The sequence below is a fragment of the uncultured Polaribacter sp. genome, from assembly GCF_947503855.1.
Taxonomy (GTDB): domain Bacteria; phylum Bacteroidota; class Bacteroidia; order Flavobacteriales; family Flavobacteriaceae; genus Polaribacter.
Genome location: NZ_CANNFF010000001.1, coordinates 288,358 through 346,028, shown reverse-complemented (window position 1 = coordinate 346,028; position 57,671 = coordinate 288,358). Strand labels below are relative to the sequence as shown.

At 30.5% G+C, this 57,671-nt stretch carries 46 protein-coding genes, 1 tRNA gene and 1 riboswitch (2 of these 48 only partly in view); of the genes, 32 read left to right on the top strand and 15 right to left on the bottom strand.

Annotation, left to right across the window (positions count from 1 at the left end; translation table 11 throughout):
• A protein-coding gene (locus Q0662_RS01320) for a MoaD/ThiS family protein (protein ID WP_298946302.1) crosses the window boundary here: on the top strand, positions 1–58 show its final stretch. 188 nt of this gene lie to the left of the window's left edge; the window shows 58 of its 246 coding nt (coding positions 189–246); its start codon lies off the left edge, out of view; its stop codon occupies positions 56–58.
• A gap of 88 nt (positions 59–146) precedes the next feature.
• On the opposite strand, the gene Q0662_RS01315 is transcribed toward Q0662_RS01320, so the two are convergent.
• The gene (locus Q0662_RS01315) at positions 147–419 is read right to left on the bottom strand and encodes a DUF3817 domain-containing protein (RefSeq protein ID WP_298946300.1); all 273 of its coding nucleotides are present in this window, start codon (positions 417–419) and stop codon (positions 147–149) included.
• Positions 420–608: 189 nt separating this feature from the next.
• Between Q0662_RS01315 and Q0662_RS01310 the strand changes: the two genes are divergently transcribed.
• From Q0662_RS01310 to Q0662_RS01250, 13 genes are all read left to right on the top strand, one after another.
• A complete protein-coding gene (locus Q0662_RS01310) occupies positions 609–1,745 on the top strand; it encodes an Mrp/NBP35 family ATP-binding protein (RefSeq protein WP_298946298.1) in 1,137 nt (378 codons plus the stop codon).
• 143 nt (positions 1,746–1,888) lie between these two features.
• Positions 1,889–2,125 (top strand): NifU family protein, encoded by a 237-nt coding sequence (locus tag Q0662_RS01305; RefSeq protein ID WP_298946296.1) that lies wholly within the window; start codon positions 1,889–1,891, stop codon positions 2,123–2,125.
• Positions 2,126–2,198: 73 nt separating this feature from the next.
• Entirely contained in the window at positions 2,199–3,254 is a 1,056-nt protein-coding gene (locus Q0662_RS01300; protein WP_298946294.1) for an NAD(P)/FAD-dependent oxidoreductase, read from the top strand.
• A gap of 368 nt (positions 3,255–3,622) precedes the next feature.
• Positions 3,623–4,777, top strand: coding sequence for a homogentisate 1,2-dioxygenase (locus tag Q0662_RS01295; protein ID WP_298946292.1), 1,155 nt, complete (start codon positions 3,623–3,625; stop codon positions 4,775–4,777).
• A gap of 251 nt (positions 4,778–5,028) precedes the next feature.
• Entirely contained in the window at positions 5,029–6,165 is a 1,137-nt protein-coding gene (gene hppD, locus Q0662_RS01290; RefSeq protein WP_298946290.1) for a 4-hydroxyphenylpyruvate dioxygenase, read from the top strand.
• A gap of 134 nt (positions 6,166–6,299) precedes the next feature.
• Positions 6,300–7,217 (top strand): tryptophan 2,3-dioxygenase family protein, encoded by a 918-nt coding sequence (locus tag Q0662_RS01285; RefSeq protein ID WP_298946288.1) that lies wholly within the window; start codon positions 6,300–6,302, stop codon positions 7,215–7,217.
• A gap of 97 nt (positions 7,218–7,314) precedes the next feature.
• Positions 7,315–8,082: a DUF3108 domain-containing protein gene (locus tag Q0662_RS01280; RefSeq protein WP_298946286.1), complete on the top strand. Its 768-nt coding sequence runs from the start codon at positions 7,315–7,317 to the stop codon at positions 8,080–8,082.
• A gap of 124 nt (positions 8,083–8,206) precedes the next feature.
• A complete protein-coding gene (locus tag Q0662_RS01275; protein WP_298946284.1) occupies positions 8,207–9,478 on the top strand; it encodes a peptidoglycan DD-metalloendopeptidase family protein in 1,272 nt (423 codons plus the stop codon).
• A 4-nt stretch (positions 9,479–9,482) separates the two neighbouring features.
• Positions 9,483–11,051, top strand: coding sequence for a glucose-6-phosphate isomerase (pgi, locus tag Q0662_RS01270; RefSeq protein WP_298946282.1), 1,569 nt, complete (start codon positions 9,483–9,485; stop codon positions 11,049–11,051).
• A gap of 207 nt (positions 11,052–11,258) precedes the next feature.
• Positions 11,259–13,862, top strand: coding sequence for a TonB-dependent receptor (locus Q0662_RS01265; protein ID WP_298946280.1), 2,604 nt, complete (start codon positions 11,259–11,261; stop codon positions 13,860–13,862).
• A gap of 101 nt (positions 13,863–13,963) precedes the next feature.
• On the top strand, positions 13,964–14,386 hold the full coding sequence (locus tag Q0662_RS01260; protein ID WP_298946279.1) for a hypothetical protein: 423 nt from the start codon (positions 13,964–13,966) through the stop codon (positions 14,384–14,386).
• Between the two features lie 9 nt (positions 14,387–14,395).
• A complete protein-coding gene (locus tag Q0662_RS01255) occupies positions 14,396–15,124 on the top strand; it encodes a 1-acyl-sn-glycerol-3-phosphate acyltransferase (RefSeq protein WP_298946276.1) in 729 nt (242 codons plus the stop codon).
• A gap of 4 nt (positions 15,125–15,128) precedes the next feature.
• Positions 15,129–16,109 carry an acyl-ACP desaturase gene (locus Q0662_RS01250; RefSeq protein WP_298946274.1) on the top strand — a complete coding sequence of 327 codons (981 nt, stop codon included), beginning with the start codon at positions 15,129–15,131 and terminating at the stop codon, positions 16,107–16,109.
• Between the two features lie 259 nt (positions 16,110–16,368).
• Here Q0662_RS01250 and Q0662_RS01245 read toward each other — a convergent pair whose 3' ends face one another.
• Positions 16,369–17,148 carry an amidohydrolase gene (locus tag Q0662_RS01245; protein WP_298946272.1) on the bottom strand — a complete coding sequence of 260 codons (780 nt, stop codon included), beginning with the start codon at positions 17,146–17,148 and terminating at the stop codon, positions 16,369–16,371.
• 80 nt (positions 17,149–17,228) lie between these two features.
• On the opposite strand from Q0662_RS01245, the gene Q0662_RS01240 reads away from it, so the two are divergent.
• On the top strand, positions 17,229–19,982 hold the full coding sequence (locus Q0662_RS01240; RefSeq protein WP_298946270.1) for a PD-(D/E)XK nuclease family protein: 2,754 nt from the start codon (positions 17,229–17,231) through the stop codon (positions 19,980–19,982).
• Between the two features lie 266 nt (positions 19,983–20,248).
• On the opposite strand, the gene Q0662_RS01235 is transcribed toward Q0662_RS01240, so the two are convergent.
• Complete coding sequence (locus Q0662_RS01235; RefSeq protein ID WP_298946268.1) at positions 20,249–21,040, bottom strand: universal stress protein; 792 nt, start codon at positions 21,038–21,040, stop codon at positions 20,249–20,251.
• Between the two features lie 92 nt (positions 21,041–21,132).
• On the opposite strand from Q0662_RS01235, the gene Q0662_RS01230 reads away from it, so the two are divergent.
• From Q0662_RS01230 to Q0662_RS01220, 3 genes are all read left to right on the top strand, one after another.
• Positions 21,133–22,467, top strand: a complete 1,335-nt coding sequence (locus Q0662_RS01230) for an MATE family efflux transporter (RefSeq protein WP_298946266.1) — start codon at positions 21,133–21,135, stop codon at positions 22,465–22,467.
• A 95-nt stretch (positions 22,468–22,562) separates the two neighbouring features.
• Positions 22,563–23,330: an enoyl-CoA hydratase/isomerase family protein gene (locus tag Q0662_RS01225; protein WP_298946264.1), complete on the top strand. Its 768-nt coding sequence runs from the start codon at positions 22,563–22,565 to the stop codon at positions 23,328–23,330.
• Between the two features lie 4 nt (positions 23,331–23,334).
• Positions 23,335–23,892: an MOSC domain-containing protein gene (locus Q0662_RS01220; protein WP_298946262.1), complete on the top strand. Its 558-nt coding sequence runs from the start codon at positions 23,335–23,337 to the stop codon at positions 23,890–23,892.
• Between the two features lie 77 nt (positions 23,893–23,969).
• Here the strand turns inward: Q0662_RS01220 and Q0662_RS01215 are convergent, their stop codons facing one another.
• Positions 23,970–25,112, bottom strand: a complete 1,143-nt coding sequence (locus Q0662_RS01215; protein ID WP_298946260.1) for a DNA polymerase III subunit delta' — start codon at positions 25,110–25,112, stop codon at positions 23,970–23,972.
• Positions 25,113–25,177: 65 nt separating this feature from the next.
• Between Q0662_RS01215 and Q0662_RS01210 the strand changes: the two genes are divergently transcribed.
• The 3 genes from Q0662_RS01210 to Q0662_RS01200 all read left to right on the top strand — a co-directional run bounded on the left by Q0662_RS01210 (position 25,178) and on the right by Q0662_RS01200 (position 28,503).
• Positions 25,178–25,948 carry a tryptophan-rich sensory protein gene (locus Q0662_RS01210; protein WP_298946258.1) on the top strand — a complete coding sequence of 257 codons (771 nt, stop codon included), beginning with the start codon at positions 25,178–25,180 and terminating at the stop codon, positions 25,946–25,948.
• Positions 25,949–26,055: 107 nt separating this feature from the next.
• Positions 26,056–27,243 carry a phosphoglycerate kinase gene (pgk, locus tag Q0662_RS01205; protein WP_298946255.1) on the top strand — a complete coding sequence of 396 codons (1,188 nt, stop codon included), beginning with the start codon at positions 26,056–26,058 and terminating at the stop codon, positions 27,241–27,243.
• Positions 27,244–27,462: 219 nt separating this feature from the next.
• Positions 27,463–28,503, top strand: coding sequence for an aldo/keto reductase (locus Q0662_RS01200; RefSeq protein WP_298946253.1), 1,041 nt, complete (start codon positions 27,463–27,465; stop codon positions 28,501–28,503).
• 201 nt (positions 28,504–28,704) lie between these two features.
• Here Q0662_RS01200 and Q0662_RS01195 read toward each other — a convergent pair whose 3' ends face one another.
• Positions 28,705–30,390: a glutamine--tRNA ligase/YqeY domain fusion protein gene (locus tag Q0662_RS01195; protein WP_298946247.1), complete on the bottom strand. Its 1,686-nt coding sequence runs from the start codon at positions 30,388–30,390 to the stop codon at positions 28,705–28,707.
• Positions 30,391–30,663: 273 nt separating this feature from the next.
• Here Q0662_RS01195 and Q0662_RS01190 point away from each other — a divergent pair, with 273 nt between their 5' ends.
• The 4 genes from Q0662_RS01190 to Q0662_RS01175 all read left to right on the top strand — a co-directional run bounded on the left by Q0662_RS01190 (position 30,664) and on the right by Q0662_RS01175 (position 32,050).
• Positions 30,664–30,879, top strand: coding sequence for a zinc ribbon domain-containing protein (locus Q0662_RS01190; protein WP_298946244.1), 216 nt, complete (start codon positions 30,664–30,666; stop codon positions 30,877–30,879).
• A gap of 139 nt (positions 30,880–31,018) precedes the next feature.
• The gene (locus Q0662_RS01185; protein WP_298946242.1) at positions 31,019–31,432 is read left to right on the top strand and encodes a DUF2452 domain-containing protein; all 414 of its coding nucleotides are present in this window, start codon (positions 31,019–31,021) and stop codon (positions 31,430–31,432) included.
• Between the two features lie 70 nt (positions 31,433–31,502).
• Entirely contained in the window at positions 31,503–31,859 is a 357-nt protein-coding gene (folB, locus tag Q0662_RS01180) for a dihydroneopterin aldolase (protein ID WP_298946239.1), read from the top strand.
• 120 nt (positions 31,860–31,979) lie between these two features.
• Positions 31,980–32,050 (top strand) — tRNA-Cys (locus tag Q0662_RS01175).
• Positions 32,051–32,217: 167 nt separating this feature from the next.
• On the opposite strand, the gene Q0662_RS01170 is transcribed toward Q0662_RS01175, so the two are convergent.
• The 3 genes from Q0662_RS01170 to Q0662_RS01160 all read right to left on the bottom strand — a co-directional run bounded on the left by Q0662_RS01170 (position 32,218) and on the right by Q0662_RS01160 (position 38,122).
• A complete protein-coding gene (locus tag Q0662_RS01170) occupies positions 32,218–32,355 on the bottom strand; it encodes a helix-turn-helix transcriptional regulator (protein WP_298946237.1) in 138 nt (45 codons plus the stop codon).
• Positions 32,356–32,929: 574 nt separating this feature from the next.
• Positions 32,930–36,046, bottom strand: a complete 3,117-nt coding sequence (locus Q0662_RS01165; RefSeq protein WP_298946234.1) for a hypothetical protein — start codon at positions 36,044–36,046, stop codon at positions 32,930–32,932.
• A 366-nt stretch (positions 36,047–36,412) separates the two neighbouring features.
• Positions 36,413–38,122: a BT4734/BF3469 family protein gene (locus Q0662_RS01160; RefSeq protein WP_298946232.1), complete on the bottom strand. Its 1,710-nt coding sequence runs from the start codon at positions 38,120–38,122 to the stop codon at positions 36,413–36,415.
• 978 nt (positions 38,123–39,100) lie between these two features.
• Positions 39,101–39,193: riboswitch (SAM-I-IV-variant riboswitch) on the top strand.
• Between the two features lie 48 nt (positions 39,194–39,241).
• Here Q0662_RS01160 and Q0662_RS01155 point away from each other — a divergent pair.
• On the top strand, positions 39,242–39,532 hold the full coding sequence (locus Q0662_RS01155; protein ID WP_298946230.1) for a hypothetical protein: 291 nt from the start codon (positions 39,242–39,244) through the stop codon (positions 39,530–39,532).
• Positions 39,533–39,687: 155 nt separating this feature from the next.
• Here Q0662_RS01155 and Q0662_RS01150 read toward each other — a convergent pair whose 3' ends face one another.
• The 7 genes from Q0662_RS01150 to Q0662_RS01120 all read right to left on the bottom strand — a co-directional run bounded on the left by Q0662_RS01150 (position 39,688) and on the right by Q0662_RS01120 (position 46,670).
• Complete coding sequence (locus tag Q0662_RS01150) at positions 39,688–40,272, bottom strand: LUD domain-containing protein (RefSeq protein WP_298946228.1); 585 nt, start codon at positions 40,270–40,272, stop codon at positions 39,688–39,690.
• The gene (locus Q0662_RS01145) at positions 40,265–41,635 is read right to left on the bottom strand and encodes a lactate utilization protein B (RefSeq protein WP_298946226.1); all 1,371 of its coding nucleotides are present in this window, start codon (positions 41,633–41,635) and stop codon (positions 40,265–40,267) included. The genes Q0662_RS01150 and Q0662_RS01145 overlap by 8 nt, the downstream gene beginning before the upstream one ends.
• A 6-nt stretch (positions 41,636–41,641) precedes the next feature.
• A complete protein-coding gene (locus Q0662_RS01140; protein WP_298946223.1) occupies positions 41,642–42,379 on the bottom strand; it encodes a (Fe-S)-binding protein in 738 nt (245 codons plus the stop codon).
• Between the two features lie 7 nt (positions 42,380–42,386).
• Positions 42,387–42,719 carry an L-rhamnose mutarotase gene (locus Q0662_RS01135; RefSeq protein ID WP_298946221.1) on the bottom strand — a complete coding sequence of 111 codons (333 nt, stop codon included), beginning with the start codon at positions 42,717–42,719 and terminating at the stop codon, positions 42,387–42,389.
• Between the two features lie 11 nt (positions 42,720–42,730).
• The gene (fucP, locus tag Q0662_RS01130; protein ID WP_298946219.1) at positions 42,731–44,029 is read right to left on the bottom strand and encodes an L-fucose:H+ symporter permease; all 1,299 of its coding nucleotides are present in this window, start codon (positions 44,027–44,029) and stop codon (positions 42,731–42,733) included.
• A 98-nt stretch (positions 44,030–44,127) separates the two neighbouring features.
• Positions 44,128–45,567 (bottom strand): aldehyde dehydrogenase, encoded by a 1,440-nt coding sequence (aldA, locus tag Q0662_RS01125; protein WP_298946217.1) that lies wholly within the window; start codon positions 45,565–45,567, stop codon positions 44,128–44,130.
• A 203-nt stretch (positions 45,568–45,770) separates the two neighbouring features.
• On the bottom strand, positions 45,771–46,670 hold the full coding sequence (locus tag Q0662_RS01120; protein ID WP_298946215.1) for an AraC family transcriptional regulator: 900 nt from the start codon (positions 46,668–46,670) through the stop codon (positions 45,771–45,773).
• Between the two features lie 99 nt (positions 46,671–46,769).
• On the opposite strand from Q0662_RS01120, the gene rhaD reads away from it, so the two are divergent.
• The 6 genes from rhaD to Q0662_RS01090 all read left to right on the top strand — a co-directional run.
• Entirely contained in the window at positions 46,770–47,564 is a 795-nt protein-coding gene (gene rhaD, locus Q0662_RS01115; protein ID WP_298946213.1) for a rhamnulose-1-phosphate aldolase, read from the top strand.
• Between the two features lie 23 nt (positions 47,565–47,587).
• Positions 47,588–49,375, top strand: coding sequence for an L-fucose isomerase (locus Q0662_RS01110; protein ID WP_298946211.1), 1,788 nt, complete (start codon positions 47,588–47,590; stop codon positions 49,373–49,375).
• 64 nt (positions 49,376–49,439) lie between these two features.
• On the top strand, positions 49,440–50,756 hold the full coding sequence (locus tag Q0662_RS01105) for an FGGY family carbohydrate kinase (RefSeq protein WP_298946208.1): 1,317 nt from the start codon (positions 49,440–49,442) through the stop codon (positions 50,754–50,756).
• Between the two features lie 34 nt (positions 50,757–50,790).
• Positions 50,791–51,792, top strand: coding sequence for a class 1 fructose-bisphosphatase (gene fbp, locus Q0662_RS01100; RefSeq protein WP_298946206.1), 1,002 nt, complete (start codon positions 50,791–50,793; stop codon positions 51,790–51,792).
• 40 nt (positions 51,793–51,832) lie between these two features.
• On the top strand, positions 51,833–55,963 hold the full coding sequence (locus Q0662_RS01095; RefSeq protein WP_298946205.1) for a two-component regulator propeller domain-containing protein: 4,131 nt from the start codon (positions 51,833–51,835) through the stop codon (positions 55,961–55,963).
• Positions 55,964–56,090: 127 nt separating this feature from the next.
• Positions 56,091–57,671, top strand: partial view of a T9SS type A sorting domain-containing protein gene (locus tag Q0662_RS01090; protein ID WP_298946202.1) — the 5' portion only. 942 nt of this gene lie beyond the right edge of the window; only the first 1,581 of its 2,523 coding nucleotides appear in the window; it begins with the start codon at positions 56,091–56,093; the stop codon falls past the right edge of the window.

The window sequence follows — 57,671 nt, the reverse complement described above, 5'->3', positions numbered from 1 at the left end:
ATCAATTATAAAAAAGAATGATGTTGTTGCACTAATTCCGCCAGTTAGTGGTGGTTAATTCCCATTTAGCCTCTCTTAGAGGTAAGATTTCTCATCAATTTTATTTAGTATAATTACTAAATAATGAATCTTTTAAGGTTTTAAACCTATCTTAAATACCTCTTATCAATATAAAAAGTACCAAAAGGAATGATAGAAGCAAGCATCACAATTCCTAAAGTTTTAGCATTCCATTTCATTTGTTTCTGAATTACAATTGCCAAAATAATATACAGCATAAAGAACAAACCATGTGGCATTCCTAGTAATTTTACATACCTATCATCTCCATTAAAATATTTAATGGGCACAGCAACAAACAAAAGTAGCAAGTAAGAGATCCCTTCTAAAAAACTAACAACCCTAAAAAAATTCTTCATTTTATAAAACTAATTGTACGCTACAAATGTCTTAAAAAACTTTCTTTTAAACGCTACTTTATCAGGTAAATAAAACAACTATTAACCTATAACTAGCAGTTATTAACCTATAAATAATTAGAATTTTGTAGCTTTCTTTTCTCCTCTTGAAGATGTATCTTTGCAAATAAGATTAAATAAAAATAACACGTGGGTTTTAAAAAACAAGATATATACAAAGCATTAGAAACCATAACAGCACCCGGAGAAGGTAAAAGTTTGGTAGAAAACAACAATGTTAAAAATATAGTAATTTTTGGAGATGAGGTAAATGTAGATGTTACGATTAGCAACCCAACATTACAAGCAAAAAAGAAGATAGAATTAGAAATAACGAAAGCTATTAAAAGTAATGTTTTAGAAACTTTACAGGTAAAAGTTACTGTTTCAGTAGAAAAGCCAGCAGCTAAAGAAAACCCTAATTTAATTAGAGGTAAAGAAATACCAAATATTAAAAATATTATTGCAATTGCCTCTGGTAAAGGAGGTGTAGGTAAATCTACAATCACAGCAAATACAGCAATTTCTTTAGCAAAAATGGGTTTTAATGTTGGTGTTTTAGATGCAGATGTATATGGGCCATCACAACATATTATGTTTAATGTAGAAAGAGAAAAACCACTTTCTGTAAATGTAGATGGACGCTCAAAAATGAAACCTATAGAAAGTTATGGGGTAAAATTATTGTCTTTAGGCTTTTTTACAAACCCAGACCAAGCTGTAATTTGGCGTGGACCAATGGCATCTAAAGCTTTAAAACAATTAATTTTTGATGCAGATTGGGGCGAACTAGATTTTCTTTTAATTGATTTACCTCCAGGAACAGGAGATGTGCACCTATCTATAGTACAAGCTTTACCCATAAATGGTGCAGTTGTAGTAAGCACGCCACAAAATATTGCTTTGGCAGATGCTAAAAAAGGAGTAGCGATGTTTCAACAAGAAAGTATAAATGTACCAGTTTTAGGTATTATAGAAAATATGGCATACTTTACACCAGAAGAATTACCAAATAATAAATATTATATCTTTGGGCAAAATGGCGCTAAAAATTTAGCCGAAGATATTAAAACTCAATTTTTAGGAGAAGTACCATTAGTACAAAGCATAAGAGAATCTGGCGATGTTGGGCACCCAGTTGCACTGCAAGAAGACACAGTTTTAGAAAAAGCTTTTCATGATATTACAAAAGAAATGGTATCACAATTATTACAAAGAAATGCAAACTTACCACCAACAGAAATTGTTAGAATTACTACAATGAGTGGTTGTAGTGCAGTAAAATAGCCCATCCTAACCTTCCCAAAGGGAAGGAATAAAAAGTGAAAACAATAAGGTGGAACATATTGAATATAAATTTAGTTTAAAATATAAGCTCAAAATACCCGTTTTGAGTTTCTCCCCTTTGGGGAGATTAAGAGGGCCCTGTTATGACAGCACAAGAAACACAAGAAAATGTAGAAAAAGCCTTAGATGAAATCCGTCCGTTTTTAATGAGCGATGGTGGTAATATTAAGCTCTTATCTATAGAAAATACGATTGTAAAAGTACAATTAGAAGGCGCTTGTACAGGTTGTTCTGTAAACCAAATGACTTTAAAAAATGGTGTTGAAGCTACCATAAAAAAGTATGCCCCACAAATAGAAGAAGTTATAAATGTAGCGTAGTTTGTATGTGACAAATGTCACCTATTTTTTTCTATAAAAAATCTATTTTTGTTTTTCACATATTTTAAAATTAATGATTACTACAGACATATTAATAATAGGTGCAGGACCTACAGGTTTGTTTACCGTTTTTGAAGCAGGATTATTAAAACTGCGCTGTCATTTAATAGATGCTTTACCACAGCCAGGAGGTCAGTGTTCAGAAATATATCCTAAAAAACCCATTTACGACATTCCTGCTTATCCAGAAATTTTAGCAGGCGATTTAACAGATAAATTAATGGAACAAATTAAACAATTTGAACCAGGTTTTACCTTAGGAGAACGTGCAGATACTATTGAAAAACAAGAAGATGAAACCTTTATTGTAACTACAAATAAAGGTACCAAACATCAAGCAAAAGTAGTCGCTATTGCTGGTGGTTTAGGTAGTTTTGAACCAAGAAAACCTCCGATACCAAACATTACAAATTTCGAAAATGTTGGGGTCGAATATATTATTAAAGACCCAGAAGTTTATAGAGATAAAAAAGTAGTCATTGCGGGTGGTGGAGACTCTGCTTTAGACTGGTCTATCTTTTTAACTGATGTAGCATCTTCTGTAACATTAATTCACAGAAGAAACGAGTTTAGAGGCGCTTTAGATTCTGTAGACAAAGTACAAGAATTAAAAGATGCGGGTAAAATAGATCTAATTACACCTGCAGAAGTGGTAGGTATTGCTGGTACAAATAAAGTAGAAGGTGTTTCTGTTATTAAAAAAGGAGACGAAGCTTTTATGATCAAAACCGATCATTTCATTCCACTTTTTGGGTTGTCACCTAAATTAGGACCTATTGCAAATTGGGGCTTAGAAATAGAAAAAAACGCCATTAAAGTAAACAATGCTTTAGATTACCAAACCAATATACCAGGCATTTATGCCATTGGCGATGTAAATACCTATCCTGGTAAATTAAAGTTGATTTTATGCGGATTTCACGAAGCAACTTTAATGTGTCAAAGTGCATATAAACGTATTTTTCCAGATAAAAAATATGTAATGAAATATACCACAGTTGGTGGTGTTGATGGTTTTGATGGCTCTAGAAAAGAAGCACCAAAAGCAGTGGTTAAAAAGATTGAGTAAGTTTTACAGACTGCACAAATTTAGATTCGACTTTTTTAGATTCATCCTTGTTGAGTTTATTTCATTAACTTTTATTTCGGTTTTTTTATACCATAAAATTACTGTCTAAAAAAATCATGAATACAACAACCCATTTTGTAATACATAATAAAATTTTTTGATGTACTTTTTGTATCTTTGCTAGGTAACGAAATCGATTTAGTAACATGTATCCAGATTTACTAACGTATTTAAAGTTTTTAATTAAGCGCAATCCAGAGTGATGTTCTTTTACTCTCATTTTGCACTTAATGCGGTATTGCATTACAGAAAACTCAAAAATCGATTCACAAAATTCCTGCTTTCGCAGGAATAACAAATTAAACATTATGCCTTTTTATCATAAATTAGGAACAATCCCTTCAAAAAGACACACACAATTTCGTAAAAAAGATGGTAGCTTGTATTACGAGCAACTATTTGGTACTATTGGTTTCGACGGGATGTCTACCAACAGCTATCACGAACATAGACCAACCATGGTCAAAGAAATTAGAAAACAATATTCTGTAAAACCTAAAATTGCCAAAGCAAATAATATTCAGTCTTATATCTTTCGCGGATTTCAAGTACAGCCAGAAAACGATTATTTACAAAGCAGAAAAGTGGTGTTAACCAATTCAGATTGTAATATTATTTTGTCTGCTCCAAAAGAATCTACTAAAGATTATTTTTATAAAAATACAGATGCAGACGAGGTTATTTTTATCCATAAAGGAACAGGAAAACTAAGAACGCATTTAGGAAATATCGACTTTAAATATGGAGATTATTTGGTAATTCCACGTGGAATTATCTATAAATTAGATTTCGATTCACAAGACAATAGATTGTTTATTGTAGAATCCTACTCACCAGTTTACACACCAAAACGTTATAGAAATTGGTTTGGTCAATTGTTAGAACACGCACCCTTTTGTGAACGAGATTTACGCAGACCACAAGAATTAGAAACACATAATGAGTTGGGCAATTTTATCATCAACGTAAAAAAACAAGACGAAATTATAGAAATGGTATACGCCTCACATCCTTTTGATGTAGTAGGTTATGATGGTTACAACTTTCCCTATGCATTTTCAATTCACGATTTTGAACCTATTACAGGCCGTATTCATCAACCACCACCAGTTCATCAAACTTTTGAAACCAATACCTTTGTAATTTGCAGTTTTGTACCACGTTTGTACGATTACCATCCACAGTCAATTCCAGCACCTTACAATCACAGTAATATAGATTCAGACGAAGTTTTGTATTATGTAGATGGCGATTTTATGAGCAGAAACGATATAGAAGCAGGTCATATTTCTCTACATCCAGCAGGGATACCTCATGGACCACATCCAGGAGCTACAGAACGCAGTATTGGTAAAACCGAAACCAAAGAATTAGCAGTTATGGTAGATACTTTTAAACCCTTACAAGTTACAGAAGAAGCTATAAAAATAGCAGATAAAGAGTATTATAAATCTTGGTTATAAGCCTCCCCTAACCCCTCCAAAGAAGGGGAATGAGTAACAAACTCAAAAAAGTTTATTAAAATTAAAAATAATAAGAAGCTATTTCGCGCTTTCCATTATATCTTTTTTTGCCATTTATGGCAGCAAAAAAAGGATGCCATTTCAATCACGGCTAAACTAGTTTGCAAGCGAATAGCAATTAAAAACATAAAGACTTTTAATACCCAGTTAGGAGTTCCTTCCCTTTGGGAAGGCTAGGATGGGCTTTAGTTATGTATACATTAGAAAAAATATTCGAAGGAGCACAAGATTTCCTTCCATTGTTAGGTACAGATTATGTAGAATTTTATGTAGGCAACGCAAAACAAGCAGCACATTTTTATAAAACAGCATTTGGGTTTCAATCGCATGCTTATCGTGGGTTAGAAACAGGTTCAAAAGATTCCGTAAGTTATGTGTTAACCCAAGACAAAATCAAGTTAATGCTTACAACACCATTAACAAGTAAATCGCCTATAAATAATTATATTGTAAAGCATGGTGATGGCGTAAAAATAATAGCGCTTTGGGTAGAAGATGCAAGACAAGCGTATAAAGAAACTACATCTAGAGGTGCAAAATCGTATATGGAACCCACCGTAGAAAAAGATGAACATGGAGAAGTAGTAAGAGCAGGAATTTACACTTATGGTGAAACTGTACATTTATTTGTAGAGCGTAAAAATTATAATGGTGCATTTTTACCAGGCTTTAAAAAATGGGAATCCGATTACAATCCGCCAATTGCAGGTTTAAAATATATAGATCATATGGTGGGCAATGTAGGTTGGAACCAAATGGATGTTTGGGTAAAATGGTACGAAGATGTCATGGGTTTCGAAAACTTTTTATCTTTTGATGATAAGCAAATCCATACAGAATATTCAGCATTAATGAGTAAAGTAATGTCCAATGGAAATGGACGCATTAAATTTCCAATAAACGAACCAGCAGAAGGTAAAAAAAGATCACAAATAGAAGAATATTTAGATTTTAACGAAGGTGCAGGTGTGCAACACATTGCTGTTGCCACAGATGATATTGTTGCTACAGTTACACAATTACGCTTAAATGGAGTGGAGTTTTTATCTACACCACCAGAAGAATATTACAAAGCTGTTCCTGATAGATTAGAAGCATTTAGTCACGAATTAAGAGAAGATATCGAAAGTTTAAAAGCGTTGGGTATTATGATAGATGCAGATGAAGAAGGTTATTTGTTGCAAATCTTTACAAAACCAGTAGAAGATAGACCAACTTTGTTTTTCGAAATCATTCAAAGAATGGGAGCCAAAGGGTTTGGAGCAGGTAATTTTAAGGCCTTATTTGAATCTATAGAAAGAGAACAAGCAAAAAGAGGAACACTTTAAAGTTTACTAATTTTTAGTTTGAGTTACGATTTTTAAATATTAATAACCTTTCAGGTTTCAAAAACCTGAAAGGTCTTTATTTAGTATCTTTATACCAGACCAATCAATCCTAGTAATTTTTTTTATATCAATACATGAATAGAGAAGAAATTTTAAAAGCCATAGAAGAAAAGTACGATAAACTAGGTGTTCCTGTAGATGCCATGTTAGAAGGTTTACTGCACAGTACACCCATTACGTATTGGGATTATATTCAGACAGATGCACTTTTAGGCTTGCAAACTCCAAGAACCAACCAGCCAGATGAAATGGTGTTTATTATGTATCATCAGGTAAACGAATTATTGTTTAAAATGATTTTATGGGAAATTGATCAGGTTGCAAAAGCAACAGATATTTCTGCAGATAAATTTACCATGCATTTAGGCAGAATAAGCAGGTATTTTGACATGCTTTGTAGCTCATTTACAGTAATGACAGATGGTATGGAAAAAGAACAATACCTAAAATTTAGAAATACATTAACACCTGCAAGTGGTTTTCAATCAGCACAATACAGAAAAATAGAATTTGCATCTACAGAATTAATTAATTTAATAGATGCACGTTACAGAGATACAATTGATAGAAATTCATCTTTTAGAAATGCTTACAATCATTTATATTGGCAAGCAGCAGGTAAAAATTATACTACCGGTCAAAAATCAACTTTATTAAACCTTTTTGAGAAAAAATATATGGGAGATTTTATAGATTTTATGGAAGATTATAACAACATTAATTTATCTCTAAAATTCAAACAATTGCCTAAAGAAGTTCAAGAAAATGAAGATTTAATCAAAGCAATGCGTCATTACGATTATACCGTAAACGTAAAGTGGGTAATGGCACATTACAATACAGCAGCAAAATATATTGGTGGTAAAGACTCCGATTTAGAAGCAACAGGTGGTAGTAATTGGCGTAAATACATGCACCCAAAATATCAGAGAAGAGTTTTTTATCCATATTTATGGTCAGAAAAAGAGCTAAAAGACTGGGGTACATTTTAAAAAAAAATTGTTAAAAAGTGGTTTACAAAGATCTCTTACGCTATTTTTCTTTTTTGGAACGCTAATTGTCAATACTTTTTTATAAGTTTGAAAAACTATGAAAAAACAAATTCTATTATTTACTTTTCTTTTTATCTCAACGGCAATTGTATCACAACAACAACATATTCAGGCTTTTAAAAGTGGAGAATGGTTGCGTTATAAAATGAGTTATAGCGGATTTTTAAGAGCTGGCACTGCTATTTTAGAAGTAGAAGAAACAGCCTTAAATGGCAAAAAAGTATTTCATACAAAAGGTTCTGGTTGGACATCTGGTATGATAAAATGGTTTTTTAAAGTAGACGATTTATATGAAAGTTATTTTGATAAAAATGAAGTATCGCCCTATTTATTTAAAAGAAAAATAAACGAAGGTGGTTATAAAAAACACACCATAACTACATTTAATAAAAAATCGAATCACGCTTACGTTCAAGATTTTATCAAACAAAAAGATACTACAATTTCTGTTTTAAATGTACAAGATATGTTATCTGCATTTTATTATTTAAGAAATCAAGATGTAAAAGACATGAAAAAAGGAGATGAAATAGCCATAGATATTTTTATGGATGAGCAGATCTATCCTTTTAAACTTCGATTTTTAGGTAAACAGGTTTTAGACTCTAAATTTGGCGATATAAATACGTTAGTTTTTAGACCATTAGTGCAATCTGGTAGAATTTTTAAAGCACAAGAAAGTGTTACTATTTGGATTACTGATGATGCAAATAAAATTCCAATTAAAATGAGTGCATCATTATCTGTAGGGTCTCTTAGAGCAGAACTAGAAGCTTATAAAGGGTTAGCTAACAACTTTAAATAAACAAAGATAATGTTTGATAAATTTATTAAAACTCTAACGAAACCGTTATCGGAAGTTCCTAAAATAGAGTTCAAATAAATCAATTTTATTTGTATTTTTGAGCGTTCATCTAATACGCTTTCAATTGTTAAAAAAAATAACCCACATTTTATTATTATCCATCTTTTTTTACGCTTGTAAAAACGAAGATAAAAAGGCAATAGAAACCGTAAAACCCAAACCTGTATATAAATTCGGCTATAAATTAGATGATTATAAAGTAACTTTAGATACTATTAAAAGCGGCGAAAGTTTTGGCGAAATTATGGATAGACACCATGTAGATTACCCAAAAATATACCAAATTGCAGGAAACATAAAAGAGGTTTTTGATGTTAGAAGAGTAAGAGCAGGAAAACCCTACATGATTTTATCTAGTAAAGATTCTTTAGAAAAAGCCAAGGTTTTTATTTATAAAAACAATAAAATAAAAGCCACAGTAGTAGATTTTAAAGACTCTATAATACAAGCTTACACATACTTACAACCTATAAAAACCAAAGAAAGAATTGTAGAGGGTAACATAAATACAAACCTCTCTAACACAATGGATAGTTTGCATTTATCACCAAATCTCACTTGGGCAGTGGCAGATATTTATGCCTGGACTTTAGATTTTTACAAACTTCAAAAAGGAGATTCTTTTAAATTGGTGTTTGAAGAAAAATTTATAAACGATTCTTTATTTGCTGGCTATGGTAATATAAAATCTGCTGTTTTTAATCATAAAGGAGAAGATTTATATGCGTTTCGTTTTGTAGCAGATTCCACAAAAGGCATACCAGAATATTATGACCAAAAAGGAAATATGCTACGAAGTCAGTTTTTAAAAGCGCCAATAAAATTTCAATATAGAATCTCTTCTAGATACAACTTAAGAAGAAAAATTGCCTATTATGGCAATCGTGTAAAACCTCATAGAGGCACAGATTTTGCTGCAAATATAGGAACACCAATTATTGCAACCGCAAGTGGTACTGTCATAGAATCTGCAAGAAGAGGTGGTAATGGTAATTATGTAAAAATTAAACATAATGGTACTTATACTACCCAATATTTACATATGAAAAGAAGAAAAGTAAAAAGAGGAGACTATGTAAAACAAGGGCAGGTTATTGGTACAGTTGGTATGACAGGAAATACTGGTGGGCCACATGTGTGTTATCGTTTCTGGAAAAACGGCAGACAAGTAGATCCTTTAAGCCCTAAAACCAAATTACCAGAAGCAGAACCCTTAAAGAAAAGTTTACTACCAGAATTTTTAAATTTTATTGCTCCTTTAAAATATCAATTAGATAATAATCAGTTACAAATAGAAGAACCTCCTGTAATTACAGAAGAAATTGCACAAAATTAAAACAATGGCATTACAAAATATCAATCCTACCAAAACAAAAGCTTGGAAAAAATTAACAAATCATTTTAATGAAAACAAAAATATTTCTATAAAAGATTTGTACAAAAACTCTAATAGACAAACAGATTTTTCTATACAGTTTAATGATTTATTAGTAGATTTTTCTAAAAATAAAATTACGCAAGAAACCATAGATTTATTGGTAGAATTGGCAAATGAAGTAGATCTAAAAGATGCTATAAAAAAGCAATTTACCGGAGAAATAATTAATGTTACAGAAGGTAGAGAAGTATTGCATACAGCACTGAGAAGCACTTCTGAAGAACCAATTTTAGTTAATGGAAAAAATATAAAGCCACAAATACAAACTACCTTAAGAAAAATAAGAAGTTTTAGTAATAAAGTTATTTCTGGTAAATGGAAAGGCTACACAGGTAAATCTATTACAGATGTTGTAAATATTGGTATTGGTGGTTCAGATTTGGGGCCAGATATGGTAGTAGAATCTTTACAATACTACAAAAATCAATTAAACACACATTTTGTTTCTAATATTGATGGAGACCATGTTTCTGAAATTATTAAAAACTTAAATCCAGAAACAACACTTTTTGTAATTGTATCAAAAACATTTACAACACAAGAAACCATTACCAATGCAGAAACCATAAAAAATTGGTTTTTAAAATCGGCAACTATTTTTGATATTCCAAAACACTTTGTAGCAGTATCTACAAATTTAGAAGCAGTAGATAGCTTTGGTATAGACAAAGCAAATGTATTTCCTATGTGGAACTGGGTTGGAGGTCGTTTTTCACTTTGGTCTGCAGTAGGTTTATCGATCTCTTTATCAGTTGGTTTTGATAATTATAAAGCGCTTTTAGAGGGAGCAGAAGAAATGGATAACCACTTTAGAAATACAGATTTTAATCAAAATATACCCGTAATTTTAGCACTTTTAAGTATTTGGTATAACAATTTTTACGGTGCAGAAACCGAAGCAGTTTTACCCTACTCACAATATTTAAAAAAGCTACCAGATTATTTACAACAAGCCATTATGGAAAGCAATGGTAAAGGAGTAGATAGAAATGGAGACAAAATAGACTATCAAACAGGAACCATTGTTTGGGGTAGTACAGGTACTAACATGCAACATGCTTTTATGCAATTGGTGCATCAAGGTACGAAGTTAATTCCTGCAGATTTTATTGGATACAAAGAATCTTTATATGGGTTAACAGATCATCATAAAAAATTAATGGCAAATTATTATGCACAAATGGATGCTTTGGCATTTGGTAAAACCAAAGAAGAAGTTCATTTAGAGTTAAAATTTTCTGGAGATGAAGCTAAAATAAATCAATTACTTCCATTTAAAGTTTTTGAAGGTAATAGACCAAGCAATGCCATTCTTTTTGACAAACTAACGCCAAAATCTTTGGGGAAGTTAATCGCTCTATATGAACATAAAATTTATACGCAAGGAATTTTATGGAATATCTATAGTTATGATCAATTTGGTGTAGAATTAGGAAAAGAATTAGCTAAGAAATTATTAAATAAACAATAAGCCTAAATTTATACCTTAAATACATCATTTTTTTAACACTTTATTGACTTCTTATTAATAAGCATTTTGATGCATAATAGTTTTATTTTCAGTAGCTAGTATGTATTTTATTGTCTAATTTTTTTGTTAAAACTTAACATTAAATTAACATTACAGTCCCTCAAAAAAAGGAATTTTGTAAGACAATTCAAATCATAAATTAAAACAATGAAAAATTTTAAAAATTTGTTAATTGTAGCCCTGTTTTTTGTAACAGCTACAGTTTTAGGACAAACTAAAATTACAGGTAAAGTGGTAGATCAATCTAACCAACCTTTACCAGGTGCAAGTGTTGTAGTAAAAGGAACAACCAATGGTACTTCAACTGATTTTGACGGGAAATTTTCGTTAAATTCAAAAACAAATTCAGGAACTATTGTAGTTTCTTTTATTGGGTACAAGACAAAAGTTGTTACATTTTCTTCATCAATTGCTAACTTAGGGAATATTCAACTAAAAGTTGATGAAAACTCTTTAGATGAGATAGTAGTTGTTGGGAAAGGTGTAATTGATTTAGCTGGGGGTAGAAAAACTCCAATTGCAGTTTCTACTGTCAAAGCAGCAGAAATACAAAAGAAAATTGGTACGCAAGATGTTACAATGACATTAGTAAACACTCCATCTATTTATGTTTCTGGGCAAGCAGGTGGTTTTGGAGATTCAAGAATCTCTGTACGTGGATTTGATCAAACTAATACAGCTTTCTTATTAAATGGACAGCCAATTAATGGTATGGAAGATGGTAAAATGTACTGGTCTAACTGGTCTGGTGTTAATGATATAGCATCTGCTGTTCAAATTCAAAGAGGACTAGGTGCATCTAAATTAGCTATTTCTTCTGTAGGGGGGTCAATGAACTTCGTAACTAAAACTACAAACAAAAAACAAGGTGGTTCCTTTTATGCAGGTACAGCAAACGATGGTTACCTTAAAAGTACTATTATGTATAATACTGGAATGAATGATTCAGGTTGGGGAACAAGTATTATGTTATCTCATTGGCAAGGTGATGGTTACAATAATGGAACAAGAGCTCAAGGACAAACATACTTTATTTCATTTGGCTATAAGCCAAATGATAATCATAACTTTAATTTTTTAATAACAGGGGCACCACAATGGCATGACCAAAACTTTACTAAAAGTATTTCTACATATCTAGATAAGGGGTTAAAATATAATGATAATTTTGGTTTTTATAATGGTCAATATTTAACTGAAAGAAGAAATTTTTACCATAAACCAGTATTAAACTTAAACTGGGATTATACAATTTCTGATAACTCATCTTTATCCACAGTATTATACGCTTCTTTTGGTAGAGGTGGTGGAACTGGAAATAGAGGAAACAGAGTAAGAACTGCAGATGGTTTAATAGATTATGATGCAATATATGCAAACAATGCTGCTACTGGTGGTGATGGTAACTTTGATAATGATGCATATATTACTAGAGCATCAATGAACTTACATAGTTGGTACGGTGTAGTATCTAATTTTGAGCAAAAAATTAATGACAATTTAACTTTTAATGTTGGAGCGGATTTGAGAACTTATTATGGTACACACTTTAGACAAGTTGAGAATTTTCATGGTTTAACTTCTTGGACAGAAGATAGAACCTTAAAAGACGATAATGACAATAAAACTGGACCATCCGTAAGTGTTACTGCAACAGAAAGTGGTAAAGCAAATCCATGGGCAGCCACTTTTAATATGATGGCAGAAAACCAAAGAATTGATTATGATAATAGTGAGAGAATTTCTTACGCAGGTTTATTTACACAATTAGAATATTCAACTGATGTGATGTCTGCATTTTTCCAGGGAGCTGTTTCTAATCAATCTCACCAAAGATTTGATAGATATGATTATCTACCTGAGTTCGAAGATTCAGAGAAATTAAATAATATAGGCTATAATTTAAAAATTGGTGCTGGTTTTAACTTGACAGAAAGCAGTTCTGTATATATGAATACTGGTTACTACTCACGTCAACCATATCACGATAATATTTTTAACAATTATGATAATTCAATAAATCCATTTTCTCAAAATGAAAAAATATTTGGTTTAGAATTTGGATATAACTATAAATCAGAATTTTTAAGTGGTAGTGTAAACTTGTATAGTACAAGTTGGAGAGATAAAGTAGATGGTTTTACTGACGTAACAAATGCAGGTGTTGTAACTAACACACAAACACTTGGTCAACATCAATACCATAAAGGTATAGAGTTTGACTTTATTGCTCAATTAGCATATAATTTTAAACTTAAAGGATTTGCTTCTTTTGGAGATTGGAAATATTTAGGTGAATTAACAACACAAACACTTGACGAAGATAGAAATCTAATTAGTCAATCTGTAGAGAGTGTAGATGGAATTAATGTGGGTGATGCTGCACAAACTTCTTACGGTTTAGGTATCGATTATACAATTTTTAATGGTTTTAGTGTAGATTCAGATTTTAGATATTATGATCGTTTATATGCAAATGTTAGCCCAACAAGAGGTGAGTTAAAATTACCTTCTTACGGATTATTAGATTTTGGAGCATCTTACAGATTAGATCTTGGTACAGATAAAACAAAATGGTTAGATTTTAGAGTAAATGTTAACAACGTTTTGGATAGAGAATACATCTCAGAGTTAACATCTGCAAATCAAACAACTGTTGGGTCTGATACATATAGAGGTATTGATACTTCAAACAGAGGATATTTCGGTTGGGGTAGAACTTGGAATGCAAGCGTTAGATATAACTTCTAATATCAAGCTCAATAAATATTTTAAAAAACCACCTTGCAAAAGGTGGTTTTTTTATGACTAAAATTTAGTAACTTTACCCGACTTAAAATAAACTATATATTATGAAAGAAGTACACTCTTATTGGGCATATTTAGTGTTAATCATTTTAATATTTGCAGTAATTAATGCCATAATTGGCCTTACTCAAAAAAAACAATTTACAGATAAAGATTTAAGAATCGGTTTGTTTACCCTAATTGTATCTCATATTCAATTATTAATAGGTTTGGCTTGGTACTTTATATCTCCTTGGTTTGATTTATTAACCTCAGATGCTGGTGCAGTAATGAAAGATAAAGCTGTAAGATTGTTAGCTGTAGAACATCCAATAACTATGATTTTGGCCATAGTATTTATCACAATAGGATGGTCTAAACACAAGAAAAAAACAGAAGATGCTGCAAAGTTTAAAAGTTTTGTAATATTTTACGGAATAGGTTTGGTTTTAATACTATCTAGAATTCCTTGGAACAATTGGTTGTAAATTAAAAAAATGAAAATTCTAAGTTACATATTATCACCAATCTTTGTATTGGTGTTTTTTTTATTGCTACTTATATTTCATCCATTGCAATGGGTGAGTTTAAAATTATTTGGGCATAATGCACACGCAAAAGTAGTAGCTGCTTTAAACTTTTTCTTAGTAAAATCTATGTTAATCATAGGGGTACCGGTTCGTTTAAAAAACAAGTTTAAAATTCCAGAAAATACCACAGTTATATTTGTGTCCAATCATCAATCTACTTTTGATATTCCACCAATAGGATGGTTTTTTAGAAAACAACATCCAAAATTTGTCGCTAAAATAGAGCTCGGTAAAGGCATACCAAGTGTATCCTACAATTTAAGAAATGGAGGTGCAGCACTCATTAATAGAAAAGACCCAAAACAAGCCATATCAGCATTAGCAAACTTTTCTAAAAGAATAAAAGAAAATAATTGGGGCGCAATTATTTTTCCAGAAGGCACAAGAAGTAGAAATGGCCAGCCAAAAAAATTTGCTACAAATGGCTTAAAAGTCATTACAAAATATAATAAAGATGGTTATGTTGTACCTTTAACTATAAACAATTCTTGGAAAGTGTTTAAATATGGTAAATTTCCATTAGGTATTGGCAATCCAATAACCATAACAACACATAAGCCTATACCAATTAACTCATTACCTTTTGATGAGTTATTAGAAAAAACAGAAAACGTAATTAAAGAATATATAAAATAAATTTATGTCTATAAAAAATGTACGAATCGAAGTGATGCTAAATCTTGAGAAAAAGATGCAGACTTTCGTTGATAAATATTTAATAACACCAGAAAAAGTTTGGCAACCAACAGACTTTTTACCAAACTCCCAAAAAGATTCTTTTATCACAGAAGTAGAGGAAATTAGAGAACTATCTAAAGAATTACACGACGATTTTTGGGTAGTTTTAGTAGGAGATACCATTACAGAAGAGGCATTACCAACCTACGAATCTTGGTTGTTAGATCTTGATGGAGTTTCTCAAGACCCAGACAATTCTTGGGCAAAATGGGTAAGAACTTGGACAGCAGAAGAAAACAGACATGGAGATGTTTTAAATAAATATTTGTATTTATCTGGCAGAGTAAACATGCGCGAAGTAGAAATATCTACCCAACATTTAATTGCAGATGGTTTTGATATTGGTACCTCAACAGACCCCTATAAAAACTTTGTATACACTACGTTTCAAGAATTAGCAACCTATATATCTCATAACAACGTAGCAAAAATTGCACGAAAAAAAGGACATAAAGCCTTAGCAAAAATGTCTAAAATTATTGCTGGTGATGAGATGCGACACCACCAAGCATACGCACATTTTGTAAAAGAAATTTTTAAAATAGACCCAAGTGAAATGATGTTGGCTTTCCAACACATGATGAAACACAAAATAGTAATGCCTGCAATGCACCTTAGAGAATCTTTTGGCGCAAAGGGCAGTTTGTTTGATGATTTTTCTACAATAGCACAAAGAGTAGGTGTTTACACAGGTTTTGATTATGTAGATATTTTAAAGAAATTAAACACCATGTGGGAAATCGATAAAATTACCAATTTAACTCCAGAGGCAGAAAAAGCCAGAGATTATTTAATGAAACTTCCAGATAGAATGTACAGAATTACAGAACGTATTTCTGTGCCAGATACAAAGTTTCAATTCAAATGGATGTTACCAGCGTAATTTTATTTGAAGCTATTTCCAGCTTTTCGCACTCGCTTTTTTTGTCGAAAAAGAAAAAAAAGAGCTCAAACAAATGCTTCAATCTGGGCTAGTCTTGTTTGCTAGCTAATAGAAGAAAAAAAATACAGACCTTTCAGTTTTTTAAAACCTGAAGGGTCTTTTTTATTCTATTTTAATATAAATGCTTTGTTGTCTATATTTCTTTAAAAAAAATTATTAGTATAACCCTAAACAATTAAACAATTAAACAATTACACGATTACACAATTTTAAAAAAATCTCTATCATTTAAAAAACCTAGTTTTTGTCTAATTTCATCTTGTTTATCTTTATAAAAACGAGCGCTAATAATTCCAACTTTATTTTTAGCTAGCCCCGATAATTCTTCACCTAAATAATCGATGGCTATAGAGTTACCAGAATATATAGAATCATTGGCATCTTTTCCTATTCTGTTTACACCAATTGTGTAACACATATTTTCTATAGCACGTGCTTTTAAGAGGGTTTTCCACGCTTTTATTCTTCCAACAGGCCAATTTGCCATATAAATTAAAATATCGTAATTGTCTATATTTCTAGCCCAAACAGGAAAACGCAAATCGTAACAAATTAATGGGCAAATTTTCCATCCCTTATAATTTATTATTACTTTTTTTGTGCCAGCTGTGTATTTTTTATCCTCTCCAGCCAAAGTAAAAGTATGTCTTTTATCATACGTTTCAAGTTTTCCAGAAGGATGCACAAAAACAAATCGATTGTAAAAATTATTATCTTCAGATATTACCAAACTACCACAAAGGGCAAGCTGTTTTTCTTTTGCAACTTTTTGCATCCAAGAAATAGAAAAACCATCCATTTTTTCTGCAATTGTTGAAGGCTCCATTGTAAAACCGGTAGCAAACATTTCTGGCAAAACAACAAGATCAACCTTACTTTTTAAATTGTTTAGGGTATCATTAAAAAAAGTAATATTTTTTGCTGGGTTTTCCCAAACCAAATCTGCCTGAATGCCTACAATATTTAATTCGTTTTTCATTAAAATTTATTTTAAAGATGTAACTAGTATAAAAGTTAGTTTTTGTAATTTAGAAAATCCAATTCAATATAAAAAATTCTATGCAAACCTTTATTTCAGAAACTTTAGATGCTATTTTAAAAGAGACCAAGTCTTTTGATAATGTGGTTTTTATTTTACCATCTCAAAGAGCAAAGGTTTTTTTAAAACAAACTTTAAAAGATAAAATTTCGGTTGGGTTTTTACCAGAAACCTTAAATATAGAACAGTTTATTCAACAAGTTTCTGGTATAAAAAAAGCAGATAGCATTCAATTATTATTTCACTTTTATACCATTTATAAAAGTTTAGAAAAAGCACCAGATACTTTTGATACGTTTGCATCTTGGGCGTTTACTGTACTGCAAGATTTTAATGAAATAGACCAACATTTGGTAGATACAAAAGAAATATTTGTTTATTTAAGAGACATACAAAGATTAAAAAAATGGTCTGTAACAGGTACTTTTAAAGAAACAGAGTTCATGAAAGATCATTACTCTTTTTTAGAAAAGTTACATAATTTTTACGCACCTCTTTATCAGTTTTTACTCGAAAATAAGATTGGTTATCAAGGTTTAATGTATAGAGAAGCTTGCAATAATATAGACCAATTTCTTGAGGGAAACACCCATAAAAAGTATATTTTTATAGGTTTTAATGCTTTAAATAAAGCAGAAGAATTTTTGTTTCAAAAAGTGTTATCAACTGGAAATTCTGATATTTATTGGGATTTAGATGAAACGTTTTACAAAAGCAATCATCAAGCAGGTACTTTTATTAGAAAGTATAAAAAAGAGTGGAAGTTTTATGAGAAAAACAGTTTAAAAAATCTGAGTAATCATTTTTCTTCAGATAAAAATATTCAAGTAATTGGCGCTTCTAAAAACACCACGCAAATAAAATATGCTGGCGAAATTTTAGAAACATTTTCAGATTTTAAAAATACAGCACTTATTTTATCCGACGAAACGTTGCTGCCAATTACCTTAAATTCTTTACCTAAAAACATCAATGCAATAAACATAACCATGGGATACCCTTTAAAAGATATCCCAACAACCAATTTGTTGTTTTCTATTTTTCAGCTGTTTATTTCACAAGAAAAGTTACAAAAAACAGCAGATAATCAGTTTTATTACAAAGATGTAATTCGCTTTTTAAAACAGCAATCTATCCACAAACTGTTGTCTACAACTAACACTAATTTGGTTGATGATTTTACGGAAGAAATTGGTAAAGAAAACTATATTTTTATCACCAAAAATCAGCTTACAACTTTATTAGAATCTACAGACGCATCCGTTAAAAATGTACTATTAAGCCTGTTTAAAAAGTATACAACTATTCATGATTTTTTAGATAGAATTTTAAGTGTAATAGCACTTTTAAAAGAAGAAACTACAGACTTAGAAAAAGAATATTTATTCCGTTTTTATACAGCTTTTACGCAATTAAAAACACTGCAAACTGAGTTTAATTATTTTACAGATTTAAAAACATTGGCATTATTTTTTAAACAGTTAATTGCTTCAGAAACCCTTTCTTTTCAAGGTGAACCCCTAAAAGGGTTGCAATTAATGGGGATGTTAGAAACCCGTGTTTTAGATTTCGAAAACATTATTTTAACCTCTACAAACGAAGGAATTTTACCAGCAAGTTCTCAGCAAAATTCTTTTATTCCCTTTGATGTTAAATTAGAATTTGGTTTACCAACTTACAGAGAAAAAGACGCTATTTTTTCTTATCACTTTTTTAGGTTATTACAAAGAGCAAAAAATGTTTTTATACTCTATAACACAGAACATGATGTTTTTGGAAGTGGAGAAAAAAGCCGATTTGTAACCCAATTAGAAATGTTAAGGCCAGACATTGTGCATAAAACAATTGCACCCAAAGTAATAACCAATAAAACCGAATTAAAACAAATTGGTAAAACAGAAACTACTTTACAAAGATTAAAAGAATTGGCAGCAAAAGGAATATCACCATCTGCTTTAACCAATTATTTGCACAATCCTGTAAGTTTTTACAAGCAAAAAATTTTAAAAATAAAAGAGTTTAATGATGTAGAAGAAACAGTTGCTTTTAATACCTTAGGTACTGTTGTACATGAAACTTTAGACGAATTATATACACCTTTTGTTGGTAAATTTTTGACGGTAGAAGCTATTTTAGCAATGCAAGAACAGGCAAAAGATTTAGTGGCAAAACACTTTAAAATACATTTTAAAAATGGAAATTTAACCACAGGCAAAAACCGTTTAATTTTTGAAGTCGCAAACCGATTTGTAACCAACTTTTTAAAGAAAGAAAAGGCCTTGTTGCAGCATAAAAATAATCAACTTAAAATTATTGCTACAGAAGAAAACTTATCTACAGAAATTAAAATTAATGGTTTAGAATACCCCGTAAAATTGCATGGACAAGTAGATAGAGTAGATGAGTTGAATGGTGTTTTAAGAATTATAGATTATAAAACAGGTCTGGTTACTAGCAGTAATTTGCGTGTTCCAGAATTTGAGAATTTAAGAGACGAAAAACACCTAAAAGCTATACAAGTTTTGTTGTATGCTTATTTATATACACAAAGTAAAAACTATAATTTTAACCAACCTTTAGAAGCAGGAATTTACTCTTTTAAAAACTTAAACAGTGGTTTTTTATCGGTAGATTTTGCATTGCCAAGAAGAAAAGCAGAAACCAATATTACATCAGAAAAATTAGAAGATTTTATAACTGAAATTAAAAGCTATATCTCAGAAATTTACAATTTAGAAATAGATTTTATTGAACCTGCTGATTTGAGGTATTAATTTACTTTTATTTAATCTTACTATCTTTATATTATGAAAGAAACTTAGGACCAAATTAATATTCAGTTTTCAAAGACTGATAAACAAACACCTTCAGTAAGAATAGTTTCTATTTTTCTTGTATTAGTTTTCGCTTTTATTCCTTTGGCAGAAATAGTAACAGGTTTTAAATATAATCAATCAAGTTATCAGTCAACAATTAAATTTTGTGCTTTTGATTATCCTTTTGAGCCTTTATCTTTTAAAGAAATAAAATAAAATAAAATCTACTTCCCTTTTAAAACCAACAAAGGAACCTTAGAGTTAAACTCCTCTTTTAAAATTGTATTTTTTTCCCAAAGCTTCTTAAAGAACCCTCTATTACGCCTAAACACACACAACATATCTGGATTATGTGTTTTAATATGTTCTAAAACCCCTTGAAAAGTAGTAGCATTTTCTGTAACTGTAAGTGTTGTTTTCAATGCTTCAATATCTTTGTGTAATACTAAATCTTCTTCAGTATATTCTGGAGTTTTTACGAGTAGTAAATTTATATTGGCTTTAAATTTATCAATTATAAATTGTAAAGGATTTAAAACAGTTTTACTTTTAATAATACCAGATTTAAAAGCCATTAATACACTTGTAACTGGACGATAAACATAGTTTTCTGGCACAGCTAAAACTGGCAAATTACTTTTTTTAACCAAACTACCAGCAGTATTTCCTAAAAATAAACCTTCTTTAATTGAGTTACTTTTAGCACCAACAATAATTAAATCAATGCCCAATTCATTATCAATACTATCTACACTATCTAAAACACTTCCTTTTGCAGAAATTAGTTTTATCTCTACATCTTTTTGATGACAAGAACTTACCATTGTTCTTAAGTATAAATTGGTTTCGCGCTCAATAATGGTATCAATATTTATAATTGTACCTGCTTTAGATTGTGCACTATAAGCCCTAAACACAAAAATCTTAGCTTTAATTTCACTTGCAAAATCAATGGCATATTGCAAGGTTTTTTGTGCGCTTTCTGTAGATCCAATAGGTACTAAAATATGTTTCATAATCGTTTATTTTTAGGTGCAAAGTTACTATTTTTTTAAATGAATAAAATTTTTTCTGTTTTTTGATGTGTACCTTTGTAAAAAAATAAAATTTGACAACAGAAATTAGCCTAAAGCACATCAATAAATTGGCAATACCGGCTTTAATTGCAGGTATAGCAGAACCTATTTTATCTATTACAGATACTGCAATTATTGGTAATATTGATGAAAATGCAACCGAAAGTATAGCGGCTGTTGGTATTGTTGGCGCATTTATATCTATGTTGGTTTGGGTGTTTGGACAAATTAGAAGTGCCATTTCTTCAATTGTATCTCAATATGTTGGGGCAAATAAATTAAACGAAGTAAAAAGCCTACCTGCACAAGCTATTGCTATAGTTGTTTTGGGTAGTGTATTGGTTTTACTAATTTCTTATCCTTTTTCTAAGCAGATTTTTCAATTTTATAATGCATCTGGTGTTATCTTAAACTATTGCATAGATTACTTTAACATAAGAATTTTCGGGTTTCCTTTTGCGCTTTTTGTGTTTGCCATTTTTGGTACGTTTAGAGGTTTGCAAAACACTTTTTATCCTATGATAATAGCTATAGTAGGAGCAAGTGTAAACATCGTTTTAGATATTATTTTGGTGTATGGTATAGAAGGTTTTATACCAGCAATGAATATAAAAGGAGCCGCCTATGCCAGTGTAATTGCACAAATTACAATGGCCATTATTTCTTTGGTTTTATTGATAAAAAAAACATCTATTTCTTTAAAATTGTCTTTTGATATTCATCCAGAAATACCAAGATTGTTAGGCATGATTGGTAATCTTTTTATAAGAACTATAGCCTTAAATGTGGCGCTTTATTTTGCCACTTCTTACGCAACAGGTTATGGTGCCGCCTATATTGCCGCCTATACTATTAGCTTAAATATATGGCTATTAGCTGCTTTTATGATAGATGGTTATGCTAGCGCAGGCAATATTTTATCTGGTAAATTATTAGGGGCAAATAATTACAAAGCACTTATTAGTTTAAGTAATAAACTATTTAAATATGGTATAGTAACTGGTACAATTATGGCAGCAATAGGTTTTTTATTTTACAATTCAATAGGAAAAATATTTACCCAAGAACCAGCTGTTTTAGAGCAATTTTATACCATTTTTTGGATTGTTTTAATAACCCAACCTATAAATTCTATTACATTTATTTTTGATGGAATGTTTAAAGGAATGGGCGAAATGAAATATTTAAGAAACTTACTAATTTTAGCAACTGGCTTGGTTTTTTTACCAACTTTATTAATTTTTGATTATTTAGATTACAAACTAATTGCCATTTGGATTGCTTTTACATTTTGGATTTTAGCAAGAGGATTGCCATTAGTTTTTAAATTTAGAAGCAAGTTTTTGCCATTAATAAATCATGATTAATGTTCCGATCAGTTCGAGTACTTTTCTGAGGTATGAAGAAAAATGTATCAAGAACTATTAAGAATTAAATCATATTTTTACAAAAAGATACGTTTATGACCACCACAAGACAAAACGGAAGTTTATACACCAACATTCAAACTAATATTGCAACTATAGAGTTTGGGCATCCAGCTAGTAATTCTTTTCCAAGTGAACTGTTAGAAAGACTCACCCAAGAGTTATTTACTGTTGGTAATAATGATGATGTTGCTGTAATTGTTTTAAAATCGGAAGGCGAAAGAGCTTTTTGTGCTGGTGCTTCTTTTGATGAATTGGTAGCCATTTCTAATTTAGAAGAAGGCAAACAATTTTTTGCAGGTTTTGCAAACGTAATAAATGCCATAAGAACTTGTGGTAAATTGGTAATAGCAAGAATTCAAGGTAAAACAGTTGGTGGTGGAGTTGGGTTAGCAGCAGCTTGCGATTATGTTTTAGCAACAGAACATGCTGCTATAAAATTATCAGAATTTACCATTGGTATTGGTCCTTTTGTTATAGAACCTGCGGTTTCTAGAAAAATAGGTGTTGCTGGTACAGCAGAACTTACGTTAGATGCCACCAGTTGGAAAAATGCTTATTGGGCTAAAGAAAAAGGCCTGTACGCCAAAGTTTTTGAAAATGTAAAAGAATTAGATGAAGAAGTAGATTTACTTGCACAAAATTTAGCTTCTTACAATCCTGATGCTTTATCAGAAATGAAAAAAGCTTTGTGGAAAGGAACCGAAAATTGGAATACTTTATTAGTAGAAAGAGCCGCAATTTCTGGTGAGTTAGTATTGTCTGATTTTACAAAAAAAGCATTGACAAAATTTAAAAAATAGATTTTTGAAAATAATTTCAACAAATATTGGAGAACCCAAAGAAGTAAATTGGAAAGGCAAAAAAGTAACTACAGGTATTTTTAAATTTCCAGTAAACAAACCTATTTTTTTAGATATAGAAGAAGTAATGGGTGATGAAATTTCTGATAGAAAACATCATGGAGGCATATTACAAGCCATTTATGGTTATTCTTTAAAACACTACAGCTTTTTTAAACCAAATTATCCAGATTTAGATTGGCAAAATGGTATGTTTGGAGAAAATTTAACTATTGATGATTTAGACGAAACCAAAATTCATCAAGGAGATACTTTTAAAGTGGGTACTGCTATTTTAGAAGCTACAGTGCAAAGAAATCCCTGTTATAAATTAGGCATCCGTTTTAACGATATGAAAATTGTAAAACAATTTTGGAATACCACTTTTTGTGGTGTGTATTTTAAAGTCTTACAAACAGGATTTGTAAAAGCTGGTGATGTTTTTGAACCAATAAAATCTTGCCCAGAAAACCCTACCATTGCAGATTTGTATGTTGCCAAACGTGTTGAGAAAAAGATATGATTTATGAGTTTGTCAGTTCGAGTAATTTTTGATGAAGTGAAAACGAAATCAAAAATTGTATCGAGAACTTTTTTAATCTAAACCTGCTCTTCTTTTTGATGTAAAAAACGCGTTAATTTCATAGAAAGATCTAATAAAATAATTTTTGCGTTTCCATTTCTTTCTATATGATACATAGCATCATTTAACTCCTTCTCGATATTTAAAATATTCCCAGCATGCACAAAAGGTGCAAATTTAGACAAATCGAAACCCGTTTTTGTTTCCATAAAGACCAACTTCTCAGATTTGTAATTTAACAACAATGCTTGTCTAAAAAACTGCAAACAATATTCTAAAAAACGTTTTTGAGTTTCACGTCCTGTTTTTGCAATGGTTTCCGACCAAGAAACTAGTTGCTGCACAACAGCAGCATTTCCTTTGGCCCTAAAAGCGGTTCTAATCCAAGCTATAAACCATTCTTCAAAAATCAAATCAGAAGAATCGTTGCGCATTAAATGAAGGGCTTTGTTATAATTACCCTCTGCTTGATGTGCAATTTTTGCAGCCTCATTTTCAGCACAATTTTCTCTTTCCGTTAATGCTTTTGCAATATCTTGTTCTGCCAAAACAGGAAAATGTAATGCCTGACAACGCGACTTTATGGTGTTGATGATTTGCTCTTCATTTTCTGTAACTAAAATAAAAACTGTTTTATTTGGTGGCTCTTCAATTAGCTTTAAAAGTTTATTGGCAGCAGCAATATTCATTTTTTCTGCCATCCAAATAATCATCACTTTAAACCCACCTTCGTAAGACTTTAATTGTAGTTTTTTTACAATATCTTCTGCTTCATCTACACCAATATTACCTTGCTTATTTTCTACGCCAATATATTGTAGCCAATTAAACAAACTAGCATAAGGTTGTTCTGCAATAAAGTTACGCCAATCTTCTAAAAACAAATTACTTACAGGATGTTTTTTTAGGTTGTCATTTGTTGTAACTGGAAAAGAAAAATGCAAATCTGGATGCTGTAATTTTTCGCATTTTAAGTTACAAACCTCTGTATTTTCAGAAAAGCTACACAACAAAAATTGTGCATAAGCAATTGCCATTGGTAAAGTACCACTACCTTCTTTACCTACAAACAATTGTGCGTGTGGTATTCTGCCATTTTCGGCAGAAACTTTTAGATGGTTTTTTATATGTTCTTGACCTATAATTTGGTTGAAAAGCATGCACAAATATAAGTTTTTCCTAAACGTATTTCGAATTTTGTACTTTTAAATACTAATTTAACCATATGAAAAAAGTATATCAAATTGGAAATAGCATAGCATTTACAGCTACAGTTTTTGTAAATTACTTATCAAACACAGGCGCATTAAACCATACAACTATTGGTAAAATATCTAGAAATTTAAATTCTCTTTTTACACCAGCAGGTTACGCTTTTTCTATTTGGGGATTCATTTATTTATCTCTTTTAGGTTTTATAATGTATCAAGGTAGAAGTTTATTTGTCAAAGTTAAAAATGATGATTTTATATTAAAAATAGGCCCTTGGTTTATTGTTTCTTGTGTTGTAAATAGTGCTTGGGTTTTTGCTTGGATTTATGAATATACAGGGCTTTCTTGTGTTTTTATTTTCATGTTACTTTTTTCATTATTAAAAATTGTACTGGCAAATCAAATGCAATTAACAAAAGTTTCAAAAACGACATTATTATTTTTAGTGCTTCCTTTTATAATATATAGTGGTTGGGTAGCTGTAGCAAGTATCGCCAATGTTTCTTCTTATTTAGTAAAAATAAATTGGAATGGTTTCGGTATACAACCTCAATTATGGACCATTATTATGATACTAATTGCAACCTGGCTAAATCTAAAAATGGTAAAAAACAGAAACCTTTTTGGGTTTGCATTGATAGGGGCTTGGGCACTAATTGCAATAGCAGTTGCCAACCAGTCAAAACCCTATTTGATAGATAAATTTGCTTATATGGGTGGAGCAATTTTAATTATTTATACAGTTTTCAGATACTTAAAAAATAGAAAATTAAAGAATGATTAATACTATCAGCATTTAAAATTACGCAAACGTTATCTTAACTTTTAAGCATTGGGTTTTCTAAAACCTAAAGAAATCGGTATTTTTGTTAAAAATAGAAGAACCAAAAAATGAAAATACTAAAAGATTTTAATTTCGAAAATAAAAAAGCAATTATTCGTGTAGATTTTAATGTGCCTTTAAATGATAAATTTGAAGTAACAGATACTACGAGAATACAAGCTGCAAAATCTACAATAATTGATATTTTAGAACAAGGTGGAAGCTGTGTTTTAATGTCCCATTTAGGCCGTCCAAAAGGCTTTGAAGAAGCATTTTCTTTAAAACACATTGTTAAATCTGTTGTAAACATTATTGGTTGCAATGTAAAATTTGTAGAAGATTGTATAGGTAGTAAAGTGGAAGAAGCCGTTGCTAGTTTAGAACCTGGTGAAATTTTATTATTAGAAAATCTTCGTTTTTATGAAGAAGAAAAAAAGGGTGACGTTGGGTTTGCAGAAAAATTATCTAAATTAGGAGACATTTATGTAAACGATGCTTTTGGTACAGCTCACAGAGCACATGCATCAACCACAATTATTGCACAATTTTTTCAAGAAAATAAGTGTTTTGGTAACCTATTAGCAAGAGAAATAGAAAGTATAGATAAGGTATTAAACAATTCAGAAAAACCCGTATTGGCCATTTTAGGAGGTGCAAAAGTATCATCTAAAATTACAGTTATCGAAAATATTTTAGACAAAGTAGACCATTTAATTATTGGTGGTGGTATGAGTTTTACTTTTATAAAAGCACAAGGTGGTAAAATTGGTAATTCTATTTGCGAAGACGATAAACAAGAATTAGCGTTAGATATTTTAAAGCAGGCAAAAGCAAAAGGAGTTCAAGTTCATATTCCTGTAGATGTAGTTGCTGCTGATGATTTTTCTAACGATGCAAATACGCAAGTTTGCGATATAAATGCAATACCTGATGGATGGGAAGGTGTAGATGCTGGACCAAAATCAAGAGAAATTTTTGATGGAATTGTAAACAAATCTAAAACCATTTTATGGAATGGTCCTTTAGGTGTTTTTGAAATGGAATCTTTTGCTGCAGGTACAATTGCTTTAGGTCATTCTATAGACAATGCAACTAAAAATGGGGCTTTTTCATTAGTAGGTGGTGGCGATTCTGTGGCGGCCGTTAAACAATTTGGTTTTGCAGACAAAGTAAGCTATGTTTCTACAGGCGGTGGTGCTATGTTAGAAATGTTAGAAGGTAAAACTTTACCTGGTATAGAAGCGATTCAGAAATAATTATAATAGTTGATTTTGCTTAGTTTTTAAACCTAAATTGAAAACAAAACAATTTTAACATTAAAGTGAGCTTTTAAAAGTTCAATTATAACATATTCCTATAAGCGTATAATTTTTATAATTATGCGCTTATTGTTTTTAAGAGCTATAAGTTATAGTTTTGTTTTTAAGTTTTGAACATTTATACAAATAAACACTTACACGTTTACAAATTAAAATATGAAATACACATACTTACCAAATACCAATATAAAAGTTAGTAAGATCTGTTTAGGAACTATGACTTGGGGAAACCAAAACACACAAGAAGAAGCTTTTGAACAAATGGATTATGCCTTAGAACAAGGTGTAAACTTTTTTGATGTAGCAGAATTATATCCTGTTCCAGCAACTCCAGAAACCTACGCAGATACAGAACGTATTATTGGTAATTGGTTTGCAAAAACAGGCAACAGAGAAAAAGTAGTTTTAGCAACTAAAATTGCTGGTGGAGGAGACTACACAGCACACATAAGAAAAGGAGGAATTACAAAAGAAAACATTTTAGAAGCCATTGAAGGCAGTTTAAAACGCTTACAAACAGATTATATAGATGTATACCAACTGCATTGGCCAAATAGAGGTGTAAACGTTTTTGGAACCAGAGACTTTATTACAGATAATGCCAAAAATAAGGCAGAAGATTTTGCTGGAATTATAGAAACTTTAAACGATTTAATAAAACAAGGAAAAATTAAAAGTTATGGTTTGTCTAACGAGACACCTTGGGGAATGATGAAATACATGGAAACTGCTAGAAACTTAAATTTAGCACAACCGGTAACTATCCAAAATGCCTATTCTTTAATTTTAAGAAAGTTTGAAACAGGTTCTTCTGAAGTTTGTTTAAGAGAAAATATTGGTTTGTTAGCTTATTCTCCATTAGCTCAAGGTGTTTTAACAGGTAAGTATTTAGACGGTGGCAGTCCAGAAGGTTCTAGAGGTAATCTTTTTCCAAGATTTATTGCACGTTATATGGGTGCAAATCCAGAAAATGCAGTAAAACAGTATAACGAAATTGCTAAGAAAAACGGACTAACATTAACAGAATTGTCGTTGGCATTTATCAATCAATTACCATTTGTAACAAGTAATATTATTGGCGCTACAAAAATGAGTCAATTAAAAGAAAACATCAACTCTATAGATATTGACTTATCTGATGAAATAATTAAAGAAATAAACGCAGTTCATAACACAAACCCTAATCCTGCGCCGTAATTAACTAGATTGATTTTCTACCCTGAATTTATAGCATAAAAAATCCGAAGTCAACAAACTTCGGATTTTTTTGTCATTCCTGCGAAGGCAGGAATCTATAATATACTATTTTTACTCTTTTTCAGAATCTATCAACTTAATAGAACTCGAAACAAACCTTCCACCTATAACTTTACCAGAGATTTCTCTATTCTAAAAAAATTATTTTCCTCCCCAAGAATCTCGCAATCCAACCGTTTTGTTGAATACTAAATTCTCACTTGTTGAGTCATCATCTACATTAAAATACCCTAAACGTTGAAATTGAAAACGCTCTCCAACCTTTGCAGATTGTAAACTTGGTTCTACAAAAGCATTGATAATTTCTAAAGAATTCGGATTTAAAAACTCCATAAAATCTTTGTCTTTATGGGCATCTGGTGCTTCATCTAAAAACAATCTATCATAAGCTCTTACTGTTGCTTTTACAGCGTGTTTTACAGAAACCCAATGCAAAGTACCTTTTACTTTTCGTTTACTTTCTTTTGTGCCACTGCCAGATTTTGTTAAAGGATCATACGTACATTGTATTTCTGTAATATTTCCATCAGCATCTTTAGTACAGCTATTGGCAGTAATAAAATACGCGTTTTTTAAACGCACTTCTTTCCCTAATTTTAAACGGAAAAACTTCTTATTTGCTTGCTCTCTAAAATCTTCTCTTTCTATATAAATTTCTCTAGAAAAAGGCACTTCTCTGCTGCCAAAGCCTTCTTCATAATCGTTATAACTAGCATCTAAAAGCTCTGTTTTATCTTCTGGATAATTGGTAATTACCACCTTTACAGGGTCTAAAACAGCCATTACTCTTGGTGCATTTTTGTTTAAATCTTCACGAATTTTAAATTCTAAAAGAGCCACATCAATAACATTTTCACGCTTAGAAACTCCAACAGTTTCTATAAAACTTCTAATAGATGCAGGTGTGTAACCACGTCTACGTAAACCAGAAATAGTAGGCATTCTTGGGTCATCCCAACCAGAAACAATATTTTTTTCAACCAAAGTTAGCAACTTACGTTTACTCATTATGGTATAACTCAAATTCAAACGAGAAAACTCGCGTTGTTTTGGTGGTAAAGGAAAATTAGATGAACTGTATTCGTATATATGATCTCTAAACCAATTATACAATTCTCTATGAGGTTTAAACTCTAAAGAACACAAAGAATGCGATATTTGCTCAATATAATCACTCTCACCATGTGTCCAATCGTACATTGGGTAAATACACCAATCATCACCAGTTCTATGATGCTTTTTGTACATAATTCTGTACATCAAAGGATCACGCATTAACATATTTGGCGAACTCATATCAATCTTTGCACGCAATGTATGCTCACCTTCATTAAACTTACCATCTTTCATTTCTTGAAATAACTCCAAGTTTTCTGCTACAGATCTATCTCTAAAAGGGCTGTTAGTTCCAGCCTCAGTAGGGGTTCCTTTTTGCACACGCATCTCTTCAGACGTTTGGCTATCTACATACGCCTTTCCATCTTTAATCAATAAAATTGCCCAATCATACAATTGCTGAAAATAGTCGGAAGAATAACACTCTTGTGCCCAATTGTAACCCAACCAAGCAATATCATTCATAATTGCATCTACATATTCTTGCTCCTCTTTTGCAGGGTTTGTATCATCGAAACGTAAATTTACAGGCGCATTATATTTTTGTCCTAAACCAAAACTAATGCCAATTGCTTTGGTGTGCCCAATGTGCAAATATCCATTTGGTTCTGGTGGAAAACGAAAACGTAAGTTTTCTTTTGGCATTCCATTTGCCAAATCTTCCTCTATAATATGCTCTATAAAATTGAGCGACTTTTTATCTTCAGACATATTGTAAATAAATTGAAATGCAAAATTACATAATAATAATTGTTTTTTGGGCGTTTAAACGGGCTTTCCATTATATCTTTTTATGCAGAATTTATTTTATCAGTTTGCTTTTTAAATACTTATTTTTTGCTATTTAATAGCTGCTGAATTAAGTTTAGCATAAAAAGGATGCCATTGCAATCCCTAACGCAGCTAGTCTATAAAAGTTAGTTTTTCTTCTTAAATTGTAACAAAATCAAAAAATAATTACTAATTAGTGAAACAAACAAAAGTATGAGCAATCAAATTAGAAACTACACCTGCCCAAAATGCCAGTCAAAACACTATAAATTAGGTCAAATGCGTGCAACAGGTGGTACATTATCAAAAATTTTCGATATCCAAAACCAAAAATTTACAAGCGTAACTTGTGAGCGCTGTACATATACCGAGTTTTACAAAACCAAAACAAGTGCAATAAGCAACGTGTTCGACTTTTTTACGAATTAATTCCTATTTTCATTTATTATTAATAGTTTTTCTTTTCATTCGTTTATAAACTCTACTTTGTGAAGAGCTTTTAAATATTACCCGTTAAAATTTTAACAAAATAATAATCCTAACTATTTAATATCGTATTTTTGAAACAATGAAAAAAGACGATGCAAAAAAACCAGATTTGGTTGTTTTTAACGAAGAAACAAAGCAGTATGACGCTGCTTTAAAACCTTATGGTACTTCTGCAAGTTCGCCAGTAATTAAACCGTTAAATACAGCAAGTTGGAAAAACGATGGTATACAACGTGTAAACAAACAACTAAAATCTAAATTTGACGAGGTTAAAAAAGAATACGAAGCTTTAATGCAAAAGTTTGAGTATAATGATTTAATTTACAATGCAAAATTTAGTTTCGAGCCAGTTTTTGGTGAAAACTATCATTTATACCATAACAAAAACAAAGAACCTTTTTTATCTATTATTGCACCAGAACAATGTAATTTTGAGTATTTAGGCACATTCAGACTAAATACAGACAAAATGTGGGAAAAAGTAGATAAATAATTACAAGATTTCACAGGTTTAAGAACTAAAATTAATACAGGACAAGTACCAGTGGTCTAAAAATATCAAAATGGGAACTATACAAGTAAATAACATTAAACTCTATGCATACCATGGTTGTTTAGATGAAGAAGCCAAAATAGGATCAGAATACAGAGTAGATGTTACAGTAAAAGCAGACTTAAAAAAATCTGCTAAAACAGATAATTTAGCAGACACAGTAGATTATGTTCATTTAAATCATATTGTAAAAGAAGAAATGGCCATTCGTTCTAAGTTATTAGAAGAAGTTGCACAACGTATTTTAAATCGTTTTTTTAAAGAAATTAAAATGCTTAGAAAAGCAACGGTTTCAGTAGCAAAAATAAATCCGCCAATAGGTGGTAATGTAGAAGAAGTTGCTGTAATTCTTACAAAAAAGAGATAAGCAAAATAAAATCTTGTAAAATTTATAAATTTACGTAAATTTGCAATCCTAAATTAAGATTCTTGTTTTTACAAGAATGACTGTTTTAGGAATCGAAGTAAAATCTTCGAGCAATTTTAAGGTGTCTTGGCCGAGTGGCTAGGCAATGGTTTGCAAAACCATGTACAGCGGTTCGAATCCGCTAGACACCTCAATTATTTTTTACAAATCCTTAACTTTGAATTGGTTAAGGGTTTTTTGTTTTATTTTTTACCCACGATTTTACCCACATTAATAAAAGATCTTATTTTTCTTTTAAAGAATTTTAGACATTTAAGATGTAAAAAACTAATTAACTTATTTAGATATACTAATCTAATTAATTTTCAACATCAAAAAAATCTTTTAATGAAATTTCCATTGCTTTTGCTAAGATTGTAATTGTAGATATATTTGGTGTTACTAATCCTTTTTCTATTTTATATAGATATTGACGATCTTTTTTTATAATTTCCAAGTTCCTTGTTTTTACCAAGAAAAGTATAATGTGATTTGTAAAACTTGTGGAATCACAAGAGATTTTAAATCAATATTATTGTATGAAAATGAAAACCTCATCAACCCCTTATCTAAAATATATTTTACTTTTTTCTCAAGCTTCTTTCTGATGAGGTTTATAACTAGTTTTTTGATTTTAAAGAAAGTAAAATATACCCTAACATTTGACATGCTTATTTCAATTTCTTCATTTGTGTATATTTTATGTTGACTTTAATACTAAATGGGTTAGTATTAAAAAATGCATTTTGATATGGGTGGGTAAAGGAATTGGAGTAAAAAAGTACTTTTTCGTTTTTATTAAAATAATTTTAAAATCGGCCCATAATACCTCCACAGAACCTTATATCTGTAATATAAAATATATAAATTATGGATAAAAAAGAAGATGCAAATGACCTGATTATCAAAATGATCAAAGATGGATGCCAGTTAATTATTCTCTGGATCACAAAGAAAAAAGGAGATTAGCATCAAAGAAGAAAACCAACCCATATTGGGTTGGTTTGTTTATTTAAGAGTAAGATCAATTCTTATTTCTTTTTTCTCTTTTTAGCATCGGCAAATTTTCTATAATCTAGAAGGTTCACATAATAGACTTTGATATTATAATTACTTATGGTCTTACTATCAGAACTATTCGCAAAATAATCATTTAGAAATGTACTAGGATTATATATTCCTTTGTTGTAAATTTTAGTAGGGATGCTACCATCCTTCATCTCAAAACTATTGTTACTATAGGCATAAGAGCATAAAAAGCTACAGGTTTCTTTTGTGGAAAAATCAGCATAAATAAGTTTTCCGGTATCATCTAAAACTAGATAAACAGGTCTTGAAATTTTTGCGGTTTCAGGATTAGCAGAATTAATGGTAACTCTTCCTTTAGGAGTATGAACACTTAACCTTGTTGAGTTTTTATATCTTTTAGAATTTTTGAATAAACTATTATACACATCATATTGGTTGATCTTTTTTAAATTAGCTTTAAATCTCTTGTTAATAGTTGCTAATTGAAAATCTTCCTCACAAAATAAGGTCTGAGTTATAAATTTCATAGGTATTTTATGTTTTAAGTTTTTATAGGTATTGTAATCAACTGCCTTACATGCAGTCAGTAAAAAGGTATTTATTGTTTTTAAATCTTTCTTTAGTTTTTGAATTACCTCTGTCACAACTGGAAGAGCATTCTTTTTAGAATCACTCAACAGCGTATTGATGTAATTACTTAATTTTTGAAAGTTTTTTTCGTCTATAAAATCCTTTAGTGTGTTGTAGATTGTATTTAAGTGAATATGATTAGCTCGTAATTCACTGTTGAGGTAGGTTTCAAGTCTTATGCTTAGTCTTTTCCAAACACTCTCAAATTCTATCTTACTCTCGTCATAGGTGCAATTCTCTGGTTCTTCAACGTCATATTCATAATCATTTAATGCCAATATCATTTTATCACTCCTCAGAATTCGTGGAATGGTTATGTTTTCATAAGATTTAATGTCGCCAGTTTTAGCATACTTTAAAGGCTTGTAGATCGACAATCTATGTAATTGATTGTCTAGTTTTTCAAGATCCATTTTTTTCATCAGTTCATCATTCTTGGTATGCTCTTTAAGATAATCTTTTTTAGAATTATGAGAGTGTTCTATTAAGTATGATGTCTTTTGTTTTTGCATTAGCGCCCAAATCTCTTTAAAATCTACATCAGTATTTGTATTTGTATAAGAGATATAAGTAGGAGATATCTTTTTAATGATACCTAAATTTTTATCTGCTAAATAATCGAGGAATATAAGGTAATTCATTCCATCTATACAGTTGAAGCTTTTAAAGACCTTGAATGATTTGAGGTAACTTGTAATTTTCTTAAGATAACTATTAGTGGTTATTGGTAGCAGCTTGACTTCAGGATTTATAAGATACCTCAAGATTTCCAAAACTTTATCAGGATCATACCAATACGTAAATTGTAAATGATTTCTAATTAACTTGTTAATCGCACTTTCGTGGGAAACGTGAAAATCTCCTTCAAAAATGAATTTATTATTTTTTATATCAACAGCTTCGAAATTTCCTATTTTAGTACTGAAAGGATCTTTAATCGCATTAGAAGCTCTCACCAAAAACCTCTTCTCTATATCCATTTGATTAGACAAAAATAACAAAGCATCGTCATTGTCTAAAAAATTACGAATGACCTGATTTTCTAATGCTAATTGATCTTCAGTCATTTCAGGCAATGGTTCATTGATATGACCTTCAAAAATTACAGATAAGAAACCGGCATCTGTTGTCATAAAATGATAACCATCCAAAGAACACAACCAATCTTCATAAATGCTTTTTTTCTTTTCTAAACGATTTATAATATCCCTTATCTTTTCAGTTTTTTTCTGATAGTTACGAATATCATGATAATTGATTTGACTAGGGTTATTTCTTATTTTATCTAAAAAAGCGATATCCTCATCAACTTCTTTGTCTTCTTTTGTAACCGCTTCGAGATTTTTATTTACAGAAAGAAGGTGATTGTTGTATTTGTTGATACCCAAAATTATTTTTCCAGCGTAATTATAATCAAACTTTCTGTTGGTATTATAGTGATCAGTCCTGAATAACTTAGGAAAGAAAATTGTAGCATAGCATTTTCTATTCCTGAATCTATTAATTGCTTGAACAGCATCACTAGCATTAATCTTTGTATGGGTTTTACCTAAATCTATTACAACACCATATTCTTGTTTAGAAGATTCTCTTGCCAAAAAATCATCCTCAGTAATCCCATCTTTATTGATGTTAATTCCGTTAATAAAATAGGTGGTTGTTAGAATGACATCAAAATCTCCAAACTTTCCTTTTAAAATATTATCCCTACATACTCCTTTAGAGCCGGAATAGAAAAGACCTACTTTAATGTTAGCATCAAGCTTTGATTGAATTTCTCTAACATATTTATCCATTTTTTCTTTATAGTTGAAAATATGAACAACTTTTCTTCCTCTTTTGTAATACTTGTGTATTTGTTCAATAACAGCATTGGACCTTTGTTCGCCATTATTTGTGTCGAGGTGTCTTATATTAACTATAGGTTGGTTTTTATATTTCTTATTTACAATTACTCGTTGATAAAGATGGTCTAGTTCATATTCCTGCAGTAGATCCTGTAACACATGAGTCTCAACATTTGGTGTTCCTGACATGAATATAATTTTAGTTGTAGCATCGACTTTTCTCCTAACAAATTCAATTAAATAACTTATAACCTCAGCAATTAATGTTGCTCTGTAATCTATTCCATCTGACAGGGAATGACACTCATCAATTGTGATGTAATCCTGAGTAGCAAGTTCTTCATAGGATATGTTTAATATTTGATTGTATGTTGTGTGAATTACAAGTTCAGAGTCATTAGGTATGTTTTTACCTTTGAATGTTTTTTCATAATCAAAACGAATCGTTTCATCGTCTGTTTTTTTCAAATTACCTATAACCTCCTCAATTTTAGAATGTGAAAATAATTTGGGGCCATTATCATTTGAATGCCAAGCATCATAGGCAGCTTGATTTAAAATACTTGTATAAGGAGAGCAAAGTAGAATTCTTCCAGGCATTTTAAATTTAGAATTACCTGTAATACTATTTTTTCCAGTCATTTATGTTCAGAATGAGCCGTTTTGCTCTCATTCCCGAAAGAATTATATAATATCTTTCTGCTTATAATTTCCTATAAGATCGGACTATATCTTTACCTGTTCTAGGCAACCTCCGCTTCCACCAGACTTCTGATGTACTCCCAAATTGGGATAGTCTCTGCACTTTTAAATCTCTATCTCATGTACCGATACTAGAACACTCTTGATTATATATAATACAAGGGGTTGTCTAGAAGCGGTACACTTCAATATTAAACGATTTACTTAGCTCAGAATTAACATAGAAATAGATATATATCTATACCCTTAGTCTTCTCTGAATTCAAAGGTTTTATTACTCAAGGCTCCCACCTTGAGACGGCACTATTACTTACCGCACTGGCTCCTTAAATGGAATATTTTTTTATCTGTGTATTTATTTTGAAATAGATCATGCATTACATTTTTGTCTAAATAATCATTAGGTCCTAATGTAAATTCTGGATTAATTGTCTCTAGTTCTTCTATAAGAGGAAGACGTATTTTTTTCTTTTCGATATATTTTGTGATATCATCTAGAAATTCTGAAGTATCTGCATTTTCACTTCCTTCAGCTTCAAGATTTAGATGTCTAACATAAGTATCATAATAATCACTCAAGAGTTTAATTTCAGTTTTATCAGTAGTTGACATTCCAAAGTTTTGGTATATAAAATCATCAACCTCTTCTAATTTTCGGACGATATAATAAAATGGAGCTGGGGTCATAGATTTTAATTCTTTAGCACTATAGTCGCCTTTTGAACGAACTGTCCATCTGTAATCGTTATGATTTTCATCTTTTTTGTTTGAACCTTCAGGAACTAACTTAAGAAGATTATCTATAGCTAGCTCTCCAAAAACTCCGTATAAGACCCAGCTCAATTTTTGGAGTGTCCCATAATCATCAAAATGTTCAGAAACAAATCGTGCTACCACTGAATCTTTATTTGAAAGCTCTTCTAAATATTCAATTACTTTTTCAAATTTTTCTGTTTCTGACTCTAGATCAAAAGGAATGATTTTCTTTTTTTCAAAGATATAATAGGCTTCTTCTTGAGAAGAAATACCTTGCTCTTTCATAATTTGATTTATTTCTTTCTGGTGTTTGGCAATATCATTTTTCAGTTTTTGGTGTGCTAATTCTTTTTCTTGATTCACAATTGATGCATAATTAGAAATTCTTTTTGGCTTATATTTTAATCTATTTTCCTCATCAGCAACAAAAGGAATATAAGTTAGCCTCGTTGAATCATTGGTAGATTTATCAAACTTATCTTCCAGAGGAGGGAAATTTTTTATTAATTCTTTTCTAGCTCCTTCATACCAAGTTTTATGATGTTTTTTTACGACATCAGGATCTTCAGATTTAAAATCTTTTATAAAATCTTCACTCGATGTATCTACCTTACAAAATAGTTTAAAACCCTTTCCTCTAGAAGAAATGAAACTTAAATACGGTTTAATATTTTCTGTGGCTTCAAAGACTTTCTCCATCCAAAATATTGCTTCTTCAGTGTCCTTAAACTTATCGAAATCAAAACAAAATTCGCCTGTATGCTTGAATTGTATCTTACTCTTATCTCTCGTATTTGTTTTTAGTGATATCATTAAAGCAGGTAAGAAAGGTTTTACAGCAGAAAGATCTCCTCCTGAAGCATCCAAAAGCTTTTTTAGAGATTTATTCGGATTTACCATTTCTTCAATAAGGTCTTTTTCAGTGATTTTATCTGCGAGTAATTTTGAGTTTTTTCCAAAAGATCGGGTGCTAGCTCTCCATTGTTGATCGTACCCTATGAAATTGTATAGAAATTCTTTTAAGTGATATTTCTTCGGACATATATGTTTGTTAAGTTGTTCTTTGTACTTCATTATGAAAGTTGAGCAGAAATCCTTTACACTTAAATTTTTATTTCTTTTGTGATATTCTTCTATCAATACATTGAGCATGTCTAAACCTTCTTCGCTTAAGTTTTTAGATTCTTTGAAGGCTTCTAACCATTTGTAAATTGATGGGTTCGTTGTGTGAGTTGAAAAGTAATAGTGACTCTTACACATTATTTAATTTGTTTTTAATGAATCATTTGATTAAATGATATCTTTTAATGTACCACATATAGAATACCCTTGATTATATATAATACAAGGGGTTGTCTAGAAGCGGTACACTCAAAATAGTATATATAAGGTCAAGTGCGATTAAGTCGCTGTTTGGGGTTTTGCTTATTATTTAAGCATGATTAAGTTTGAATTCGTAAAAGAAGGTTATGAAGTAATTCAGAAATACAGCAAACCAAGACTGCATCAAAAAAAAACATGGAACCATTTGGATTGATGATTTAGGAACCGAAAGCAACCTAAAATACTTTAGTTCAAACTTTTTTGAATCAAATAAACACTTATACTTATAGGGGGTGGTAAACGTGGTAATGTGGTACACCTCAACAATATCAAGGGGTATAGCGATTATTTTAGTGGTAAAGAGTTGGTTAACGTGGTAAGCATTTTTTAAGCTGTTTCTTTAGAATTACTCATTAATCAAGTGGCTCAGTTTAAAAAAATAAAAAATCTTTTCTTATAGTTCTCTTTATTCTCTAATCGAATCAAAAGCTCTTTCTTGTTCAATTTTTTATACAAAATACCCCTTCTATTCATTTAGATATAGTTTCGTAAAAACTATGCTTTATTAAAACTCTATAAATGTACCAGTTAGGTATTTGTACTTGTTGTTATATAATAGGATGCACTAAATGCCAAGTGGTACACTCAAATATCTAATAAAAAGATCAGATCCGATTAAGTCGTTGTAGCTATTTTAGATTAAAAAAAAGTGGGAGGAATAGGTTTTGGTATCGTTTATTTAGGGCTTGAAAATAATTAAATATTTCTATCAAAGTGAAGTTTTATATTTAAGAAAAGGAGTATTAGAATAAATCATAAGAGAATATTCATTCTTTATATTGCAACAAGTGAGGAAGGGGTCTTGTTATTTATATATTAATTTTGAATATTTCAATAAAGAAATCTTGTATCTTTGTAAAGTATCAGGAACGCAAAAGGCGTACCAACCGAGCACAACAGCCACGGTGGTTTAGAATACGGACAGTTCAGTCAAAATAAATGAACCTCTACTTTTAATATTTTATTACCTGATACATAACCTTAAAATTATGTATTATGAAAACTGTTTTTACACCCCAAGAAGGCGTTAAAATGAATTCTGAATTAGATCTTCCTAGTACTGAAAAGGTAGAATTCTATATTTATAATTCTCATAATTTTGCTCTAAACATTTTTGTTTTAGCATTAAAAAATGCTGTAAGGTATAGCCATTGTTCTAGCAATAGTTCTAAAACTTTTAAAATCAACTTGCTTGACTTTTTTAACCATTTAGTTAGTTGGATTAGAGCTAGACTTGCAATAAAAAAGTTGAATTTTAGACCCATGTTACAAATTTTAAATTGTTAAACTCAGAACTATAATCTACTTTTCTAATAATTCTAAGAAATTTGATTTTAGTTAAATAGTCTTAAAATAATGTCTAATTAAATATAGTAACTATAATTTCTTTATTCTTCTTTTCAAATATTGAAAAAAAAACAACAGGAAGTTGAGTTTAGAAATTAAAATAGAAATACTGAAAGGCTCATTGCTCCTTGTGCACCAACAACCAAACATTGTTCAATATCAGCAGTTTTTGATGGTCCAGAAATAAATACACCAAATGTTCTTTCTCTTTCTGAAATCAAACTAAAAGCATCATGCATATGTAGACATAGTTTTTCTTTTTCAAGAATTATAACTAAATCATTTGTGATAAAAGGTAAAACTCGAATAGGAAAGGTATTTTCAGAAATCCAAACAGAACCGTTTTCAGAAACACCAAATTCACCTTTAATAATAGCCAAATCAATATTTTGTAGGTCTTTAGGGTTTGTTCCTTCAGAAATTGTTACGGTTGCTAAAGAGGTTGATTGATTACTACAATCAACAATTTCTTTTGCATTTGGATATAATTTTTTTATTTCATTTTCAAGAGTTTCCGAAGATGATAATTCTTTTAAGCTACCACCAACAAGTTTTACTTTCTCTTTAAATTCTTCTAATAAATTGATGTCTTCTTTAAAATTATTTAAATCTAACATAGGTAAAGGAATAAGTGTTGGTTTATTCTCTTTTACAGATTTTAATATTGCTTCTCTACCCATTATTTTTTCTTTTAACTTTATACCATTGATCAAAATTTTGACCTTTTACTTCAGGTAAATCTCGTGCTTTACCCCAAGCATTCAATTTAGAATACACAATAAATCTTGGAGCATATTTTAGCATAAACCTAGCCATTCTACCACTAAAATTATATAGTTTACGGTTGGCTAAAACACCACCTGCAACTTTTAAAATAGATTTCTTAACAATAGGTTGTTTTACATCTTTAACTATAACTTGCCTCCATTTATAGAGCTGTTCATGAATATTAATTTTTACAGGACAAACATTAGAACAAGACCCACATAATGTAGATGCGAATGGTAAAGAACTATGCTTGGTTAAATCTTTTCCTGGTGATAAAATTGAACCAATTGGTCCAGGAATGGTAGCATCATAACTATGACCACCACTTCTTCTGTAAATTGGGCAAGTATTCATACAAGCTCCACAACGTATGCAATGTAAAGATGCTCTAAAATCTTCACGACTTAATTGTTCTGTTCTTCCATTATCAACAATAACAATATGCATTTCTTTTCCTTCTGCAGGTTTGTTAAAAAGAGAAGAATACGTTGTAATAGGTTGTCCTGTTGCACTTCTCGCTAGCAAGCGTAAAAAGATACCTAAATGTTCTTCTTTAGGAATAATTTTTTCAATTCCCATAGAAGCAATATGAACTTTTGCCAAATGAGACCCCATATCTGCATTACCTTCATTTGTACAAACTACAATTCCTCCAGTTTCTGCGATTGCAAAATTTACACCTGTTATAGCTGCATCTGCATTTAAAAATTTATTTCTTAAATGTTTTCTTGCTTCATTTGTTAAATATTCAGGATTTCCTTCACTTGGTTTTGTACCTATATGTTCTTGAAATAAATCGTCTACTTCTTCTTTAGTTTTATGAATTGCTGGTAAAACAATATGACTTGGTGTTTCTTTTGCTATTTGAACAATAAATTCACCTAAGTCAGTATCAACAACTTCAATATCTTGCGCTTCTAAATGTGGGTTTAAATGACATTCTTCAGTAAGCATTGACTTACTTTTTACCACTTTTTTAGCGTTGTTATCTGCTAAAATTTTAGAAACAATTTCATTGTGCTCTTTTGCATCAGAAGCCCAATGAACTTTTATTCCGTTATTTAGAGCATTCTTTTCAAATTCAATTAAATAATTATCCAAATTAGATAAAACATTGGCTTTTATTCCAGAAGCTACATCTCTAATATGCTCCCAACCTATAACACCATGAGCTGATTTATCTCTCTTTTCTCTAACATACCACAAAGCTTTGTCATGCCAATTAACTTTAGCTTCATTTTTATTAAATTCTGCTGCTTTATCTGCGTGAGTCATAGTTGATTATATACTTTTGTTTAAAATTTCTGCAATATGCATTACTTTTAGAGGTTTGTTTTCTCTATTGATTAAACCTTCTAAATGCATTAAGCAAGAATGATCTGCTCCTGTAATTACTTCAACATCACTATCTAAATGATCTTGAACTCTATCTCTTCCCATTTTTACTGAAATAGCTTCTTCAAAAACAGAAAATGTGCCTCCAAAACCACAACATTCATCTTTTCTATTTAGAGACATTAATTCTAGTCCTTCAACAGCATTTAATAAATTTTCTTCAGTAGAAAAATGTGCATCCATTCTTTCAGAACAAGAACCTAAGTGTAAACCACGTAAACCATGGCAACTTTTATGTAAACCTACTTTGTGCGGAAATTTAGCACCTAAATTAGTTTTTCTTAATATTTTGGTGATAAACTCACACAATTCATAAGCATTGTTTCTAACTCTAATAACATCTGGAGTTTGCTCTAAAATGTCAAAATGTTTTTTAACATGATAAATACAACTTCCAGAAGGACCAACGATATAATCGTATTCTTTAAAGTTTTCAACAAATAATTGACAAGCTCCTTTTGAGTCATCTTCATATCCTGAATTTCCCAAAGGTTGGCCACAACAAGTTTGTGTAGATGGATAATATACATCAACATTTAGCTTCTCTAATAACTCTAAAGTTGCTATTGCTACTTGTGGGTATAATTGATTTACGTAACAAGGAATGAATAATCCTACTTTCATTTAGAGGTTATTTTAAATTATAAATTTGATCCATTAACACCCATTTTTCACCTTCTTTTGCAAAAGGTAATTTTTGCTGATATTTCCACATAAGATTTTCCCATTCTTGGACTTTAGGGTTTTCTAAATCCATAATAGTTTTCTTTTCAAATGAGAAGGAGTCATTTACTTCCATAATCATAAATAACCTATTGCCAGTTAAATAAATATCTAAGTTTTCAATTCCTGCTAATTGGATACTATTTGTAATTTCAGGCCATATCTTTTCGTGATATTTTTTATATTCTGAAATTAGTTTAGAATCGTTGATTAGGTCTAGAGCAAAGCAATATCTTCTCATAACCAATTATTTTATTTATGAACTTTAAATGTTCTATAACCATAAAAAGCGATAAAACAGAAACATATAAAAGGAAGGATAAAAGAAAAATTAACACCTGTAAAAGGACCTATTTTTTCCATATCTATCATTGACCCTTGTAAAATTGGCATCAAAGCACCACCTACAATTGCCATTACTAATCCTGCAGCTCCTAGAGCAGTATCTTCTTTGCTTAAACCATCTAGTGCAATTCCGTAAATTGTTGGAAACATTAAAGACATAAATGCTGAAGTTGCAACTAATAAATAGAGACCAGCCATACCTTCAATTAAAATAACTCCAGATACTGTTGCCATTGCACAAAGTGCAAAAATCATTAGTAATTTTTTGGCGTTAATATATTTCATTAAAAAAGTACTAACAAATCTACTTCCTAGAAAAATAGACATTGCTACAATATTATAGTTTTGAGCTTCAGCTTTAGAAATACCTAAATTACCAGCATATTGTATAATAAATGTCCAACACATTATTTGTGCAGCTACATAAAAAAGCTGAGCTAAAACTCCTTCTTTATATTTACTATTTTTAAATAATCTCTGAAAAGAAGATTTTGCACTAGTTGGATTTTCAATGCTTTTTCTTTTAGGCATTTTTAACAAACTGATAATAACAAACATAGCTATTACAACAAAACCAAGTATTACATAAGGATTTCTTATAATTTCTAAATCATGTGTTCTAATTGTTGCTTTTTCAATTTCAGACAATGTGCTAAATATAACTTCACCAGCTTTATTTCTAATATCAGAATCTAAAGCAACTAAAATGAATTTTGAAGCTACAAACATTCCAAATAAAGAACCAATAGGGTTAAATGCTTGTGCTAGATTTAAACGTTGTGTTGCCGTTTTTTCATCACCCATTGATAATATAAAAGGGTTTGCTGTAGTTTCTAAAAAAGCCAAACCAAAAGTTAAAATATATAGAGATGCTAAAAAGAATTCAAACATTTCAAATTCTGCAGCTGGGTAAAATAATAAAGCTCCTAAAGCATACATTGCTAAACCTAAAAGAATACCACTTTTGTAGCTATATTTCCTTACAAAAAGAGCTGCAGGGATTGCCATTGTTGCATATCCTCCATAAAAGGCTAATTGCACTAATGCAGCTTTTGCTGTTGAGATTTCCATAACAGTTTTAAAAGCAGCAACCATTGGGTTTGTAATATCGTTAGCAAAACCCCATAAAGAAAATAATGAAGTGATAACAATAAATGGAAGCAAATACTCTTTTGAAACTACTGGTATTTTTTTAAGGGTAGACATAAAGTTATTTTAGGTTAAAGAATTAAATATACTAAAAGTACTACTAAGTTATTTATTGTAAACATTAGTAGTACTTTTAAATTACTTTTTTATAATTTTTATTGGTATTGAGCGTAGATTACTTTGGTTTGTAGATACTCTTCCATTCCGTGTTTACCATCTGCTCCACCTAATCCAGATTTTTTCCAACCTGCATGAAATCCTTGAATTGCTTCAAAATGTTCTCTGTTAATATATGTTTCTCCATACTGTAATTCTTCTGCAGCATGCATAACTTTATTAAAGTTTTCAGAGAAAATAGAAGATGTTAATCCAAATTCTGAATCATTTGCCATAGCAATAGCTTCATCAAGTGTACTAAATTTCATCACTGGTAAAACAGGTCCAAATACTTCTTCTTGTATAATTTGCATGTCTTGTTTTACATTAGTTAATAAAGTTGGTTGATAAAAGTATCCTTTACCAAAACCAGGAGTTCTTGATCCTCCTACAACAACTTCAGCCCCTTCTTTTTTAGCAAACTCTACCATTTCAGAAACTTTATCTAATTGCGCTTTAGAAACCAAACTACTCATATCTGGGTTGTTTTCAGAAAAAGCGTCTTCAACTTTTATAGCATTCATTTTTGCAGTAACCATATCTAAAAACTGGTCATGTATAGATTCTTCTACATATACACGTTCAGCACAATTACATACCTGTCCACTAAATATAATTCTAGAATTTACAACAGCATTTACTGCCAATTCTAAGTTAGCATCAGCACAAACAATTGCTGGAGCTTTTCCTCCTAATTCTAATGATACTTTTGTAATGTTTTCAGAGGCAGCTTCCATAACCATTTGACCAGCACCTACACTACCTGTTAAACTAATAATACCTGTGATTGGACTTTTTGAAAGTGCATTTCCAACAATACTACCTTTACCACAAACATAATTTAATACACCAGCAGGTATATTTATTTTTTCAATTAATTCTGCAAACTCCATAACAGTATTAGGAGCAATAGAACTTGGGTTAATTACACATGTGTTTCCTGTAATTAAAGAGCCTGCAACCTTTCTTGCCATTACAAATAATGGAAAATTCCAAGGTAAAATACCTACAGCTACCCCAATAGGAGCTTTATGTAAAAAGATGTGTTCTTTAGCACGATCACTCTGTATGATTTCTCCTTCAATTCTTCTTGCAAAACCAGCATAATAATCAAAATAATCTGCAGTTACATCTACTTCTACTTGAGCTAATCCTATTACTTTAGCTTGTTCAGCAGCTAATGTTTTAGCTAATGAAATTCTGTTTTCACGAATAACTGAAGCCATTTTGTTTAAATACTCAGCTCTTTGAATTGCAGGAAGTGACTTCCAGCCATGTTGAGCAGATTGGGCAGCTTCTAAAGCTAATTGAGCATCCGTAATACTTCCGACAGGCATTAAGGATAATACTTCTTCTGTACAAGGATTTAAAATTTCAATTACATCTGTAGATGTAGATTTTACAAATTTTCCATTTATAAATTGATTAAATTGTTTCATGTTAAAAGGTTTTTATGGTTAATTTAAACTTATGCTTATTAGGGAATATCTTTTCTATAAAGTGAATAAGAAATTCAACAATTTGGTTTTGTACAAACATATAAACAGAATGCTCTAAAGTATTTATCTAGAACAATCAATAATATGTACAATTTAAACATTTACCTTTTTGTGATGATTTTTGTTTAGAAAACAAGACTGTTTTAGGTGTATTTGCCAGATTTGTAAACAGCAGGTGTTAAGCCGGTTACCGATTTAAATACTCTTGAAAAGTGATATCTGTCTGAAAAACCGAGTTTAAATGCAACTTCTTCAATTGTATTATTTGAATGTTCAAATAAATCACAAGCTTTTGCTATTTTTCTATTTTGAATAAAATTATGAACTGAAATATTCATTTCTTGTTTAAATAACCTAGCAAAAGAATTTGAGGCCATATGAACTACGTCTGCAATATCTGCGTTACTTAATTTTTTATTTACATTCATCTCTATAAAACGAATTACTTTTAAAACTCGATCATCCATATTTATAGTTTTCCATAATTCTGGTCCTATATTAGTGAGAGTTTCTTTTATAAAAGCTTGTAATTTTAAATTAAAAGTTAATTTAAAGTCAATATTTTCTACTTTTAATCTTTCTGTTAAATAAGTTAATCTGTCTTTTAAATAATCGGTTAACTCAATTTCAATTATACGAGGGTAAACATTGTCAAAAGGTACTCCTAAATTAAAATGCGTAAAGAAATGAAACAATGATTTTTTTTCAAAGTTGATTTCTTCAATAGTATTTGTTAAATGTTTTCCAGAAACATGGATACCTGTTTTGTAAATATGATTTTTTGTAAATCGAGAAGAGAATGATGTAAAAGGAGGAATAATATAAAGCATATCAGAACTCATAGATGTTACTTTATCTTTATGGATTAATTGTCCACCTTCATTTTTATTCCAGTATATTCTCCAATAAGGAAAAACCATATCATGACAATCCCATAAATCTAGCAACCAATATCTACAACATAATAGCTTTAGTTTTAGGTCTATAAAATTTTGGTTATTGTCAGACGGATCTCCTAAACCTGGTTTTTTAGAGATTTTCATTTTTTAGACAATGTTTAAATTAGATACAAAAATACGTTTTTTGAATATTTTTTAAACTTAATATTCTAATAGTTTTGTAAACTAAATTATGAATAGATTATGAAGACTTTAAAACTTCCAATTGAAGTACAACAAGAATTAAAAAAAGTATCTAAAGTAGCAGGATATTTATGGCAAAGAGAATGGGCAGAAAGAAATGCTGGTAATATTTCTATGAACTTAACATCGTTCTTTAAAAAAGAAGATGTTCAAGGAATTGGAGAAGAAGTTCCTTTTGACTTCCCTAAAGAATCAGCTGGATTTGTAATTTACATTACAGGAACAGGATGTTATTTAAGAGATTTAGTAGATATGTTAGAAGAAGTTTCTTGCATTCTTTATATCAATGAAGATGCAACAGCATATTCTATTATTTGGGGAGGGAAAAGACCAAACTTTGGTCCAACTTGTGAGTTAATTTCTCATGCAAGTATCCATTTATTTAACTCAATTCATCATCCAGAAAATTTAGCAGTTGTTCATACACACCCTCTAGAGTTGATATGTATGAGTCATCACGATTTATTTGATAATGAAGAGGAATTAAATAGACAAATTTGGATGATGTGTCCAGAAGTTAAAGTTTTTGTTCCTAAAGGAATTCATTGTACTCCTTATGCCTTATCAAGTACTGCAGATTTAGCTAAAGTAACTATTGATGCATTCAAAACTAGAAATGTTTCTTTATGGGAAAAGCATGGAGCCACTGCAACAGCTCCAGATGTTGAAAAAGCATGGGACTTTTTAGATGTAGCAAACAAAGGAGCTAAATTGTTAATGATGTGTTGGGCTGCAGGTTTTAAACCAGCTGGGCTTTCAAATGAGCAGTTAACAGAATTAGAGCAATTTATATAAACTTAAAAAAAACATTATAAATCATGAGTAGATTAATAGGTAGACTGCCAAAAGTAGGAATTCGTCCTGTGATTGATGGACGTGAATTAGGAGTTAGAGAATCTTTAGAAGTTCAGACAATGGATATGGCTAAAGCTGCTGCTAAATTAATAGAAGAAACATTACGTTTTCCTAGTGGAGAAAAAGTAGAATGTGTTATTGCAGATACTACTATTGGAGGTGTTGCAGATGCAGCAGCTTGTGCAGATAAATTTAAAAGAGAAGGAGTAGAAGTTTCATTAACAGTAACTCCATGTTGGTGTTATGGAACGGAAGTTATGGATACAGATCCGTCAACACCCAAAGCAGTTTGGGGTTTTAATGGAACAGAAAGACCTGGAGCCGTGTATTTAGCAGCAGCATTAGCAGGGTATTCTCAAAAAGGATTACCAGCTTTTGGAATTTATGGTAAAGAAGTTCAAGATGGTGGAGATCAAACAATTCCTCAAGATGTTTCAGAAAAAATTCTTCGTTTTATAAAAGGAGGATTAGCTGTTGCGCAAATGAATGGTAAATCTTATTTATCTATAGGATATAGTTCTATGGGGATTGCAGGTTCTATGGTTGATGTAAATTTCTTACAAGATTACTTAGGAGTTAGAGCAGAATTTGTAGAGTCTGTAGAGATTTTAAGACGTATTGATGAAGGTATTTTTGACCAAGAAGAATACGTAAAAGCATTAGCTTGGACCAAAGAAAACTGTATAGAAGGTAAAGATTATAATAGTCCTGAAGCACAAAAATCTGCAGAGGTAAAAGAAGCTGAATGGGAAAAAGTTGTGAAAATGACTTTGATCTGTAAAGATTTAATGAACGGAAATCCTAAATTGAAAGAGATGGGATTTGGGGAAGAGTCTAAAGGTAGAAATGCAATTATGGGAGGTTTTCAAGGTCAACGTCAGTGGACAGATTACCAACCAAATGCAGATTACACAGAATCTATTTTAAATTCTTCTTTTGATTGGAATGGAATTCGTCAAGCATACACATTTGCAACAGAAAACGATTGTTTAAACGCAATTTCTATGTTGTTTGGGCACTTGTTAACGAACAAAGCTCAATTATTCTCAGATGTACGTACATATTGGAGTCCTGAATCTGTAGAAAGAGTTACTGGTAAGAAATTAACAGGAATTGCTAAAGATGGAATTATTCATTTAATCAATTCTGGTTCTACAACTTTAGATGCAACAGCACAACAAGAAGATGCAGAAGGAAATCCTACAATGAAACCATTCTGGGATATTACTGAAGAAGAAGTTCAAAAATGTTTAGATAATACCAAGTGGCCAGCTGCAATTGCTGAGTACTTTAGAGGTGGTGGTTTCTCTTCTCAGTTTAAAACTAGAGGTGAGTTACCAATGACTATGTGTAGATTAAACTTGGTAAAAGGAATTGGACCAGTTTTACAAATAGTAGAAGGATGGAGTGTTGAGTTGCCAGAAGATGTTCATGAAGTTTTAGATGAAAGAACAAATCCAACTTGGCCAACAACTTGGTTTGTACCAAGAACAACAGGTACAGGTTTCTTTAAAGACGTGTATACAGTAATGGCTAAATGGGGAGCAAACCATGGAGCAATATCTCATGGACATATTGGTGCTGATTTAATTTCTTTAGCGGCAATGTTACGTATTCCTGTAAACATGCATAATGTTAGTGAAGATGATGTATTTAGACCAAGTGCATGGTCTGCATTCGGAGAAGGTTTAGAAGGAGCTGACTATAGAGCTTGTAAAAATTACGGTCCTTTATACGGATTTAAAGAATAAATAAAACAACTAAAAAAGTGTTTAACAGATACGATTAAACACTTTTTTTAAATTTTAATTTGTGATGACAAAAGTAATTGCAGTTATTGATATTGGTAAAACTAACAAAAAAATTCTACTTTTTGATGAAGAATTTGATGTGGTTTATAGAAACGCAACTAGATTTGATGAGATTTCTGATGATGATGGTTTTCCTTGTGATGACATTGAATCTATAGAAAATTGGATTCAAAACGAAATCATAAGAATACAAGAAGAAGGTGATTATAGTATTAAAGCAATCAACTTCTCTACACATGGTGCCAGTCTTATTTATTTAGATGAGAATGGAAATAGAGTTACACCATTGTATAATTATTTAAAACCATTAGATGTTAAAACTTATCATGAATTTTATGAAACTAATGGTGGTGAAGAAGAATTTTCTAGAAAAACGGCATCTCCTGCTTATGGAATGTTAAACACTGGACTTCAAATATTGAAATTAAAAAAAGAGAAACCAGAATTTTGGAGTAAAGTAGTTTCGATTTTACATTACCCACAATACTTGAGTTATCTTTTTACAAAACAAATAACAGCAGATTTCACATCTGTTGGTGCACATACTGCAACTTGGGATTTTGACAATATGGAATATCATAAATGGGTTCTAGATTCTAAATTGAATTTACCTATTCCTCAAAATGGTAAAGAAGCTATTATAACAACCTTCAATGGACAAGAAATTGCCATTGGTAAAGGATTACATGATAGTTCTTCATCTATAATTCCGTTGTTAGAAAATGAAAAAAATAAAAATAAAGAATTTATTTTATTATCTACTGGTACCTGGATTATAGCCATGAACCCTTTTAGTAAGGAGAGCTTAACACAGCATCAACTAAAAAATAATTGTTTGTGTTTTATGACTCCAGAAAAGCAGCAAATAAAATCTTCCATGCAATTTTTAGGAAAAATTCACGAAGTTTATTTATCTGCCTTAAGCACTTATTACAAGGAAGATATAAACAAACATCTACATCTGCAGGTAAATAAAAATTTGTGTCAAGAATTGATCCATGAAAATTCACGTGTTTTTTTATCAGAAGGTATAGATGATAATTTTGAAGCTCAACCTAATTTATTAGCATATTATGTAAATTATGAAACAGCATATTACCAACTAGTTTTTGAAATTAGTAAAAAAGTTATCAATGGAATTAAATTAATTTCTGATAAAAATTCATCGATTAAAGATGTGTATATCTCTGGTGGATTTAATAAAAACCTAATATTTATTACTTTTCTAAAATTACTAAAAAGTGATATTAGAATAAATATTTCTGATTGTAAAAATGAAAGTGCTTTGGGTGCTGCATTAATGATGAAATCTTATTTATAGTTCTAATTTTTAAAATCAATTAACTAACAAATTTATGAGTCAACAAAAAAGAACTTTAGGAGAGTTTATTATAAAAAATCAATCTTCTTTCCCTTATTCTAGTGGAGAATTGTCTAGCCTTTTAAACGCATTACGCTTGGCGTCTAAAGTTGTAAATCATGAAGTTAACAAAGCAGGTTTAGTTGATATTTTTGGAGATTCAGGAGATGTTAATGTACAAGGAGAAAGTCAACAAAAATTAGATGTATTTGCAAATAAAACATTTATTCAGTCTCTAAAAAACAGAGATATTGTTTGTGGTATTGTCTCAGAAGAAAATGACGAATTTATTACCATTGAAGGCCAAGACAGGAAGTCTAATGGTAAATATGTAGTATTAATGGATCCTTTAGATGGATCATCAAACATTGATGTAAATGTTTCTGTAGGAACCATTTTTTCAATCTTTAGAAGAATTACACCTGTTGGTACACCAGTAGAACAAAAAGATTTTTTACAACCTGGAAGAAAACAAGTGGCAGCAGGATATGTTGTGTATGGTACTTCTACAATGTTGGTGTATACAACTGGTGATGGAGTTAATGGCTTTACCTTGAACCCAGCAATTGGTTCTTTTTACCTTTCCCATCCTGATATGAAATTTCCAAAAAAAGGAAAAATTTATTCAGTAAATGAAGGGAATTATAGTCATTTTCCAAAACCTGTAAAGAAATACATAAAATATTGTCAAGAAGTTAAAGAAGATAGACCTTATTCACACAGGTATATTGGGTCTTTAGTATCAGACTTTCATAGAAATATGATAAAAGGTGGAATCTATTTATACCCAAATAGTACAGTTAATAAGGATGGAAAACTTAGATTATTATATGAGTGTAACCCAATAGCTTTTTTAACAGAGCAAGCAAATGGTATTGCTACTAATGGAAAGCAAAATATTTTAGACATAATTCCTTCAAATATTCATGAAAGAGCGCCTTTCTATTGTGGAAGTAGTTCTATGATGAATAAATTACAAGAATTTATAGAAAAATAGACTAAAAATAGTATCTTTTTAAGGTAAATAATAAAGTAGCATGTATAGAAATCTATTATTTATTGGCTTTATAATATTATTATGTACTCAACAAGCTTTCACGCAAAATTTTGAACGAATTTCTAATAAAGAAGGCTTCAATCAAAATACTGTAAATGCCATAGAACAAGATAAATATGGTTTTCTATGGTATGCAACTCCTAATGGGTTAATTCGTTATGATGGCTATGAGTTTAAGACATTTACTACACAGTCTAAAAGCCAGGGTACTATTTCTAGCAATAATATTACATCTTTGTTTAATGACAAAAATGGGATTCTTTGGATTGGCACAAAAGTGGGCGTTAACATCTATGTACCTTGGTTAGAACGCTTTTTTACAGTACCACTTAAATATAAAATTGATGTAAATAAAATTGATTCTAAAAATGATGGTTATGTTTGGGTTTCTTCTTCTAAAGAATTAATAAGATGTAATTTAAAGGATGTTAGAAAAGGTGTTTTTAATGTTTCTGAAAACATTTTTGATTTTAAAGATCAAGATATAAAGATTAACACATTTTCTTTTGGAGCCAATACTTCTATAATTTTAGGAACAAATAAAGGGCTCAAAAAAGTAGAATATCAATCAGAAACCTCAATAGTAAATATATTAACTCCAGGTATTAATGATTTTAGTTTTTTTAATGATAAAGAAATTACTGAAATAATTAAAGTAGATAACATTTTTTGGATAGGTACAAAAAAGGGTTTGTATAGTTCAAACTTAGACTCAGATGCAAAATATTTAGTTAAAAAAATAAAAATCCTTAGTCAAGATGCTTCTTTCTTTGTAAACAGTCTTTTTAAAGATAATGAAAACGCAATTTGGATTGGTACAACAGGAGATGGACTTTATAAATACAATCCTATATTAAACTCTTTTAGTCATTTTAATTATGATTCAAAGGATAAAAACAGCATTAGCAGTCATCAAATTAATACTGTTTATCAAGATAGTTTTAATGTGCTTTGGGTTGGTACAGCACAAGGAGGTATTAATAAATTAGACCTTTCTCAAAAACAATTTTATTCTTACACTAACAACCCTTATGATAAGTTTTCTATTGGCGATAACTTAATCACATCAATTTTAGAAGACAATAAAGGCAAAATTTGGGTTTCTGGTTATAATAAAAAATTATTTAGAAGCATTAATGGTATCAATGAATACAATGCAGATAAACTGAAATTCGAAGATATACAAGCCAAGCTACCTATAAAAAATAATGATATTATAAGGTCTATTTATCAAGATCAAAGAAATTACATTTGGTTTGGTACAGATAAAAAAGTAATAGTTTACAGCCCTATAAAAAAAGAATTTAAAGAAGTTCAATTTTTATCAGAAGACAATAAATTGCCACTACTTTTAACTAGAAAAATTGCTCAAATAAATGAAAGGGATATTGTTTTAGCTGGAAACAAAATTGTAGTTATAGAAAATCCATGGAGAGAAATTGAGAGAGAAAAAAATCCAAAAATTAATGCTAAATCTTACTTAGAAATCGCAGCTAGTAAAGTGCAATGTTTTTTGCAAGCCAGTAATAATCAATTTTGGTTTGGTACAGATTATGGTTTATTGCAATGTAAATATGAAGATGGTAGGATTACTGTAATCAGGCAATATCAAGAAAACAAAACAGGTAGTAGTAAATTAAGTTACAATAGTATTTTTACTTTATATGAGGATGAAAATAAAAATATTTGGATTGGTACTTTTGGTGGTGGATTAAATAAGGTAACATTAGACAGTGACCAGAATCCTGTTAAAATTGGCTATTTTAGAAAAAGTGATGGATTACCAGATGACGTTGTCTACGGAATTTTACCTCAAGAGAACAGCAACAAAGTATGGATAAGTACAGATATGGGCTTAGTTCGATTTAATAAAGAAACAAACCAAGTAAATGTATTTGATGTAAATGATGGTTTAATTCAAAATAATTTTAGACAATCTGCTTATGCCCAAGGAAAATCTGGATTTATGTATTTTGGAGGATTAAATGGCTTAACTATTTTTAATCCGAATAAAATATTTTTAAATAAACAACCCCCAAAAGTCTTAGTAACTTCCTTATCAATTAATAATAAACCTATGAAAGTGGGTGATAAATTAAATGATATAATAATTCTTAAAAAGGCCATTTCAGAAACAGATACAATTAAAGTGTCTAAAAGTCAGCGAATTATATCTTTTAATTTAGTTGCAGAACATACATCTGTTCCTGCTAAGAATAAAGTAGCATATAAGTTAGATGGTTTTAATAAAGATTGGGTAGAAATAAATAAAGGTAAATCTGCAATAACATACACCAATTTATCTGCTGGCACCTACAAATTACAAGTAAAATCTGCTAACGGAGATGGTGTTTGGAGTGCTTCAACAAAATCATTAACCTTAATAATTTTACCTCTTTGGTATCAAACTTGGTGGAGCTATTCTTTATTAACGCTACTTTTTTTAGGGATTGGTATTGGAATCGTTTTCTATTTTGTGAGGCATGAAAAACTAAAACAAAAATTAATCTATGAGCAAATAGACAAAGATAGAGTTGAGGTAATTAACGAAGGTAAATTTAAATATTTTACCAACTTATCTCATGAGTTTAGAACACCACTTACTTTAATTTCTGGCCCTTTAGATAGAGTTATAGATAACAATAGTAACCCAGAAAACGAACGATTTTTAGTAATTATTAAAAGAAATACGCATAGACTATTGAGTCTAATAGATCAACTAATTACGTTTAGACAAGCAGAACAAGGCTTTCTTAATTTAAACTTTACAAAATCTACTTTGGGCGATTTTTTATACCCAACAACAGAAGCGTTTGAAAATTATGCATTAGAAAAGAACATTAATTTTCATTATAAAATTAGTTCTCCTAATGAAGAAATTGTAATTGATGTTGAAAAACTAGAAAGAATACTTTTTAATTTACTTTCAAATTCTTTCAAAAACACACCTGCTCAAGGAACAATACATATAGATGCTTCTATTGTATTTAAAGATAATATTAAAAACATAAAAATTGATGTTGTAGATACAGGAAAAGGAATTCCGAAAGAAAAACTTAACAATATTTTTGAACGTTTTTATCAATTAGGAAATCAAGATGGAAATGTAAGTGGTGGTGGTATTGGGTTATCATTTTGTAAATCATTGGTAGATTTGTTTAATGGTAGCATTTCTGCAATAAGCAAACCCAATAAAGAAACACGTTTTACGGTTATTATTCCATCATCAAAAATTGAAGAAGTTGAGTTTGAAGAAAGTGATGCTAAAAAATCATACATAAAAAATTGGGTGCCTTTGCAACCAAAAGAAATAGATGATAGTGCAAAAGAAAAGCAAATTAAAAAACAACACAGTGTTCTTGTTGTAGAAAACGAGTTAGATATACAAGATTTCTTAAAAAATGCACTTTCAGACAAATACAATATAACAATTGCAAACAATGGCGTAGAAGCATTAGAAGAAATTAAAAAAACAGAATTTAGTACTATTATAAGTGATGTTATGATGCCAGAAATGGATGGTTTTGAATTATGTAAAAGAATAAAAGAGAACCCAGAAACGTGCCAATTGCCAGTACTATTATTAACAGCCTTAGGAGACAATGCAGATTTAATAAAAGGTTTAGAGTTTGGCGCAGACGAATATATTAGCAAACCATTTTCTTTAAAACACCTAGAGCTCAGATTAAAAAAATTAATTGAAAACAATCTTAAGATTAAAGATCATTTTTCTAAAAATAGTTTGCCTCCACAGGATAAAAAAGAATTAGGTTTTTCTAAAAGAGATTTAGCTTTTTTAGAGAATATTACAGAAATAATAGAACACAATTTATCTAACTCAACTTTTGGTGTAGAAGAGCTTTCTAAAGAAGCAGGCTTAAGTTCGTCTCATTTTTATAGAAAATTAAAGCAACTTACAGGGCAAGTACCAAATGTGTATTTACGTAATTTTAGATTACAAAAAGCGGCTGATTTATTAGCAAGTAATAGTGGTTTTAATGTAGCAGAAGTTATGTATCAAATAGGTATAGAGTCTAATTCTTACTTTTCTACATCTTTTAAAAAACTACATGGTGTTTCTCCTTCTGAGTACTCAAAAAAGCAAAAATGATAGTTTTGAGCAACTAAATGGTGAATATAAGAAAGATGAATTATTACTAAATTTCTTAATTTTGTAAAACATTATATTCAATTTAAAAATATTGATTATGACAAAACAATTACTTAAAATTTTTAACATGAAGAAAATAACATTTTTACTACTCGCTTTTATAGGCTTAAGTAGTTTTCAATTAAATGCGCAGACAGCATTAACAGTAACCGATGTTGTCGAAGTTCAAAATTTCACAGTTCAAACTGGTGGAGATCTTGATTCTACAATAGGAGCAATTACTTCAGGAACTGGATCAGTTGGAACTAATGCTAATTTTATCTCTATTTCATCGAATTCAGTGGGTGCTGCAGAACCATATACTTCTGCTGATAACGTAAAAGGAACTTTTACTTTTACAGTAAGATCAACTGCTGTAGATGTAACTGCAGATATTACATTATCGTTTAGAAAAAGAAAAGGTAATTCAGCAAAAGGATCTGTTGATGTAGAAAGTGTTGAGGCAGCAACTTTCGATGCTCTTTCTGATGGTGTAACTACAAATCAAGCTCTTCATGATATTACTGATGTGGTTTTAAGTAATGTAACGTTAACAACTACGCCTAAAACCATTGTAGTAAAATTAGATGAATTATTTAGAGGAAGTCAGACGTCATCGCATGTTCCAACATTTAGATTTGATGGTGTTTCTATTAATAAAACTGCTGTAGCTTGTGCAACTCCAACAGACGTTACTACTTTAGCAGCAAGTGCAGGTGCAGAGCATATAGGTTTAACTTGGGTAGCTCCTACTTGTTTTGATGAAGTTTTAGTAGTTGCTAAAGCAGCTTCTGCAGTAACAGCTGCACCTGTGGATGGTTCTACATATACTGCTAATGCTACTTTTGGCTCTGGAGATGATTTAGGAACTAGTGAATATGCAGTTTTTAGTGGAACAACTAATACTGCAGTTATTACTGGATTAACCAAGGGAGGTACAACTTATCATTTTGAAGTATTTACTCGTAAAGGTACAACTTGGAGTGCTGGAGTTACTGCTAGTGCTACAACAAATAATACGTATACTACAATTTCTGGAATTACTGGTGTTAATTGGGAAGATACCTCTTCTTGGATAGGAGGAGCTGTACCAAGTGCAACTTCAGATAATGTAGTAATTGATGAAAGAGTATTTATTAGTTCTGATGTAGAGGTAAATGATTTAGTTATTAATGAAAGAATTACTATTAATGCAGGGTTTTCTTTAACAGCCGATGATTTAGCGCAAAATAAACAACTTATTGTAAAGTCTACAGCTACTGCCTTTGGTAGTGTAATAGTAAATTCATTAAGCGGAGATGTTGATCCCCTTATTTATGATAGATGGTTAAATGATTCACCTAATAACGATTTAATTTCTTCTCCAGTAAGTGGGGTAACATTCAGTTCTGTAGCTACAAATTCTCAAAATGAGAATAGATTTTTTATTAATCCATCTGATGCTACAAATTACTATTTTGGACCTTTCAATAATACTACTGGTTTGTTTGAAACTTATTCTACTGGTACTCATGATGCAACTGTAATTGATTCTGGTAAAGGGTATAGAGCCGCAACTATAGCAGGTGCTGCTATTGATGTAAGGTTTACAGGTGCTATTTTAGTTGCTGATACTGATATTGATATTACAGATGGAGGTGCAGGTACTTTAGCAGAATGGAATTTAATA

Bases quoted from the DNA above. Each gene is read 5' to 3' on its own strand.
- Q0662_RS01150 (WP_298946228.1), bottom strand. From the start codon at position 40,272: ATGGGTAGAGAAGCAATATTAAAATCTGTAAAAGAGAATAAACCAACA.
- Q0662_RS01120 (WP_298946215.1), bottom strand. From the start codon at position 46,670: ATGAAAATCTCTAAAAAACCAGGTTTAGGAGATCCGTCTGACAATAAC.
- Q0662_RS01280 (WP_298946286.1), top strand. From the start codon at position 7,315: ATGAAAAAACAAATTCTATTATTTACTTTTCTTTTTATCTCAACGGCA.
- Q0662_RS01160 (WP_298946232.1), bottom strand. From the start codon at position 38,122: ATGTGTAAGAGTCACTATTACTTTTCAACTCACACAACGAACCCATCA.
- Q0662_RS01195 (WP_298946247.1), bottom strand. From the start codon at position 30,390: ATGTCTGAAGATAAAAAGTCGCTCAATTTTATAGAGCATATTATAGAG.
- Q0662_RS01140 (WP_298946223.1), bottom strand. From the start codon at position 42,379: ATGAAAGTAGGATTATTCATTCCTTGTTACGTAAATCAATTATACCCA.
- Q0662_RS01315 (WP_298946300.1), bottom strand. From the start codon at position 419: ATGAAGAATTTTTTTAGGGTTGTTAGTTTTTTAGAAGGGATCTCTTAC.
- pgi (WP_298946282.1), top strand. From the start codon at position 9,483: ATGGCATTACAAAATATCAATCCTACCAAAACAAAAGCTTGGAAAAAA.
- Q0662_RS01165 (WP_298946234.1), bottom strand. From the start codon at position 36,046: ATGACTGGAAAAAATAGTATTACAGGTAATTCTAAATTTAAAATGCCT.
- Q0662_RS01095 (WP_298946205.1), top strand. From the start codon at position 51,833: ATGTATAGAAATCTATTATTTATTGGCTTTATAATATTATTATGTACT.
- Q0662_RS01250 (WP_298946274.1), top strand. From the start codon at position 15,129: ATGTCTATAAAAAATGTACGAATCGAAGTGATGCTAAATCTTGAGAAA.
- Q0662_RS01185 (WP_298946242.1), top strand. From the start codon at position 31,019: ATGAAAAAAGACGATGCAAAAAAACCAGATTTGGTTGTTTTTAACGAA.
- Q0662_RS01260 (WP_298946279.1), top strand. From the start codon at position 13,964: ATGAAAGAAGTACACTCTTATTGGGCATATTTAGTGTTAATCATTTTA.
- fucP (WP_298946219.1), bottom strand. From the start codon at position 44,029: ATGTCTACCCTTAAAAAAATACCAGTAGTTTCAAAAGAGTATTTGCTT.
- Q0662_RS01245 (WP_298946272.1), bottom strand. From the start codon at position 17,148: ATGAAAAACGAATTAAATATTGTAGGCATTCAGGCAGATTTGGTTTGG.
- pgk (WP_298946255.1), top strand. From the start codon at position 26,056: ATGAAAATACTAAAAGATTTTAATTTCGAAAATAAAAAAGCAATTATT.
- Q0662_RS01305 (WP_298946296.1), top strand. From the start codon at position 1,889: ATGACAGCACAAGAAACACAAGAAAATGTAGAAAAAGCCTTAGATGAA.
- fbp (WP_298946206.1), top strand. From the start codon at position 50,791: ATGAGTCAACAAAAAAGAACTTTAGGAGAGTTTATTATAAAAAATCAA.
- Q0662_RS01240 (WP_298946270.1), top strand. From the start codon at position 17,229: ATGCAAACCTTTATTTCAGAAACTTTAGATGCTATTTTAAAAGAGACC.
- Q0662_RS01225 (WP_298946264.1), top strand. From the start codon at position 22,563: ATGACCACCACAAGACAAAACGGAAGTTTATACACCAACATTCAAACT.
- Q0662_RS01110 (WP_298946211.1), top strand. From the start codon at position 47,588: ATGAGTAGATTAATAGGTAGACTGCCAAAAGTAGGAATTCGTCCTGTG.
- hppD (WP_298946290.1), top strand. From the start codon at position 5,029: ATGTATACATTAGAAAAAATATTCGAAGGAGCACAAGATTTCCTTCCA.
- Q0662_RS01285 (WP_298946288.1), top strand. From the start codon at position 6,300: ATGAATAGAGAAGAAATTTTAAAAGCCATAGAAGAAAAGTACGATAAA.
- Q0662_RS01145 (WP_298946226.1), bottom strand. From the start codon at position 41,635: ATGACTCACGCAGATAAAGCAGCAGAATTTAATAAAAATGAAGCTAAA.
- Q0662_RS01135 (WP_298946221.1), bottom strand. From the start codon at position 42,719: ATGAGAAGATATTGCTTTGCTCTAGACCTAATCAACGATTCTAAACTA.
- Q0662_RS01255 (WP_298946276.1), top strand. From the start codon at position 14,396: ATGAAAATTCTAAGTTACATATTATCACCAATCTTTGTATTGGTGTTT.
- Q0662_RS01265 (WP_298946280.1), top strand. From the start codon at position 11,259: ATGAAAAATTTTAAAAATTTGTTAATTGTAGCCCTGTTTTTTGTAACA.
- Q0662_RS01190 (WP_298946244.1), top strand. From the start codon at position 30,664: ATGAGCAATCAAATTAGAAACTACACCTGCCCAAAATGCCAGTCAAAA.
- rhaD (WP_298946213.1), top strand. From the start codon at position 46,770: ATGAAGACTTTAAAACTTCCAATTGAAGTACAACAAGAATTAAAAAAA.
- Q0662_RS01105 (WP_298946208.1), top strand. From the start codon at position 49,440: ATGACAAAAGTAATTGCAGTTATTGATATTGGTAAAACTAACAAAAAA.
- Q0662_RS01155 (WP_298946230.1), top strand. From the start codon at position 39,242: ATGAAAACTGTTTTTACACCCCAAGAAGGCGTTAAAATGAATTCTGAA.
- Q0662_RS01295 (WP_298946292.1), top strand. From the start codon at position 3,623: ATGCCTTTTTATCATAAATTAGGAACAATCCCTTCAAAAAGACACACA.
- folB (WP_298946239.1), top strand. From the start codon at position 31,503: ATGGGAACTATACAAGTAAATAACATTAAACTCTATGCATACCATGGT.
- Q0662_RS01210 (WP_298946258.1), top strand. From the start codon at position 25,178: ATGAAAAAAGTATATCAAATTGGAAATAGCATAGCATTTACAGCTACA.
- aldA (WP_298946217.1), bottom strand. From the start codon at position 45,567: ATGAAACAATTTAATCAATTTATAAATGGAAAATTTGTAAAATCTACA.
- Q0662_RS01215 (WP_298946260.1), bottom strand. From the start codon at position 25,112: ATGCTTTTCAACCAAATTATAGGTCAAGAACATATAAAAAACCATCTA.
- Q0662_RS01235 (WP_298946268.1), bottom strand. From the start codon at position 21,040: ATGAAACATATTTTAGTACCTATTGGATCTACAGAAAGCGCACAAAAA.
- Q0662_RS01200 (WP_298946253.1), top strand. From the start codon at position 27,463: ATGAAATACACATACTTACCAAATACCAATATAAAAGTTAGTAAGATC.
- Q0662_RS01300 (WP_298946294.1), top strand. From the start codon at position 2,199: ATGATTACTACAGACATATTAATAATAGGTGCAGGACCTACAGGTTTG.